The sequence below is a fragment of the Leucogemmata humicola genome, assembly GCF_055379415.1.
The window spans coordinates 402543-460213 of the sequence record NZ_AP040875.1; the positions used below are offsets into that span (position 1 = coordinate 402543).

Sequence of the window (57671 nt, forward strand, 5' to 3'; positions counted from 1 at the left end):
CGCCGGTAGCCGACGGCGCGATGCCGGAGATGTCGCGACCGCACTTGGAGCAGAAGCGCGACCACTGCCGCAGCGTTGCCCCGCAGTGCGAACAGCGGGTCTCGATGTCAGGAAGGCTGCTGTCGAGCTGTCGGACGATCTCCAGGCCGTATTCCTGGCTGTCGCTGCCAAAGGACAGTGGGGGAAGCCGGAGACCCACCAGGGTGTCGGTCACGAGCTCCCGAGCGAGATAGATGGGCGCGTCGCCGCGCCCGAATCCCAGCCGGGTCAGGATCTCGTATTCCCCCACCAGGGCACGCGTCAAGGCGTCCCATATAACGTCTTCGGCCATCTTCTCCCTGCGTACAAGCCCTCAACAGAACCTTTTCGTGACGCGCGACCCCGGCGCCGCGTCGGCTGAATACTACTATTGTCGGCACCGACTGATCTCACCAGCAACTCGGTTTGGTATGGAGGAAGGGACCCCTCAATCCAACTCCAGCGTTTCGTGTACAGTTTGCGGCGATGCACTGCAACCCTTCGATCGGTTTTGCGGGGGGTGTGGAGCACTCGTAAACGCTTGTCGTAGCTGCGGTCAGCGCCTGTTGGCGGGGGATCGGTTCTGCCCCTCCTGCGGCATGACGGCGGAGTCTACGGCGGTCACGGCGCGCATCTCCGGGGGAGCGAACACCAACGCACCAGTGCTGTCGCCTTGGACGGGGATTTTCGAAAAGCTCCAGTCCGCGACGGTTGGGGAGTATCAGGTCATTCGGGAATTGGGCCGTGGCGGAATGGCCGCGGTCTTCCTGGCGCACGACGTTCGCCTCGATCGCAAAGTCGCGCTCAAGGTCATGTCGCCGATGCTCGCGACAGATGCTCGCATGGTCGATCGCTTCCGCCGCGAAGCGAAGACTGGTGCAGGTCTGAAGCACCCGAACATCGGCACAGTGTATCGCGTGCTGGAAAGCGAAGGGCTGTACTTCTTCGTGATGGATTTCGTGCGCGGCCGTCCGCTCGACACGATCATCCGTCGTAACGGCGTACTCTCGGTCCCCGCTGTTCGCGCGCTGCTCTATCAAATCGGCAGTGGCCTCGCGTACGCGCATCGTCGCAAGATCTATCACCGCGACGTCAAGCCGGGCAACGTGCTCGTGAGCTGTGTAGACGGCACCGCCGTCGTCACGGATTTCGGAATCGCGAAAGTCGCGGAATCGCCGAACCAAACTCAGACCGGCGCAGTGGTTGGCACGCCGGCGTACATGGCGCCCGAGCAGATCCTCGGACGCGAAGTCGGCGCCGAGGTCGATCAGTACGCGCTCGGCATCATGGCGTACGAAATGTTGACGGGTACGCCGCCGTTCGTCGGCACGAACTTCGTCGTGATGCACGCGCACACGGAGATTCAGCCGCGCACCATTCGCGAGTCGCGTCCGGAATGTCCGCCCGAGCTCGACGAAGCGATCATGCGCATGCTCGCCAAGGAGCCGACGCAGCGCTGGCCCTCATTGCCGCACGCACTCGCGGCCATGGGTGCAACGCTCATCGGCGAGGACGATCCGCTGCGCGAGGAGTTGATTCGCCTTGCCACGCCCGATGACGCCGAAGCTGCGCGCTTCGCGACGAATACGCCGGTCAGTCCCGCGCCGCAGCACTCTGCGCGCTGGGCACACGTCACGAGCGTCGTAGTCTATTCGGCGCCGCCGGTGATCGAAGTTGGCGACTCGTTCCGACTCACCGCGAGTCCACGCGACGGTCAGGGTGACGTCGTTCCCGATGCACCGCTCGAATGGTCGTCAACCGACAGCGGAGTGTTGGCGGTTCAACCTGACGGTCTGGTCACCGCCATGTCGGTCGGCAACGCGGAGATCTTCGCGGCGTCGGGACGAGGACGCGGTGTCATCACGCTTTCGGTCGTTCCGAGTCGCGTCGTAAATCTGCAGCTCTCGATTCCGCCTGGCGTGCTCGTGGCCGGCGATCGAATTCAACTCGCGGCGCGCGCCGTCGACAAGAATCAGAGGACACTCGCGTACTCCGTGCAGTGGGGAGTTGCGGATCACACTGTCGCGCACGTTTCGCCCGATGGTGTGCTGCAGGCTCGCGCACCGGGTATGGTCGAGGTATTCGCCGAAGCAAATGGTGTGCGCACCGGTGCGCGAGTCGAAGTTGCGTCGCCGGCCGTAGAAGCCGTGACGTTGGCGTTCGAACCAGCGCAGCCTGTGGTCGGCGATCGCATTCTCGTCCACCCTAAGACGCTCGACATGGACGGCCAGCCGTTGCGCGACCGCGCAACCTCTTGGTCGATCAACGATCGGTCACTCGTTCGTGTCGTGACCGACGGCGTGTACGAGGCGATCGCGAACGGAACGCTGGTCGTTTCGGTAACGAGCGAAGGAAAGAGTGCTACAGTCGAGATTGCGATCGCGGCAGCTCCGGTCGCGACCGTCCGTATCTCGCAAGCGCCGCAGTCCGTCGTTGTCGGCAATACGTTCAAGTTGATGGGCACCGCGCATGACGCGCGCGGCAACGTGCTTCCTGGTCGGCAGATCGACTGGAGCGTTGGTGATGTCTCATTCGCTTCGGTCACCGACACTGGCAGCGTAACGGCAATCGCGCCGGGTGACCTGCGAGTCACCGCAACGTGCGAAGGCAGGTCGGCCGCGCTTCCGATCAACATTCAGCCACCTTCGATCGGCGGCGTGCGCATTTCTGGCGTGCCGCAGGTCGTGTACGTGAAAATGCCCTTCCGGCTCGTCGCAATCATTACCGACGGGTGGGGCAAGCAGATTCATAGAACTGTCGAGTGGCGTTCGTCCAACGTCTCGACCGTGAGCATTGCACCGACCGGGCAAGCGACTGCGTCGGCGCTCGGGCATGTGCGCATCAGCGCCGTCGTCGAGGGCGTCGAAGGTTCGGTGGAAATCGACGTCGTAGAACCGCCGCTGCCAAAAACCGTTGTCGTTCCGGTCCTTCCGCCGGTCGCACGCGCCATTCCGAACCTGGCGCCGAGTGCGCCAGTCGCGACACCGCCGAGCCAGACAGAAGAAGAGCGGTTCCTCGCTGCGGTAAATGCACCGACTGAGCCGATGGGAATTCCCGCGGTTGATCCGCTGGGCGAGCCTCCGGCAGAAATCGCTGCCTCGCAGGCGCGTCGCACATCGGGCGAGGTCACGGAAGCCGCAGCAGAACCGTCGGACGCAACGAAGGAATCGGCATCTGACAACGAAGATGCTGACGCCGATTCCGCACGAACGCAGTCGATTCCGCGTCAGCTCGCGCCCACGCCGGTCCTCGCACCGAAGGTTGCGCCGCAACCGCCGCCGGCTCCGCGCAAGAGCAGACGAAAGGCCTACGCGATCGCCGGAGTGTCGGCGGTGGTTGTCATCGCGGTTGCCATCGCGACGAAGACGGGTTCGACGTCCGGCGCGGCGAGTGCGCCGCACACGGACTCCGCGACGTCTCCTCGCGTAGCACAGACGGGCGAACAAGCACCCGCGAACCAAACTCCAATCGCAGCAGCGTCGTTGCCAACGCCAGCGGCGACCGCGCCGGAGCGTCCTGCCGCAGCGCACACTGGCGATTCATCGCTGCCGACGAACGCACCAGCAAAAACGGCGGAAACGGTCGCGCCGAAATCAGCGCGCGACGTATTCAAGCTCAGCATCACGCCGCAGTCCGCATTGCGCATTGGAGAAAGCGCCACGCTCCACGCGAATCTCGAACACACCTCGGGCACCGGCGCGCTGCCGCGCGTGACGTGGATGTCGAACAAGCCCACGGTCCTTCGCATCGATCCGATCACTGGCGCAGCGACCGCGGTCGCCGAAGGTCAGGCGATAGTTCGCGCGATTGGTGGCGGCGCTCGGGCTGACATCTTCGTCAGCGTCATCGCCGCACCGCTCTCGACAGCACCGAGTGCACCCGCGCCAGAAGCGACGACGCGTCCGGCAGCTCCATCGGTCGACGACGTTCGCGTCAAGGGAACTGAAGCGCTGCGCGAGTCCGCCGGCAACATGGTCTCGGCGCTCGTTGCGAAGGACGGTGGTCGCGTGACGCAGCTCTTTGGCGACGGAAACAACGGCGATGCGGCTGATCTCATCAAAACGATGAAAGATCAGTTCGGATTCACCGCCTCAGTCGTACAGATCAATCCGGCGCAGATCGCGGATCGATCGGGAACGATCGACTACCGCCTGACAGTGAGCTGGGTTTCTGCCGCCGGACCAACGCGCACGCGAAACATCAACATGCGCGCCGAGGCGGAGCAGCGTGGTGACGGCTGGACGGTCGTGCGCCATCGAATCGTGAGCGGGTGGCGCTGATCGGCGGTTAGACGTAGGATCGGGCGCCAGCGATTAGTGCATTTGCGCGTTATGTGACAGGCGCGCCACGGAGCGCAGCGTCGAGCAGTGCGTGTATGTCGTCATGCGTAGCGGAACGCGGATTCGGATACGCAGTGGTCGTTGCCTCGACGGCGGCACGATCCAAATCTTCGGCTTCCAAGCCGAGAGACGACAACGGCACCGCAACGCCGAGTCCCTTCGCGAGCGATGCAATTCCCGCGACAGGATCAGCAACGTTCAACGCGCGACCAAGACGCTGCATCGCGTCGGGTGCGGCCGGCGCGTTGAACGCTACAACGTACGGCAGCAGCGCCGCGTGCGTGCGCGCGTGCGGCAGACCGAAGCTGCCACCGAGAATGTGGCAGAGCCGATGATGTAGGCCCATTGCCGCCAGGTCGAGAGCGCGACCGGCGAGGTGCGCCCCGGCTAGGGCCGCGGCACGCGCGTCGCGATCGCGAGGATCCTTGGCAATGCGCGGAAGGCTCGCGCCAAGCAAACGCGCTGCCTCCTCAGCGAGCGATAGCGCGACAGGACTGGCGTTCGCCGCGTAGAGCGCCTCGACCGCGTGCGCCAGGGCGTTCATTCCACTCGCGGTGCTGACGGCCCGCGGCAGATCGATCGTGAGCGCTGGGTCATACAGCACCACGCGCGGTGCTACGCGCGGATCGCGACCGGTCTTCTTTCCCGCGGCGTCGGTCATTCCCCAAATAGACGTCATCTCCGACCCGGAGTACGTCGTTGGAACCGCGACGAGCGGCACGCCGGTTTCTCGCGCGATGGCTTTACCAAGACCAACTGAAGACCCGCCACCAATCGCGACGCACGCGTTCGCGCCGACGCCGGCAAATTCGTCGAGCGCTCGAGCGACGAGGTCGACCGGAACATGTTCCACCGCGCCATCGAACACACCTGCGAGCGAGCTGCCGAAGAGAGACTGCATCGAGGGCAGGGAAGCGAGTCGCCCTGGCGTAGTCGCGACGAATACGCGATCGGCGTTCAGGCGATGCAACTCAACGGGCAATTCTGCGAACGCGCCCGAGGCAAAGACGACGCGAGTGGGCCGCAGTTCGTAAATGAACGGCGTGACTGTCTCGAGTGACGTCACTTTGGCGATGCGAGCACGGCGTCGAGTGTCGCTTGCACGAACGCGATTTCGTCGTCATTGACGAGGTGGCCCATTCCCGGATAGAGACGCCGCGTCACCGTGGCCTCCATTCGATTGAACACCTCTTCGCTCTCGAGCACACGCGACGCCGGAATGTGCGAATCCATATCACTGCAGCCGAGGAACACCGGAACGCCGAGTAACGAGCCGTGAGTCTTTTCCCATGTCGTGCCGGGAGCACCGATCAATCCGCCGCTGAGCACCATGAGGCCGCCGTACTTTCGCGGATGACGCATGGCGAATTCCGCGGAAAGACATGCGCCCTGTGAGAAGCCGAGCAGCACGATCTTGTGCGACGGCATTCCATGTTCGCGCAGGCCTTCGACGATCGATTCGAGCACGAACAGCCCCGAAGTGATCCCCGGTTCATTCTGGTCGCGCGGCGCCATGAAGCTGTTCGGATACCACGTTCCACCCGCGGCAGCGGGAGCGATCGCAGCGAGCTGTGGACGTCGAAGCCGCGCGAATAGATCGAGAATATTCGCCGGCGCGGCGTTGCGGCCATGCACGAGAATGATTGCGGCAGCCGCGGTGTCGAGCGGCGCACCATCGTGTACTGCCGGATTCCCGAAGTGTGGCTGCATGTCAGTAGTGCACCACTGGTAGTGCGGCTTCGATTGCAGCGCGATTTGCCTCGGCGGCAGGCGGAAGCTTGAGAGCAAGCCCAAGATCGTCGACGGATTCATCGATTGCGAATCCGGGGCGCATCGTCGCTACTTCGAACAGTACGCCGCCCGGTTCGCGAAAGTAGATCGACGTGAAGTACTGACGGTCCATCACAGGAGTGACGGTGATGCCGCGTCGCGCGATTTCTTCGTGAAGTCGCAGTTGTTCTGCGCCGTCGGTAATCGCCATCGCCACGTGATGCACCGTTCCGAGTCCGTTGCGCGCCGACTCGGCGTTTGGTGAATGCACGATGTCCATCACCTTTCCGGGTACGTCGCCGTTCACCGCGACGCGCGTCCGGCCGTCCATTTCGTTCACGACCTTGAATCCGAGCAGATCGCGCATGAATTCGATCGTCGGCGCCGAGTTGCGCACGGTAAGCGTGACGCTGTGCAGACCGAGGATCGCATCTTCACCCGCAGGACTGTCGGCCCATGGCGTGCGCGAGTCGCGCGTCGTGGCAATCAATTCGATGGCGAGTCCGGATGGATCGGCGACGACGATCGACTCCTCGTCGAAGCGTGGAGCTTCGTCGACGACGATGTAGTCGCGGGCGACCAACCGTGCGCGCCAGCTGTCGAGCGACCCGGCGGGAACGGAGAACGACGTCGTCGTGACCTGGCCTGCGCCGTGGATTCCCGTTGCTACGCCGCGCCCCTTGTACGGAAACGTCGTCCAGATCGTGCCAGGATGACCCAACTCATCTCCATAATAGAAGTGATAGACGCCGTGGTTGTCGAAGTTCACCGTCTTTTTGACCAGCCGAAGGCCGAGCGCCTCGACGGCGAAATTCAGATCCGCTTGTGCGTCGTCGACCGTAGCCGTGACGTGGTGGAGGCCGAGAATTGGGAAGTCCATGTGGGCGCTTGAGGAAGCCACGTCGAGTTTGACAGTCGCGCGATAGACCGGCGAGATTAGCCCGCTCGATACAACGGAGCAAGCACCTGCGACCGATCGACTACTTGAAGCGCGGTGTAGAGCGCGACGCCGGCGCGGTCGCGGTCGTCGGACCGGGCGAAGAGCTCAGCTATGGGGAGCTCGTGGCCGCCGTCGATTCACTCGCGTCGGCTTTCCAGCAACTCGACCCGACCACGGGCAACGGGAGCAGAGTCGGGATTTGCGCGCGTAACACGGTCGAGCACCTGATCGCGCTGTTGGCGACCTATGCGGCTGGCAAAGTCTGGGTACCGCTCAATCCGCGGAATGGGCGCGCCGAGCTCGACGCGATGATCGCGGTAACGAAGCCAACTGTGATCGTTGCCGACGCGTCGTGCGTCGATCGTTTTACGCCGACGTTGGCGCCGCTGGTGATCGGCAAGGCGTCGGTCGCCTCGATCGGCGACCACGCAACGGTGCGCGGATTGATCGCGGAGTTCGCCGGTCGTCGCCCGGTTGAGATTGCGCGCAACGATGATGATATGCAAATCATCAAGTTCAGCGGCGGAAGCACGGGCACGCCCAAGCCGGTGGTGCAATCGGTTCGCGTTCTCGAGGCGCAGGCGCGCGGGCTTCAGGAGTTCTTCGAGTTCAATGCGGACGACGTCAATCTGATCGCGGCACCACTCACGCACGGGACGTCGTGCTTCATACTGCCGATCCTCGCTGCGGGCGGGAGGCACGTACTAATAGAAGAGCCGAAGGCACCCTTCGTGGTCGACGCGCTCGCAAACCAGGGCGTGACGACACTCTACGCGCCGCCGACGCTGATCTATTCGCTGCTCGCTGAGCCGAGCGTCGAGTCGCGCTCGTTTCCGCGACTCGCGCATTTGATCTACTCCGCAGCACCAATGAGCGCCGAGCGTATTCGCGAAGCGCAGCGGGTCTTTGGGCCTGTCGTCGAAACGGCGTACGGGCAGGTGGAGGCTCCGCAGATCATCACGGCCATGCGCGCATCGGAGATGATGAAGGACGCCAACATCGCGTCGATCGGGCGTGCGTCGTCGGTGGCGCGAGTCGAAGTAATGAATGAAGCGGGTGAGGTGTTACCGAGCGGAAGCGTTGGCGAGATCGTGGTGCAGGGTCCGTTGCTGATGAGCGGGTATCTCGATCGTCCCGAACGTACTGCAGAGACGATTCGCCACGGCTGGCTGCACACCGGCGACCTCGGCTATATCGACGAGCGCGGCTATGTGTTCATTCGCGGTCGCCTGCGCGAGGTCATCAATACCGGTGGGTTCAAGGTCTTTCCGGGCGACGTCGAAGCTGTGCTCGCTCGACATCCAGCGGTGGCCGAGGTCTGTGTGTTCGGTGCGGAAGACCCGAAGTGGGGTGAGGCGATTCACGCCGCGGTGATTCTCCGGCCAGGCGTGTTGGTGGACGTCAGCGATCTCATCGGTTTCGTCAAAGCTGAGCTCGATTCGGTGAAGGCGCCCAAGGCGATCCACTTCGTGAGCGAACTTCGGCGCAACGCGGCGGGTAAGATTAGCCGGGCCGCAGTGCGGCAGGCTCTGGGTCTGGCGTAAGGCGAGCTCATCAGGAGACTGAAGAGCTCGGTAAATCCTTCGGGTTTTCTTCCTAACGTCGACGAACGGCTGGCGTCTAATTAGGGTACGAGATAGGACGCGTGTGTATCACGCGACGGCGGTATCCCCTCCGTAGGACCTCCCAAACAACAAGGCACATGCACTAGCGTCGCGACCCAGTCTGGTCGTGGCAACTCTCTTGTCCTCCCCCATCACAACGGAGACCACACAATGCGTACATCACTTGTCCTCTCCGGAATCGTCCAGGCAGCTCTTGTCGCGTCGATTGCCGCACCGCGTACGGCCCAGGCCATTACTCCTGCTCCGCACGTGACGACCACGACTGTTTCGAACATCAAGACTGCCAGTCCGAAGGGCGCCATGGCGCCGATGGTGGAAGATGCCATCAATGCGTTGTCGATGCACGTGACGAACACGAGTCATCCGGAAGCGCTGCGCAAGGCAATTCAGGCTTACTACAACTTTAAAACGGCGCATCCGAACCAGGTCCGCAATCCGTACTTCTACTTCGTCGACTACGGTCTGAGCAAGACGACTCCGCGTGGGTACGTGTTCGACATGGATCAGAAGAAGCTCGTCGAAGGTCCGTTCATCGTTGCCGCTGGTCGTGGATCGGCGGAGAACGCGAAGGGTGTCCCGACGCGATTCGGAAATGGTTCTGGTAGTGGCACGACGTCGCTCGGCCTGTTCGTAACGAAGGGTTCGTACGCGTTCAGCGGCCACTCGGGTGGTCAGCTCTATAGCTCGATCGGTCTTCGACTCGACGGTGTGTCGGGTCAGTTCAACGACAAGGCGCTTGCGCGCGGCGTCGTGGTGCACGGCGCGCCGTACGTAACGGCGTCGGGTTCGGGACGCAGCCTCGGTTGTCCGGCAATGGATCAGGCTCGCGCTCATCGCCTGATTCCGAAGCTCACGAACGGTGCTCTGGTGTTCCTCTTCTCGCCCAACGACTCGCAGTGGATGCGCAACGATCCCTGGGCGAACGCGTAACGCACGGAACGATTCGCAGCTTCACGGCACGGGTATACCACGGTTCATGACCGAGTAGTAAATCCCGTTGAACAAGAACTTGAACGTTCCGTGCGGCTGCGCACGCTGAAGAATTTCAGGTCCAAAGAGCAACACCTTACCAGCTCCAACTTTTGCTTCGGCAGCAACGACGCCGTTCTCGAGATAGGCTTGGCCCCAGGCCCAGCCGCTCCGGAGCGGCGTCTTGCTGTCGTACCATGCGATCGTCTTCACGCCTTGCGCGGCGGCGTCCGCACCAAGCTTGAACACCGGACTGTCGTCGAAGAACACGTCGGTGTGTTCGGCCATGCCGTTCGCGACGGGATTGTTCACGTCGACGCGCGATGAAAGCACCGACCCGGGGATGTACAGCTTCGTGCGCGGCAGAGGGGCACCATTTTCGACGAGCTGGCTCTCGATTGGCAGCTTGAGAAATGCGGCGAGGTTCGACGCCGAGCCGCCGATCGCGATCACCGTACCGCCCTTCTCCATGAATTCGCGGATCTTCGGCAGTGTCTTGTCGGCCGTGATTCGGCCAACCTGATCGCGATACTCAGCCGGCAGATCCGGCACTGGAGCATCGGCGGCCGCACCACCACCGGCGCCGCGTCGCGCACCAGCGCCAGGAATCGCGCCGTCGACGAACACGAGCACATCGTACTTCGCGTCGAGATTGCCTGCGTCGAGGGCGGGTGCGAACACACGCTCGAAGGGAAATTCGAATTGCTCGAGAATCCAGCGTGTCCATCCCGCCGTCATCGATCCGCCATACTGATCCCACAGGCCGACGCGCGGCGCGCGCAGTTTGACCGCGTCGTTCGGCGCTGCGGCGGAGGTTGCGTCGAAGTTGACACCGAGTTTCGTCGCGATCGGCGTGAGCGCGGCAGCGGTCGATGCTTTCGCGCGCACGTACAGCGCACCGATCGGGTATGTCTTTCCATTCACGGTGAGTGGCGACGTAAGTCGCAGCACCTCCTCGTTCGACTTGAGCAATCGATTGAGCGCGATGAACGAGTTGTTGACGCGGTTGCTCGTCACGAACCCGGCGGGCGATGCCGTCGCTGCGATCTTTCCGGCGGGCGGCGCGACGTCCCACGGTCCGATCTTGGTGAACGGTCCGCTAAAGCCGTCGAGGATGCGATCGAACTGCACACCCATCTGAAACGCGAGCGTCCAACCAGCGTTGTCATACGGCGGGGTCGGCAGCGCGCCCGGGTACGCAAACATGTCCGGATGAACCTGTGGCTCGAACATATCCATTACGTGCGGGCGGAACGCCTGCGCCGTATACACGACATATGAGCCGGCCGGATACTGTTTGCCAGCGACGTTAAATGATGCCGTCGATTTGTTCACAGTGATGCCGGTTTCGAGCAATGCATTCACGAACTTCGTTGCGGTCGGGAAATCGGCTTGGTCCGACGGAATGATGTAGCCGCGTGGATCGCGCAGATCGGACGCGTGCAGCGCGGTCCAGAGGGCCATGTCTTGCTCGGCCGTGGGCGAACCACCGCGTCCACCCGCTGCCGCGCCCGCGCTGGCGACTCCCATCTTGTCGGCGATTGCCGCATCGCGGCGCGGATTCGCCGTCCAGGTGTCGCGGCTGCCGCGCTCGATGGAGTGCTTGCCCATTGTGTAAATGTTGAACAGCAGGTTCTCTCGCATGCGCGACGCGTAGTCGAGCATCGCACGATCGAGCGACACCGAGTAGTCGATCGATTGGCGGAAGTGCCATTCCTGCGGGGCAACCGGCATGGCGAGATCGCCCGACGGAATCTGTCGCTGCAGCACGAGCGGAATTCGCTGCGGCGTCGGACTGCCAATCATCTCGGTGAGCATGGCGAGCATGTTGTGGAACGTCGCGGTGTTTCGTAGGCCGCCATTCCACCAGCCGTCGTATGGGCCACCCGACCGCATCGTTGCGCCCGGTTTGTTCTCCACGACGAGCCGCGTGTGCATTGCCGCACCAATCGACTGCAGCCCGAGGATCAGCGCGGGATCGAGGTTGTAGTTGTATGGATCGCGCAGAGGCGGCGAATAGACGACGGTGCCGGCTGGTCCGCTCTGGTGGTGATTGTAGAGCAGCTGCGGGAACCACTCGTGATACAGCACGCGGTTCTCGTTCTTCGTCTCGGCCTGCGTCGATGCGAAGAAGTCACGGTTGTCGTCGTGGCCAATGTACTTCTGATACAGCCTCGGTAGCGCATTCATGGTGCGCTCTTTCGGGTCCTTCATCCGCATATACCAGTCGGCGACGAGATCGTTGCCGTCGGGATTCGCGTGCACGAACAGAATGATCACGTCGTTGAGAATTCGACGCGTCTCCTCGTCGTTCATGCTTACCATCTGATACACGATCTCACCGAGCTGCTGCGCGCCGAGAACTTCGGTCGCGTGCAAGCCGCCATCGATCCAAACGACCGACTTACCCTCCTTGGCGAGGAGCTTTGCCTGTGCGTCCGTAAGCCCCTCGGCATGCGCAAGGCGAGCAGAAATCTCCTTGTATCGCGCGAGCTTCTTGTGATTCTCCGGAGACGTCACGATGGCCATGAGATGCGGGCGACCTTCGGCGGTCTTCCCGATCTCCTGAACAACGATGCGATTCGATTGCGTGGCGAGCTTTCGCCAGTACGCAGAGATCTGCTTGTAGTTGGCGAGGAAGTAGTCGTCACCGAAGTTGGCGCCGAACTCCTCCTTCGGGGTCGTGATGTGGGTCTGCGCGGAGACCGATGCTGCGAACGAGGGGGTGAGCAGCATCGCGGCCAAAGTGCCGAGCGTCGCGATCGTGCGGCGTGTGAGCGAACGCATGAGAGTCTCCTGCGCAAAACGCGGTGGGATGAGCGGGTGCGACAACATATCGAGCTTTCGTGGCGACTGCGAGGAACCTGGGCGATGGACAGCGCACTCGTCGGCGAGCAATATCCAATCGATTGCGGTCGCAGTTGGCCACTAACGCTCGATTCTACCGATCTTGAATCCTCTCTCGAAATGCGCGGGGCTGCGCCGCGCGCTGAAGCTGACTATTTGTGCAGCTGCGCTTACGTCTGCGCGTCGGGCGCCGGCTCAGGTCTCCACTGCTCCATATCGCGATCGTTCGCTGCCCATCGACGTGCGCGTGCGTGACCTGCTCGGGCGGATGACCCTCGAGGAGAAGTTCTGGCAGTTGTTCATGATTCCGGGTGATCTCGATGACCCATCGAATGACTACTCGAACGGTGTCTTCGGGCTTCAGATCTCGACCAAGCCAACGACCGGCAACATGGCGAAGGCGCATGCCGAGCGGATCAACGCGATTCAGAAGTACTTCGTGGAACGCACGCGTCTCGGGATTCCAATCATTCCGTTCGAAGAAGCGCTACACGGCCTCGGTCGCGAGGGAGCGACGTCGTTTCCACAGGCCATCGCTCTGGCCGCGACATTCGATACGTCGCTCATGGGCCGCGTCGCACGCGCAACGGCGAGAGAGGCGGGGAGTCGCGGCATCCGGCAGATACTGTCGCCAGTCATCAACCTTGCGACCGACGTGCGATGGGGTCGCGTCGAAGAAACCTACGGCGAAGATCCGTTTCTGACGTCGCGCATGGGCGTGTCATTCGTCTCGGCGTTCGAATCGGCGGGAATCATCGCGACACCAAAGCACTTCATTGCCAACGTTGGTGAAGGTGGCCGGGACAGCTATCCGATCGACATCAGCAAGAGATTCCTCGAAGAGATGTACTATCCGCCCTTCGAGGCGACGATCGCGCAGGGACATGCACGCTCTGTGATGAGCGCCTACAACTCCGTCGACGGTTCTCCTGCAACGCAGAACCGCGCGTTGCTGACCGACAAGCTGAAGCGCGACTGGAACTTTCGTGGCTTCGTCATCTCTGACGCAGCCGCGACAGGTGGCGCAACGGTTTTGCATCATACGGAAGCAACGACCGCTACGGCAACGAAGGACGCGCTCGACGCTGGGCTCGACGTGATCTTCCAGTCGTCGTGGCCTCAGCACCGCCCGTATCTCGACGCGTTCCGTCGTGGCGGTATCGCCGACTCAGTGATCGATGCGGCGGTCGCTCGCGTGTTGCGCGCGAAATTCGAGCTCGGATTGTTCGAGCATCCGTATGCGAATCCCGACAGCGCTGCGTATTGGAACGGCAACGTCGAGCATCGCGCATTGTCGCGGGATGCGGCGCGCGAATCAATCGTGTTGTTGAAGGACGATCAAAGAACGCTGCCGCTCACTCGTGCATGGCGATCGATTGCCGTCATTGGCACAGATGCCGTTGAGAAGCGACTCGGCGGATACAGCGGCCCGGGAATTCAGCCCGTTTCGATCCTCGCCGGGCTCCGCGAACGCGCCGGTGTGAACACGTCGGTTCGCTTTGCTCCCGGGCCGGGTCGCGTCTCACCCACATACAAAGTCGTTCCGACCGAATTCCTGTCGTCCATCGACAGCGGCAAGGTCGGGCGTGGACTGCACGGTGAATACTTCGACAACAATCGACTCACTGGACCGCCTCGTCTCATTCGGAACGATCCGCGCATCGATTTCGGTTGGACGCTCAACTCACCCGGGCGCGGCATTCCATACGACTGGTATTCCGTGCGCTGGACCGGCCGCGTGGTCGCGCCACCGAGCGCACTACGACGAATCGGCGTCGAGGGCAACGACGGATATCGGCTGTATCTCGACGGGCGACTGGTGATCGACAATTGGGAAAAGCGCTCATACGGCACGCGCTTCACCAACGTGGAGTGGAAGGCCGGAAGCACACACGACATTCGAATGGAGTATTTCGAGAGCACCGGCAACGCGCGCGTGAAGCTTGTATGGGATGCGGGCATCGTAGATGACTGGAACGCCAAGATCGCCGCCGCCGTCGACTCGGCGCGAAAGAGCGACGTCGCGATCGTAGTTGCCGGGATCGAGGAAGGTGAGTTTCGAGATCGGGCCTTTCTCAAATTGCCGGGCCACCAGGAAGAACTGATCGAACGCGTCGCCGCACTCGGCAAGCCAACGATTGTCGTGCTCATTGGCGGAAGTGCAATCACGATGTCGCGGTGGATCGATCGCGTCGGAGCAGTTGTCGACGCGTGGTATCCTGGTGAGGAGGGGGGTCATGCCCTGGCCGATGTTCTGTTCGGCGACTACAACCCGGCCGGCCGCCTTCCCGTGACATTCGCGATGTCTGAAGGGCAACTGCCACTCTACTACGATCACAAGCCTACTGGACGCGGTGACGACTATCTCGACCTCACGGGTCAGCCGCTCTTCCCCTTCGGCTATGGATTGAGCTACACGACCTTCGAGTATTCATCGCTCTCGATCGATCCAGCGGAGATTCCGCAGTCGGGAACTGCGACGATTCGCTGCCGAGTGAAAAACACGGGCCTGCGTGCGGGCGACGAAGTCGTGCAGCTGTATGTGCACGACATTCTCGCCTCCGTAGCTCGGCCGGTGATGCAGCTCGAGGGATTCACGCGAATTCATCTGGCTCCGGGTGAGGAGCGCGACGTGACGTTCACGCTCTCTCGCGAGCAGTTGCAGATGCTCGACCGCGACATGCGCTGGGTGGTCGAACCTGGATCGTTTCGCGTGATGATAGGCGGCTCGTCGCGCGACATACGCTTGCGTGGAGAGCTCGTAGTGAAGTAAGAGCTGACCACTCCCCGGTTATGACGGGCCGTAGAGCTTGAGCGTGATCGGCTCGGGCGTCGCAACGGCGTCGTCGATCGCGACGCGAACTTTCGTCACCTGGGTCGGCAGGAATCGATCGAGCTTCGTGTAGCCGATCGTCGAGCCGCGCGACAACGTCCGCCACGTCCCGCCGATTTCGCCCCAGAGCGAATAGCTCGCGACACGTTGGCCGCGCGTAATGTCCTCCTCGAGCCGAGCGATCGTGATGGACGACGGGCGCGGGAGCGTCAGTTCCATCGTCGCGGTTCGTCCGACAACGCGCCAGTTCTTCGGCGCACCAAGCGCCAGGTCGTGATCGAAGGTGGACGTCAGTTGACGACGAAAGGCAGCGAGGTGCGCGACGTCTACTGCGTGGAGTAGTCCGTTGCGCATCGGTGGCACATTGAGGAGCAATTTTCCGTTTCGGCCAACGGACGAGAAGTACAACCCGACGAGGTTATCGACCGAGCGGAGTTTCGCGTCGTCAGCGGGATGTGAGAACCAGCCCGGCCGAATGGAGACGTCAATCTCGGCGGGGCGCCACACTGTGCCGGTTGGACTTCCGTGCTGCAGCGCGGCCACGATGCCTGGTCCGTCGGCGCCAGGGTAGGGAACCGCGTTCGGGTCCACTGTCGACCAGTTCGGATCTCCCGCAGTGCCGTTTTCGTTTCCGCACCATCGTACATCGGGGCCGGCGTCAGAGAACATCACAGCGCCCGGCTGCAGTCGGCGCACGAGCGCGAACACGCGCGGCCAATCGTATGTCTGACGCTTACCATTCGGCCCTTCGCCATTGGCGCCGTCGAACCAGACTTCAGCGATCGAACCGTAACGTGTGAGCAATTCGGTGAGCTGATCGCAATACAGATCGTTGTACTTCTGCGAGTCGCCGTATCGCGGATTGTTCCGATCCCACGGTGAGAGGTAGAGTCCCGGCTTCATTCCTTCGTCGCGGCAGGCGTCGACGAATTCGCGAACGAGATCTCCCTTTCCGCCGCGCCACGGGCTCTTCGCGACCGAGTGCTCTGTGGTACGTGTGGGCCAGAGGCAGAAGCCGTCGTGATGTTTGGCGGTGAGAATCATCGATCGCGCGCCGGCCGCATGAGCGGCGCGCGCCCACTGCCGCACGTCGAGATTTCCCGGCGAAAAGATCGACGGTGATTCGCGACCGTCGCCCCATTCGCGATCTGTGAATGTGTTGATGCCGAAATGGAAGAAGAGCGCTAGCTCGTCGCGCTGCCAGGTGAGCTGTGACGGCGACGGTCGAGGCCGGGGCGCATCATTGGATTCGGTGGCTTTGGCGCGGGGCATGGCGCAGGCAGCGAGCGCACCGGCCGAAAGCTGCAAGAACGAACGGCGTTTCATTTCGCCCGTGACGGCTCGCAGGGTTTCGCGGCGCGCCGTAGGTTTGTCGGAACGTTGAGTACGCTCTGTGGCATCCTAAACGCTATCCCGCGCCAGACGAGCCGGCAACACGGCAGGTGACAATGGACCGTCGTAGCTTCGTTCATTCGCTCGGTGTATCGCTGCTCGGCGCACCGATGCTCACGCGACGGCCGCCCTCGAGCGCGCCGCTCGACCGTATTGGGCTAGAACTGTATTCGGTCCGCGACGCGATGCGCGCGAATCCCGAGCGCACGCTGGCCGCGGTTCGCGCCATGGGATACAAGGATGTCGAGCTACTCTGGTCGTTCGGAAATTTCGGCCGAACGCCGAAGCAGGTACGCGATTCGCTCGCCCACGAGGGCCTTCGCGCACCGTCGGCGCACATTGCGCCGGAAATTCTCCTCAAGGATTGGGACCGGAGCTTGGCCGATGCGAAGCTCATCGGTCACGAGTATCTCATCGTTCCCAGTCTCCCGGCGTCGACGAATCATTCGCTCGACCAGTGGCGCGTTTGGGCGGATCACTTCAATACGGCCGGCGCAGCTGCGCGTCGCGCTGGCATCTGGCTCGCGTTCCACAACGAGCCCGATCACGCCAAGCCGATCGACGGCACTGTGCCGTACGATGTCTTTCTCCAGCGCACCGATCCAACATTGGTGCGACTTCAGCTCGATCTCGGCAACATGGTCATGGGTGGAGGAGATCCCTTCGACTACCTCCGCCGTCACAGTGATCGATATTGGAGTTTTCACGTGAAGGATGTGGTGGCCGATCGCAGCCATGATGTCGAACTCGGAAAGGGCAGTGTGGATGTCCGCCGATTTCTGCAGAGCATTCCGGAACTCGGTAAGAAGCCGGTGTACGTAGAGCAGGAGGGTGCTGCGGATTCGCTCGCTTCCGCGAAGGCGAATTATGATTTCTTAGCGGCACTCAACCTATGACCGACATAGACGTCTTCTAACAGCCCCGAACGCCTGCGCGGCAACACGTTTGCCAGAGGTCGCGTAGTCCGTGTAGGCATCTCGCGGAAAGAGTTTTACGTCGCATCGAGCCCGGCGATTGACCGCAGAACAAACACGAGGCTCCGCTCGTTCCACGTCTCGAAGATGGGTTTCGGACGCGGCACGGTACCTTGGCGCGGTGGCCCTCACGGCCATCGGGCTCGCGTTGGCATTCCTGTTTCAGGGCCTGCGTGGCGTTCCCGACGGACTCATCTTCGCCGCCACGATCGCGCTCACCGCGCGGTTTCTAGGGCTCGGCCCGAGTCTATTTGCGACCGCTCTGTCGGTTGTCGCGATCGACTACACGATGCTTCCTCCGGTGGGTAAGGTCGAATTCACCCACCCAGAGGAGCTCGCCTATTTCATCGTTTTTCTCGTGCTGTCGCTCGTCATCAGCGGCATGACGCATTCGCTTCGGATCGCTCGCCTGGCAGCGGAATCGCACGTCGTCGAGTTGGAGGACGTGAACAAGCAAATCGCGCTGCAGATTGAAGAGACGCAGGTCGTCTCTGAGCATCTGGCTCACGCCAACGAAGATCTGACGACAGCCCGCGATGCGGCCGAGCAGTTGGCGAATCGCGCAAACCGTCTTCTCGACGTCACGACTGCACTGTCCGAGGCACAACTTCCCGGAGACGTGGCCCGTGTCGTCGTCGGACAGGGCTTCGATGTAGTCGAAGCAGCGGTCGGCATGATCGGTCTGCTCGAAGGCAACGAGATCAAAGTGCTCGACCGTCGGCGGTACAGTCGCGACAGCAACGATCTCGGCGCGACGCTCTCGCTCGATGACAAGACACCGCTGACTTCAGCACTCAAGCGACGCGAGGCGGTTTGGCTGGAGTCGCCAGAACGCTATCGTGCGCTCTATCCCCAGGCGGCCGCGCGCATCCACCCAGAGACAAGCGCCAGAGCATTCCTGGCGCTGCCGCTGCTGCACGGCGACGAGCTGGTCGGTGGTCTCGTACTCGGCTTCAAGGATCCGTCAGCTGTAGGAGCGGCCGACCACGCCTTCGCTGGACTCCTCGCGCAATCTGTGGGGAGTGCGCTTGCGCGTGCGAGGACCTTCGAACGCGAGCGTCAGGATCGTCGATACGCCGAGATGCTGTCGCAGGCGCGCGAGGAAGTTCTCGGTATCGTAGCGCACGATCTTCGCAATCCGCTTGGCGTTGCCGGCGCCGTACTGCAGGTATTGGCCGAGCCGAATTTACAGGAGTCTGAACGCGAGAAGTTGATCACCTCGGGTACTCGATCGGTCCAGCAAATGAATCGGTTGATTGGCGACCTTCTCGATGTCATGCGAATCGAGTCGGGTCGACTCTCGCTCGAAATGGAGGACCTACGAGTTGCCGCTGTGCTGACGCAGGCAGAGGAGAGTGCGCGTCACCTTGCGTTGGAGCATCGGATCGACCTCGTGGTAGAGCCGGTGGATCGGTCGCTGCTACTGTCGGCGGATCGTGGCCGGCTGGCGCAGGTGTTCGGCAACCTCCTGGGAAACGCGATCAAGTTCACACCCGAGGGTGGTCGCGTGTCGCTCAAGGCTTGGCGTCAGGGCGACGAGATGATCTTTGAAGTCGCCGACACTGGTCCCGGCATCTCGCCGGAGAACCAGGCCCGCCTGTTCGATCGGTTCTGGCAGGCGAATCGCGCCGACCGTCGCGGAGTTGGACTCGGCCTGCCGATCACGAAGGGCATTGTCGACGCGCACGGCGGCAGGCTCTGGGTCGTGAGTGAATTGGGAAAGGGTAGTCGTTTCTACGTCGCACTTCCCGCCGCTTCAGACACGCTCCCCTCCTGATGCACGCTCGGCGAGTCCATCGCCGAGTACGTTGCAGCACATCACCGTGATGAAGATGAACACGCCCGGAAACACACCGAGCCACGGTTCACTAGTCATCGTAGTCTGCGCTTGGTAGAGCATGTTGCCCCAACTCGCCGTTGGCGGCTGCACGCCGACGCCGAAAAAACTCAACGCGCTTTCGAGTAAAATTCCGCGACCAACGGCAAGCGTTGTCGCAACGGCACCGGTCGTCACGACGACGGGCAATATGTGCTGTGCGATCACGTGCGCAGGCGTGCCGCCGATAGCCTTGGCTGCCGTGACGAAGTCACGTGTCTTGATCGATTGTACTTCGGCGCGAACGACGCGTGCTGTCTCCATCCATCCTGCGGCGCCAACGAGAAGGATGAGCAGCGGTACACTCGGGCTGAATACCGCGGCTCCGATCATCAACAGCGGCAAGCGAGGAACGGAGAGCATGGCATCGGTAACGCGCATGAGCACGTCGTCGATCCAACCTTTTGCGTAGCCAGCGACTGCGCCGATGGTCACCCCAATCGCGCCACTCACCGCAGCAGATACGAGGCCGATGGCGAGTGAAATTCGCGCGCCGAATAGCACACGCGTGAGGACATCGCGTCCAAGTTCGTCGGTTCCAAACCAGTGCGACCACGACGGAGCGGCTCGACGATGCGCGAGGTCGAGGGCGTCCATACCGTACGGAGCGACAACGGGTGCGAGGATGGCCAGGATGAGGAGCAGCCACAGCACCGCACCACTGAATGCGACGGCGCCACGCGGTCGCCTCATACGTGCTCGCGAGTGCGCGGGTCCAGAGCAAAGACCGCGACGTCGGCGGCGAGATTGAGTATCACGACCGCAATCGATGCGCACATCAAAAACGCCATGAGCACCGTGTAGTCGCGCCGCGCCAACGACTCAGTGAACAGGCTGCCGACGCCCGGCCAGGCAAACACGCTTTCCGTTACCACAGCGCCCGACGCCATGATCGACGCGTCGAGTAGTACGACTGTAGCGAATGGGAGCAGTGCGTTGCTGAGCGCGTGACGGAGGACAATCCGCCGTTCGCTCACGCCACGTGATCGTGCGCCGCGCGTGAACGGCATCGCGAGCGCCTGACGCAACGAGCCTCGTAGGTATCGCGACCATCCGGCTGCATGTGCCAACGCGAGCACGGTGGCTGGTAGGACGAGATGCGCCGCGAGATCGCCAAACCCGCCACCTGTGAACGACGTTCGGCCAGACGACGGCAACCAACCCAGTGCGTTGGCGAAGATCAGTTGCAATAGCAGGCCAAGCCAAAACACCGGGAGTGAGATTCCCGCGATCGCGCCAAACGTCGCCACGCGATCGAATCCGGTTCGAGTTGCCGCCACGATGCCGACGACGAACGCGATGACGATACCGGCGATTGTCGATGTCGCAATCAGCTGCAGCGTTGCGGGAACGCGCTCGAGGAGACGAGCTCCGACCGCTCGCCCATCGGCGTAGCTATAGCCCCAGTCGCCGCGAAGGAATGCGCCGAGCCACGCGAAATACTGTCCGGAGAGTGAGCGATCGAGCCCCATGGCGTGACGCAATCGCTCGATGTCCTGCGGCCGAACGTTCGGATTGTCGAGATACAGTGCGAGCGGCCCGCCAGGCGCGGCGTGAATGAGCGCAAACACGAGCAGCGACACGACGAGCAACAGCGGAATACTCTGAGCTATACGTCGCGCGATGAATCGCAGCATTGGTTACGGAAAGCGCCACTCGTGCACGTTCCAGAACGGACCGGCGTTCGTTGGGTTGCCGGTGAATCCCTGGAGCGTGGCAGGCACTGCGTCAATCTTGGAGGTGTTGTACAACACGAGCTCGGGCACTAACTCCGCAATGCGGACCTGTGCATCGCTGAGAAGTTGTTTGCGCTTGGCCTGATCTACGGTCCGGTCCGACGCGTAGAGCAGCTTGGTCAGCGACGCATCATCGACGTAGTTGATGTTCCGTCCTGCTGGTGGTGTGCGATCGTTGGCGAAGAACGTCGTCACTTCCGGATCGGCGCCCGATTGCCACCAGTGCAGCATTGCATCGAAGTTACCGCTAAACCACACGGTGCTGATGGACGTGCCGTCGATGAGCTGGATCTTGGCGTCGACGCCAACATCCTTGAGCTGCTTCTGAATTGCCTGGGCGACGTTCTCGCGTATGGCGAACCCGGCTTGCGTGATGAGCGTGAACGCGAGCGGCTTACCGTCCTTCAGGCGTACGCCGTTTGAACCGACATGCCATCCTGCCGCATCGAGTAGCGCTCTTGCCTTGGCCGGATCGTGCGGATACGACGCGACCTTTGGCTCGTAGGCCCACGACAGTGGTTGAATCGGGCCGTTCACGGTCGTCACGAGGCTGTCGAGGATCGTGCCAACGATTAGATCGCGGTCGATCGCGTGTGCAAGCGCCTGGCGGACATGCACGTCGGCAAACGGCGCGAAGTGCTTCTCGTTCAACGTCACGTGCTCGTAACCGTTACCGAGCACCTGATTCAATCGCACTCCCGACACGGTCTTTAGTTCGCGTACTTTGTCCCACGGCACCAGCGCAACGAGGTGAACTTCACCGGCCTTGAGCTGATTGACGCGCGTTGTGGTGTTCGTGACGAACCGGAACAGAATGCGATTGATCTTTGGATATTCTGGTCCACGCCAGTAGTCCTTCACCTTCTCCAACAGCACATACTCGCCGGTCTTCCATTCAACCACGCGATACGGACCTGTGCCGAGTGGGTTGCGATTGTAGTCGTTGGACTTATCGATGTCGCGTCCGTCGAGCAAATGCTTGGGCAGCGTGCCGCGAAAGAACTGCAGTCGATACGGGGCGTACACTTCCTTGTAGTGCACGACTGCCGTGAGCGAATCCGGCGTGTCGACCGATGAAATGCGATCGAAACCATCGGTGCTCTCGGGTTTCCAATCGCCCTTGTTGATCGCGTCGACGGTAAACTTGACGTCGGCCGACGTATGTAGCCGACCGTCGTGCCACTTCACGCCCGGACGCAGCTTCCAGGTGACGTCCATGCCGCCGTCGGCGCGCATACGAACCCCGCCATTCGCTTCCGTCGGAACCTCAGCCGCCAACACCGGCACGACGTTCATCTTGTCGTCGTTGGTAACCAGACCTTCGACGACGCACGACTCGATGTCCTCGAGGATGTGCGTCGCGTACCGGTTCATCGTGTCCGGCTCGCGATCGTAGCCAACGATCAAGAGATCGTTCGAAGCTCCGGTGCGTCCGCTGCTCTTACCGCACGCAGCAAGCAGGAGTACGACGCCGACGATCGCGCGTCTCACGCGATGTCCTCGGTCATCAGACGGGCGATCAGCGGAACGGGAATCGAACCATGGCCGAGTAGCTCGTCGTGAAATGACTTAACGGAGAATGCGGCGCCACGCGCCTGACGCACAGTGTCTCGCAGATCGAGTATGCTCTGCGTGCCGAGCCAATACATGATCGCTGTGCATGGGAACATCGAGTTCTTCACAGCTTCCGCACGTGCCGCTTCGGGCGACATTCCAACCGATTCGGCGTAGAACCGCACAGCGTCCTCGAACAACATCGTGCCCTGATGTAACTCGATGTCGACGATCGCGCGGCCGAGGAAGCGGACACGCGAGTGCTGTTCGGCGACACGCTCGAGCGGCGAGAGAAAGTCCAACTCCTCCATCAACCTCGTCGCGTAGCACGCCCAGCCCTCGGCCATCGATCCGCCGGCGAACATTCCGATTCGGCTCGCGCAGTCGACCGCGGCGATTTTCCCGATGCGTGATCGCGAGCGGTGATACGCGTGCCAGTTCTGAACGTGATGACCAATCGCGCCATGATGCACGACGTGATTCAGCTTGATCACGCTGTGATTCCACGCGCGAAGGTGTGCCTCGGCCGCCGCGGCATCCGACGGCACGGGCGGAACGACGTAGTCGTAAAAACCGCCGTCGCCGTCGAATGGCGCGGGCGATCGATAGAACAGATAGTAGAGATGCGGAGCGGCGTCAGCGGTCCACGCGGGAAACGGCACATACCGAATTGGCCAAACGGGCCACGTCACGACGTCGTTCAACGCGGCGCGTTCGCGGCATGACGTCCAGGTGCGCCCGAATGCGCCAAGATAGTCGTCCGCTGTCGGATGATCGTCGGAGAGTTGAGTCTGCGCGTTCGCCCACGAACCGGCCGCCGCGCGAGACATTTCGTCGAGACGCGCCCGCTCCTCGGCGAAACGCTCGCGCGCCTCGACGAGCAAGTCCGCCCGCGTACGCGAACACTGATGACCGCGATCGAGCAGCACGTCGAAGAGCGCAGCACCGCTGCCGAGCGTCGTGTCAGCTGCCGGAGCACGCGTGGCGAGCCAGTTGGCAAAATCTCCAAACGCCGCAGCGGCTTGTGTCGCTGCAGCCGAGACCGCGCGAGCCGTGTCGGTCGAGGACGATCCAGATGCGATCCAGCTCGGGAATCCGCGTTCGAGTAACGCTGTTGCCCCGGTGCATTCGCGAATTGCCTTGCTGATCCATGCCGCTGGTATCAGCTCGTCGCCGATGGTGGCGCGCGCACAAGCGAGGAACCCGGGAATGGCGCGAAGACGAGCGGCCGCCGATTCGATGCGTTCCGTGAACGGCGCGAAGTCGCGCGTCATCAGCGCGATGACCGAGAAGACTGCTTCGCCCGTCCACAGCGATGGATTGCGACGAACGCCATGTCCGCTCGCATTCTCCGCGAGTTGGATCTCGAGAAATGCGCGCGCCAGCTCGGCGTCGAGCATTTCGATGTTGTCGCGGTATCCGCGCGCGGATTTGGGACGCGGGTGTGTTACGCCGAGTTCGCGCGCCAGGGCGTGCATCTCGTCTTCCAACGCGTCGAGTCCCTGCGGCGACCAGTCCGGCAGCAGGTCGTCGTACATGTGAATCCCGGTGAACGTCGCGTTCACCGGGCGTCGTCGATAGTACTGACTAAAGAAGCTGTCGAGCGCGCCGCTCACCGATCGAGCGGCAGGGAAATCCAGCGCCGCTCACGATACGAGCGTTCGACGGCGTTGATCAACTCTTGCACGTGCGCGCCATCCTCGAAATTTCCCTCATTCGTCGGAGCGTCGCTCAGAATCTCGGTAATGAATGAACTAATGAGATTTGCGTAGAACAGCGACCGCCAGGATTCGCGCGTCGAGCCACCCGGTGGATAGAATCGTCCCGGAACCTCGATGTCGCGAAACTCGACTTCGTCGGCGGTAGCGCCCTTGAGCGACTCGCACACGCCGCTTTCCTCGACCAGCCGGCAGATGAGCGCTCCTTTGCTTCCATATACACGCGCCTCGATGCCCGGATAATTCCCAACGGTCACGAAACTCGTCTGAATGGAGCCGATGGCGCCGCTCTCATACTCGCCGATGAACACGTCGGCGTCGTCGATGTTCATGCGCATCATCTTGCCCGTGGCGCGCACCATCCGCTCGGGGATGAAATTCTTCATCGTTCCAACGACCTGATTGAAACGACTGCCCATCAGTAGGTGGCCGAGGTCCATGATCGGCGCTCCGTATCCCTCGAGCGACGACACCTGCAACACCGACTGATCCGCTTCGTGATCGACCTGACGCAGCGGATTCCGTGGATCGAGCCACTGCGAATTCTGTTCGTAGCCGTTGAACACGAAGGGCGTTCCGACATACCCGTCGTCGATGAGCGCCTTCATGTACTGCATGGCCGGACTGTAGCGGAAGGTGAAGCCGAGTTTCGTCTTCAGGCGCTTCTCCTTCGCCAGGGCGGCAGCGCGAAGCGTGTCGCGATAGTCGTAGGCAACCGGCTTCTCGCACAACACGTGCTTTCCCGCCTGCAATGCTGCCCACGTGAGATCAAAGTGTGTGGCGCTTGGCGTACACACGTCGATCAAGTCGATGTCGTCTCGTGCAATCAGCTCTTCATGTGAGGAATGAACGTTCGGAATCCCGAATTGCTTCGAGAATTGCTTTGCCCGCGATACGATCGGATCAGCGATTGCCACGACCTGACATCGTGGATCGCGTTTGAAACCCGGTAGGTGAGCGAATTCCGCCCAGGCGCCCGCACCAAGTACCCCGACACGTACGGTCACGTCGTCATCTCCATCGGCTTCCTGGTCTCCTTGTCGATCATTTGATGATGGCCTGCGTGTCGCCGGGTAGAAGGAGCTGCCGATGCGCCCAGATCGGAGCAATCCCGTCGGTCATGACGCGTTCGTGAAATTCACGCAGGTTGAACTTCGGACCCATCTTTGCCGCGTAGTCGGCGCGCAGTTTGACGAATCCCATTTTTCCGAGAAAGTACCCACCGTACGTTGGATCGTACGCACCGCGCTCGGCTTCGCGGCGTGCTGCAGGTGTGGCGACGTATGCCTCTTTCTCAAAGCAGCGTTGCGCGTCGTCCAAAGTCCACTGCTTTGTGTTGAGACGAATTCCAGAGAGCAATCGGCAGACCCGCGTGAGCGCATCGCTTACCTGTGCGAGACGCTGCCGAGGATCGTTGGCCGAGAATCCTTCATCGAGCACCATCTGTTCGGAGTAGTGCGCCCAGCCGTCCTGACCAGAGGACGGTTGCGGGAACGGATTCAAGCCGATCCAGATCCGTCGAACCTTGCCCGGCGTGCGACGCATGTACGTCGAGTGGAGCCAATGCCCAGGCATGGCTTCGTGTGCCGCTGTATTCGCGAGTGACGCGTAGTTGAAGCGCTCGAGCCAGGCCTCCTGCTCGGCCGGTTTCAACTCCGGACGCGAGTCCGAGATATAGAAGATGCTGCGCACAGGCGTCTTCTCGAGCGGTGGCGACGCATGCATCGACGCGAAGCCGAGATCGAAGGGAAGTGCTCGCGCCACGACGACGCGCTCGCCGGCCGGAACGGTCGCGATTCCGTGTGACGACACGAACGCAGAAAGTGAATCAACGATTCGCTGCGTAGCGGCGACGACTTCACCGGTTTTCGGATGATCTTTCCGTACACCAGCCCACACCTGCTGCGGATCACGCCCCGGGGCCAGACGGTTGGCGGTGGTGCGGAATTCCTGCTGCAGTCGCGCGAGCTCCCGCTCGCCGATCGCGGTCATCTGATCGAGCGGTGTGTCGATCAATTCCTCGGCGCGATATCGTCGGGCAACGTTAGCCCCGCCGATCGTGAAGTCGCTGGTGGCTTTCGGTATGACGTCGCGCTCGAGGTATGTGGCGTATGCAACGACCTGCGGGATCACCGCGTCGGCCGCTCGGCGCAACGAGTCGCGAAGCGCGCGATTCGGATCGGAGGCAAAGGCGAGATCGAGGTCCTTGCCCAACATATCGCTCGCGCCGCGCATCATCGACGCACCGCGCTCGGCGAACAGTTTCGGTGGATTGGTGATGTTGGCGCGGGCGGCCGCGAGCAGGGCCGGGGTTTGGCGCAGCTTGCTGATGATGCGGCGCATACGAACCGTCGCTGGGTCGCTCTCCATGGCCATGAGGTTGTGCACGCCATCGGTGAGCGCTGACGCGTACACCATGGGATTTCGGCGCCAATTCTCGAGCGTCTCCTGCTCGAGCAGCCAGCCGTCGATGATGCCATCGAGAATGCGCTGATCAACGCGCTCGTCTGGCGTCAGCGTCGCGGCGTTGAAGGCGCGCAACTGGTCGCGGTCCCGCTTGAGCGCCGCGATCTCAGCGCGGATCGCCGCTACGGAAAAGTCGTCGAGCTGATCGTCGTGGTCGTGCAGGCCGTTGCCGGCGGCGATCGATGGATGTCGCTTCGAAAAGTCGTCGAGATATCGGTCGACGAAGCGCGCGAACGCCGACGGCTGCGGTGCCTGCGCGGTCCCAAGCTGAGTGAGGCAAACGACAGCAACGGCGACGCGAACCCAATGTTGACGAGCGCGGAGCGGCAGGTGCACGGCGATGCGCGAGAGAGGGACGAGCGATAGCGCGCGACAAAGGTGCGCGATCAGGGTTCAACGCGCAAACTGGTGTTCACTGATTTGTATGCCGAAGAGCGGGATCTGCCGCTGTGAACCTGTTCTGGCCGCGAGGTGCCACGGAGGTTGCCAGCCACCCCACCGGCCGATTAGGCGGGCGGCTCCCAGTAGGACGCCGGAAATTTGGCCATGCGCGATTGGTAGCCTGCCATGAGATCAGCGATATCGCGCGCCATATCGCCCGTTGGCCATACAGGATCTCTAATGATGACCTCTTTCCTGTCCCAGTCGAGAGCAACGGGGACGATCGGGAGGTTGGCTGCCTCTGCAATACGGTAGAAGCCCGTCTTCCAGCGCGGAACGCGACTGCGTGTCCCCTCAGGTGCGAGGGCGAGGATGAACTTCGGCTGCGAGTTGATGATGGCGGCAGCTTGAACGACGAGACCCTCGGGCGTGTCGCGACGCACCGGCCATCCGCCGAGTGAACGGAGGAGAGAACTGAGTGGCCAGCGGAAGAGCGACTCTTTACCGAGCCAGCGAATCTTCAGGTCGAGCGCGAACATCGTGGCCACGCATACCACGAAATCCCAGTTCGACGTATGCGGCGCGACGATCGCGACGAATTTCGGCTCGCGCGGAGCGTCGCCAATGATTCGCCAGCCAAAGGTTGCCAGTACTCGCCGACCGAGCGCTCTGAGCAGCGTGCTCTTGCGACGCGGTGCGTCCGGTGCGGCGAGAACGTGCGTCATGCGTTTAAGGTTTGCATCCCGGATACCACTCGGGCTTGAATCCGTCGGACAACAGGCGAACGGCGGCGAGACCGGCATTGATCACTCCGGTCATGTGGTCGAAGTTCGCGAGACGCACTTCGTCATCGGCCTGATGGTAGTCGCGATGCAGATCGAAGGATGACAGGGTGTGCGCGGGAATTCCCATTCGCGCGAAGGCGATGTTGTCGCTTCGCTGAAAGAAACTCTGATCGGGACGCGGATCCTGCACGATCGGTATACCGTGCGCGGCGAGTGTGTCGCCCATCGTCGACCGCTCGTAGCCCGTGAGCCACGCCTTGCCGACTCCGCCAGCGAGCGAATCCGGACGATCCATCATCTCGATCTCGAGGTTGGCGATCATCTGCGTGAGCGGACGCACCGGATGCGCGATGTACCAGTCGGTGCCGAGGAGCCCGACCTCCTCGCCCGTGGTCGCGACGAAAATGAGCGTACGTTTTGGCGCCGGGCCCGCTTTGACCGCTCGCGCGATCTCGATCACGGCCGTCGTTCCAGATGCGTCGTCATCGGCGCCGTTGTAGATCGAATCGGTCGAGCCGGCCGCGGGCATCGCAATGCCGAGGTGATCGTAGTGTGCGTCGACGAGTACGACCTCGTTCTTGAGCACTGGGTCCGCGCCCTCGATGATTCCGATGACATTGCCGCCGAGTGCGGGCTTCTCGACCACTCCGATAGTGCTATGCAGGACGGGGCCGACCGTGCCGGTCTTCGCGTTAGCGAGCGACGTTCCGAGCAGCACCTCGGCCGCGTGCTTGGTGAGTGACAGGTTTGCGGCGGTTGGACCGGATGGCGTGTTGTCGGCGCTCGGATCCTTCATGAACGCGGTGGTGCTGTGCTTTGCCGTCCACACCGTGCGCGGCGCGAGCTGATCGCCTTCGATGGTAGCGCTGCCCACAACGTCGCTGCTGCCACCAGCATTCTGGAAACCGCCGCGCCCGCGATTGCCGCCGCCACCGCCACGTGCGGGTCGAGCAGGTGCAGGGGGCATGGGGTTCTCACGACACGTCGGTGGAGCCGGCGGACGTCCGCCACCCCCACCACCGGCTGCGACTCCAGCTCCACCGCTCCGAGCTCCGAAACGTCCAGGCGCTCCGGTGGGCGCGGGCGGCGCTGCGTAGATGACGAGTTTGCCGCGCGTTTGTTCGGGCGTGAGCGCGTTCAGCGTGTCGCCACGAATGCCACCGTAAATCGCCTGAACGCCATCGATCGAGCGAGGATCGGTGCGGCCGGGTGATAACGCGAAATCGACTCCAAGTCGCAACGTCGTTCCGCCAACGGTGATCGCTGATCGTGGATCGACTTGGCGCGCGGCCATTGGGACGTGCTGGAAGTAGCCGCTGTCGCCCGCCGGAGTGAGGCCGGCGAGGCGAAACTGCTCGGCGATGAATTTCGCGGCGCGCATGGACCCGGGCGTGCCGGTGCCACGCCCTTCCATAGAATCGTGCGCGAGTGACGACAGGACGAAGCGGACGCGGTCAGGGGTGACCACGGATCTCACCTGCGCGCTTGCGGCGAGCGGCAGCGCAGCAACGGCGAGAACGGGGCGAAGGAAGATTTTCATCAGACGACGTTGTGCCAGTCGCGGCAGGTTTGCAACCGGCGCGAACCAATCGGTCGATCCGCGTGTCGAAGGAGTGGGGACGAATGTCTTGCGGTTCGCCATCGATCCTTACAATGTAAGAAATGACACGCACCTACCTCGGGGAGTTCGAGCACCTCGTGCTCCTGGCCATTCTGCGACTTGGCGACGCTGCGTACGCACCAGCGATTCTCGACGAGCTCGAGCAGCGCACCGGACGCGTACCGTCGCCCGGGTCGATGTACGTCACGCTCGACCGTCTCGAGGAAAAAGGCTTGTTGCGCTCACGCCTGGCCGACGCCGACAGCGATCGCGGCGGACGACCGCGCCGGTACGTCACCGTGACCGCGCACGGCGTTCGCGAACTGCGCGCGTCGCGCACCGCATTCCTGAAATTGTGGCGCGGATTGGAGGGCACGCTTGAAAACTCCTGAGCCGCCGCGCTTTGCCGACTGGCTCGTGCGCTTAGCGATCGGACGGTCGCCGTATGCCGACGCAATCCTCGGCGATCTGAATGAAGGCTTTGCGCGCGCGACTGACGCGTCGTCGGCCAAACGTTGGTACTGGCGACGCGCGCTGTCGATTGCGTGGCGCTTTTTCCCCTCACGCGTGTTCGCGCGCCGGCCGCGCGGCGTACCCACCGGAGATCCTGGCATGTCCACCGTCATGAACGATCTACGCTTCGCGCTTCGCACGCTTCGTCGCTCGCCCAGCTTCACGATCGCCGCGATGTTGGCACTCGGACTCGGCACCGGATCGGCGGCGGGTGTATTCAGTCTGCTCCGCGGCGTGGTGCTTCGCCCGCTGCCGTATGTGCAGCCCGATCGTCTCGTGATGCTCTGGGAAAGGAATCACATCAAGGCGCTCGAGCACGAGCCGATTTCGCCGGTCAACTTCGGCGACTATCGGTCGCTTAATGCCGTATTCGCCGATGCGGCGGCGTGGTGGCGGCCGCAAATCAATCTCACTGACGATTCCGGCGAACCGATTCGCGTCAACGCAATCGAGACGAGCGAGAATCTGTTCTCCGTGCTCGGCATTCGGCCACTGATTGGCACCGACTTCACCATTCACCCAAAGCTCTACGGACGAGAACACCAGACGATCATCAGCCACCGTCTGTGGCAGTCGCGCTTTTCCGGCGATCGGTCGATCGTTGGCAAGGTGGTGCATCTCAACGGCGCGAACTACACCGTCGTTGGCGTGATGCCCGCGGGTTTCAACTATCCGGGCGAAACGGATCTCTGGCAACAGCTCCAGTGGGATCTCTCGCAACACTCGCGCTATGCGCACTTCATGGAAAGCGTTGCGCGTCTCAAGCCGGGCGTCAGCGTGGAGAGCGCGCAACGTGAGCTGGATCGACTCACGACTCGACTTGGCGCCGAGAACAAGGCGTCGAATGGAAATTGGAACGTGCGGGCGATCACTCTCGATCGAGAAGTCGCCGGCTTGTTCCGTCCCGCGCTCTTCGCACTGCTTGGAGCCTCGGGGCTGTTGCTCCTCATCGCGTGTATCAACGTCGCGAACCTGCTGCTCGCACGCGCAGTAGCACGTCGTCGCGAGGTTGCCCTTCGGGCAGCCATAGGCGCGAGTCGGTCACGGCTGCTGCAGCTCTTTCTCACCGAGAGTTTCGTCCTGGCGACGATCGGTGCTCTGCTCGGTCTCGTGATCGCGGTGGCAAGTGTAAAAGGCCTCCTCGCGTGGTCACCGATCAGAATTCCGCGGGCGGCGGACGTCAGCGTCGATTTCACAGTGTTGATCTTCGCGACTCTGATCGCCGTGACGACCGCGGTCACGTTCGGCCTCGTGCCCGCGCTATTCATGTCGCGCGCCGACCTGCAGGACGCGCTCAAGGAAGGTTCGAAAGGCTCCGGCAATCGTGGACGCAAGCTGCGGAGTGGACTGGTCGTCGCCGAAGTGGCGCTGGCTGTCGTGCTTCTGTCAGGCGCAGGACTCTTGATTCGCAGCGTCGAAAAATTGCTGAACGTCAACGCCGGTCTCGATCCAACGTCGTCGATCACGATCGATCTCCAGCTACCCGATGCGAACTACGGTGACTGGACACGTGTCGATCAGTTCTACACGACACTCGCGCAAACCCTCCGCGCCAATCCAGAGATCAGCAGCGTTGGTGCGGCAAACTTCCTCCCGCTCGAACCCGGTTGGCGAATCGGCTACACGGTCATCGGTACGTCGGTCGCCGCTGCCGAAGCTCCGCAGGCGCAGTATCACATTGCCGACGACGGATACTTTGCCACGCTGCGAGTACCCGCTGTTGCCGGGCGACTGTTCACGCCACAAGACAACGCGAAGTCGGTGCCTGTCATCGTTGTGAACGAAGCGATGGCGAAGCAAGCGTGGACGGGACAGAGCGCCGTCGGTAAGCGAATCAAATCGACGGTCATCGGCATCGGGCCGCTCAGCCGTCGCCTCGTCACCGGCGATGAGTACGAAGTTGTAGGCGTGGTGAAGGACATCAAAAACAGCTCTCTCCGCTCCGCCGCCGAGCCGGCGATCTATTTCGCCGAGCAGCAGTTCCCGTCGCGAAAGATGCATCTCGTACTTCGCGGTCGTGGCGATGCAACGCGACTCGCGGCACTCGTTCGCCAGGAGGTTCAGCGCATCGACCCCGCGCTCGCACTCGGCGACATCAAGCCAATGGATCGCGTACTAGCCGAGTCGGTTGATCCTCCGCGTTTCGTGATGTTGCTGATGATAGCCTTTGCCGGACTCGCACTCACACTTGCCGCAGTCGGCATTTACGGAATTCTCACGTTCGTCGTGAGTCATCGTCGTCGTGAGATCGGTATTCGGTTGGCACTCGGCGCCGAACCCGGCGCAATGTTGCGAATGATCGTGCGCCAGGGAGTGGGACTCACCCTGGCGGGATGCGCGATTGGCGTCGTAGGGTCGTTCATCGCCGGACGATCGCTGTCGGGCTTTCTGTTCAGCGTCGAGCCGTGGGATCCGGCGACTCTTGGTGGCGTGGTCGCGGTCGTGTTAGCGGTCTCGGTCGTCGCGTGTCTCGTGCCGGGACGACGGGCGGCGGGCGAGGATCCTGCCAGCGCGCTGCGAGTGGAGTAGACCGACGCAAAAAGTGGGACCCTTCAGTAAGAAGGGTCCCACTCCTTTTTGCAGTCCGGCTAAGCCTACATCTGGCGAACCAGTTCTGCGTGCGACTCGTTACGGCGTGCCGTAACCAGGATTCTGCGTGAGCCCGGGCGTCGTCGTGATGTCGTGCACCGGAATCGGGAAGAGAACCTGATACGCGCGATCCGCAATGTTCTTGAGCGCAACCGCGCGGCCCTGACGAACGAGATCCGGCCAGCGATCTCCTTCGAACGCGAGCTCCAGTCGACGATCCTTGTCGATCGCGGTGAGCACTTGCGCCTGCGTTGTCACGTCCGTGCCGAGAACATGCTTCGCAAGGCCAGCGCGAACGCGCACCTTGTTGTACTCGGCTACTGCGCCAGCGAGGTTGTTCTGTCGAGCGAGAACCTCGGCCTTGATGAGCACGAGCTCGGCGAGACGAATCACGTGTGGATTCTCTGCACCGATCGTCGTCGGGAACTTCGTCGCCTGATAGCGTGTCGTGCTCTTGGGCCGCAACGATACTGACCACGCCTTACGAACGTCGCCGGCTTCGTACGCCGCGAAGATATCTGGTGTTGCCGATGCTTCGTAGCGGCCCGCGTACAGATAGTAGTAGCCGAGGCTGTTCGACTCGGACGCGGTGAAGCTCACGCGGAAGATGTCTTCCGACGTGTTCGATCCCGTCGCCGAGAACAGATCCGGATATGCCACGGTGAGCGTGTCCTTCATTGCCGTGAGAACGGCGTTCGCTCCGTCGAGCGCGGCTTGGAGATCGGCCGAGGAGCTCGTCGTGGTTCCGCGGTAGAAGAGCACTCGGGCGCGAATCGCCTTGATCGCGTTGACCGTTCCACGTCGCGTATCGGAGGTGTTGGCTACGAGCTTCGCCGCCTGATCGAGATCGGCGAGGATTTGCGTGTACACCTGAGCAACCGGGACGCGCGTGTACTTCGCCGCGTCGGCTGCGACCGTCACTGGCACGAGCGGCATTGGTACGTCGCCGAAGAACTTCACGAGATTGTGGTAGCTCAGCGCGCGAAGGAAATACGCCTGGCCGACGATCTCGTTCTTCGTAGCGTCGGAAACGTTGGTGAGTGCAGACGTCCGCTGAATCACCGTGTTGTCGCGATCGATCTGCCGATAGAGCCCCGTCCACATGTTGGACACCTCGGGGTTGTCGGCGGCGATGCGGTTGTTGGAGACGTCACCCAGGAACTGATACGTGCCTGACCAGGTGGAGTTGTCGGCCGCGAGCTCCGCCAACACTTCGAGGTCGAGTCCGTACACGCCCGAGCTCTGCATCGCGTCGTACGCGCCGTTCAGCGCTGCTTGCGCCGTGGCTCCGTCGACGATCTCCTGGCTCGCCGGCACGCGATCGTACGGCGACGTGTCGAGCACGCTGTTGCACGCGCCGAGAAGGACGGCGCCGCACGCGATCGAGAGGATGCTGCGAATTCTCATGGAACGAGTGGGGTTCCGAAAAGTTATGTGTGTCATGTCGTTCACCATCCCGCCGTGATGCCGATCGTGTACGTGCGCGCGAGCGGATAGGCGTAGTAGTCGACGCCCATGACGACGTTCGCCGACTGTCCGGCGCTGTTCACGTCGGGGTTGTAGCCGGAGTACTTCGTCCACGTCTTGAGGTTGCGACCGGAGACGTAGATGCGGCCGTCGGACAAGTGCGCGCGCGTGCTCAAGCTCGCGGGCAGATGGTAGCCGAGCGTGACTTCACCTAGGCGAACGAACGATCCGTCTTCGACCATGCGGCTCGACATCAGTCGGGCGCCAGACGTTCCGTCGTAGCTCATGCGCGGCTCGTCGGTGATGTCGCCGGGCTTCTGCCAGCGATTCAACGTGAGCGTGCTCTTGTTGTCGTAGCTGTAGCCGCCGTCGTCCGTGAAGATGCGCATCATGTTGAACACCTTGTTCCCCTGGCTGAACTGGAGGAAGCCACGCATGTCGAAGCGCGACACGTTGAAGGTGTTCGTGAAGCCACCGTAGTACTTCGGCTGCGGGCTGCCAACGAACGTCAGATCGCTCGACGTCGGGCTCATCGTCTCGCCGCCCTTGGCCGTCGCGAAGACCGCGTTGCCCGTGGCGGGATCGACGCGCAGGAACTTGTACATGTAGAACTCACCGATCGGCTTGTTCAGCGCGACGATCGACGTCACTCGGCTGCTCACCGTGTAGGTGATTGGCTGGCCACCGTACAGCGCCGTGACCTCGTTGTGGTTCCAAGTGATGTTGAGGTCGGAATTCCAGGTGAAGTTCTTTCGCTGCACGTTGATCGTGTGCAGTCCGAGATCGACGCCGTTATTGCGAATCGCACCGATGTTGTCCCAGACGAACGAATAGCCGCTCGTGTAGGGGATTGGACGCTGCACGAGCAGGTTGTCGGTGTTGCGGCGATAGTAGTCGGCGATCAGCGATACGCGTCCGCCGAGCGTCGAGATGTCCGCGCCGAGATCGACTTCCTTCGTGCTTTCCCACTTGAGGTTCGGGTTGCCGAGCTGCGTGCCGGCAACGCCAGCGACGCCGCTGTATGGTGTGCCCGTTGCGAGCGTGAGGCGCGCGTAGTCGCCAATGCCTTGGTTGCCGGTCGTACCGAAGCTGCCGCGCAGCTTCAACGTTCCGAAACGCTGCAGACCCTGGGCGAACGATTCGTCGGTCACGACCCAACCCGCGGAAATTGCCGGGAACGTGCCGTAGCGATTCGACGCGCCGAAGCGCGACGAGCCGTCGGCGCGAAGGCTGGCGCTCAGCAAGTAGCGGTTGAGATACGAGTAGTTCGCACGCGTGAAGAACGACGCGAGGTTGTTGTCCGACGCGCTGCCGTCCCACGTGGTGATCGTTGCTGCGTTGCGCACGTACGTGGAGAAGCCGTTCGGGAAGCCTTCACCGCGGACGTAGTTCAGGTCCGTGTGGTTGTACTCCACGCTCGATCCGCCCGTGATCGACAGCGACGTCTGATCATTTCTGATCGCGTCGTAGCCGAGGAAGCCTTCGAGCACGTACTTCGACGCCGTCGTGTGACCGCTACGACCCACGCCGTTCGCACTCGCTGCGTAGCTCTTGTCCACCTTGGGCGACGACCACACCAGCTCGTCGACGCCGTACACATCGCCGCCCACACGACCGTTCAGCGAGAGCTTGTCTGTGACGTGATAGAGCGCCTGCAGGTTGCCGAGCGCGCGGAGCGTCTTGTAGCTGTCGAAGTTGTACGCGGCGATCGCGACTGGATTCGAGTACTTGAGTCCATCCGCTGTTCCACCAAAGCCAAAGCTGTTGCCGTAGACTGGACGCATCGGCTGAAGACCGATGGCGTTGGTCACCACACCGTCGAGGCTCTGGTCGCCGGGAATGCGCGAATCGTCTTCACGCGTCAATCCGATCGACGTCGTGAGCAGCAACTTGTTCGTTGCCGAGAGATCGAGATTGACGCGACCCGACTGACGCTGGTAGGCGGAGCCGATCACGATGCCGCGCTGGCTGAAGTTTCCGCCGGAGGCATAGAAGCGGAAGCGATCGACGCCGCCACTGAGCGAAAGCTGCGCGTTGCTGACTGGCGCGTTGCGGAAGATCGCATCCTGCCAATCGTACGAGTGCGCGTCGTCCGTGCCTGGCACGAAGTCGTAGTCGCTCACGCTGTAGCCGTCGTTCTTCGCGCTCTCATTCATCAATGAGACGTACTGCTTGGCATTGAGCAGACCGATCTTCTTCTCGACCGCCTGCGTGCCCGAGTACGTGTTGAGCGAGAACTTCGTTCCGCCGAGGTAGCCGCGCTTCGTCGTGATCAGGATCACGCCGTTGGAACCGCGCGATCCGTAGATCGCCGCGGCTGCAGCGTCCTTGAGCACGTCGACCGTCGCGATCTCGTCGGGATTCAGGCCCGTGATGGCGGTCATATTTTGCCCGCTGAGCATCACCTGGTCGAACGAGCTCTGAATGATCGGAATGCCGTCGACGACGTAGAGCGGCGCGTTGCCAGCGTTGAGCGACGCGGGGCCGCGCACGCGAACGGAAATTCCGCTGCCAGGTTCACCGGAGTTCTGCATCACCTGCACGCCGGCGACTTTGCCCTGAAGTGCATTGTCGATGCTGGCGACCGGCACGTTGCTGATCGCGGCCGAATCGACTGATGCGATGGCGCTCGAGACCTGTTGGCGGCTCGATGTGCCATAGCCAACGGACACGACTTCCGAAAGGACCGCGGCGATTGGCGAGAGCGCGAAGTCCGCCGTCGTCGTTCCGCCTGCGGTGACGGTCACTCGGCGCTGAATGGGCGTGAAGCCGAGTCGAGTGACTGATAGCGATGTCGATCCGCCTGGCACATCGCGGAGCGTGTATTGACCGGCATCATTCGTGATGGCGCCGCGCGCCGAGCCGGTGACGATGACCTGCACACCGCTGATCGGCGCATGGCCAATCGAATCAGTGACTATGCCACGGACGATGCCCCCCTGCTGCGCCGCAGCCGTCGTTGCGACGGTCGCGGACAGCGCGCCGATCGACACGATGGCGAGCGCGCCGCGAAGGGCACTTCGCAAGATTGTCATGCAACAACTCTCCTTGATGATGCAACGATAGGACGGACGAACAAACAATGGAGCGGCGATGATGCTGATGTGACCGTGACAAATCAAGTCGAAAAAAATACTTGACGCGTGAGCGAATTCGCCGCCGACATTGCGCTTACATCTCGCGCGATGTCGTGACGGCAATCAGCGTCCGGAGGTGGGATGTTCGAGCGGACGAACGGGCCTTGCTGCGGTTGGGCTCGCCGGTCGGTCTATTAGAAAATACTCTCGGCGCTACTTCCCCATTCCGAACAACATTCCCGCAACGCCGACCACCAAAACCAACGCAGCGCCGACGCTTGCGAATCGGAGCCAGCGTGAGTAGGGAACTCCAGCCGCCAACAGCACGGCCATGAGAGCGCCATTGGTTGGCGTGAGAAGCTCCGCCAGGCCGGCGCCCATTTGATAGGCGAGCACCGTCACCTGACGCGAAATTCCCAGCAGATCGGAGAGCGGGACGAACACCGGCATGGTGAGCACCGCCTGTCCGCTCACGCTTGGTACCGGAACGTGCACGATCGCCTGGGCGGGAACCATCAAGAGCGCGGCGACTGTCGCAGGCAAGTTAGCGAGCGGCATCGCAAGTTGCTGCAAAATCGTGTCGATGACGTGTCCATCCGCGAGGACAAGCGAAATGCTTCGCGCAACGCCAATGAGCATCGCGGCGGGAAGGAGGCCCTGCATCCCCTCGAGATAGGCGAGCGTCGTTCCCTCTACTCCGAGGCCGCCAATCACGCCCGCGATCACGCCGCCAATGAGAAAGCCCGCCGAGAGCTCGTTGAAGCCCCAGCCCAATACGATCGAGCCATAGACATAGAACGCCATCGGCGCAATCACGATCAACAAAATCGCCACATCTTTTTTCGACAGCGGCGTGCGATCCGCCGCATCGCCGATGACGACTTCGGCGCGATGCTTCATCGCGTGCCGCATCGTGAACGCAATCCAGATCGCTACTGCGACGACGAGCAGCACACTGCGCAGAACGACGCCGGATGCCGGAGGCAATTCTGCCAACTTCATGGCGATTCCGGCCTGAAAAGGATTCGTCGGACCGAATGCGCTTCCGATCATCGCCGCACCAGCACTCATCGCCACCACGCTTACCGCATCGATGCCGAGCCCTCGGCCAAGCACGAGCAGCACCGGCACGAGCGGAATGATCTCCTCTTGCATGTTCTCGAGTGCACCCATCGTCGCGAAGAACAGCGAGAGGATGGGAATCGCGATCAGGCCACGCTGCCGAAACGCGCCAACGAGCCAACCGACGAGACGCCCGAGCACGCCGATCCGATCGACGATGACCCACGCGCCGCCGACGAACAACACTACCGCGATCACGTCGGCCGTTTCGACGAACCCCCGCGGAATCGCAACGACCGTGGCGAATGGCCCGACCGGCGCTCGTGGAACGGCGTGGTATGTGCCCGCCACAACCACGCTCTTATGCGTGACCGGATCGTCGCGTCGCTGGAATTCTCCCGCGGGTAGAATCCACGTCAGCGCCGCGGCGACGAATACGCCGATCAGCAGAAGAATGATCGGATGCGGCAGGCGGAAGCGCTGAGTCGTTGGCATCGAGGAGTTTGATGGAAGCGAAGCTGCCGACGCCTGAGAAACTGCCCGTTCGCGCCTATTTCCGCAGGGGGCGCGAAAAAATGCTATCGTGCGTTGCGAGCGCGGACTTTGCACGCAGCTCCGTGTCGACGACCCCGAGCGACGCAAAGAGCCCGACGATCGATCCGGTCGGCTGTGGCGGATACGCGGCGAGATCGAGGTCCGCATAGTCGAGCTGCAACACGGCGATCGCCTTCGCCGAGTCGAGCATACGCTCGTGGCGACGGAGATACTTCACCTGCTTTGCGGGCGACGACTGCACCGATCCCACCGACGCCGACGTCCAACCGCCTTCGACCACCATCATTGGAATGGCGCGCCCGTTCGCCAGCCGCACGTAGTAGTCGAGCGGGATCTGATCCGGATCCGAGTACACGAAATACGGATACGACGAGATTCCCATCGCTTGCATGAACGGGAAATCGCGAAAGTCGGTCTCGACGCCGCGATATGCCGCGGGCGGCGGACCCCACGCCACGTCGGCCTGCACGCTCACGTACAGCAATGGCAGTTTGCCGCCAATTGCGCGGATATCGCTCGCGGCGGCGTTGGTCATCTGCACCATCGCAGCGTACACGGTGGGTTTCGACTGCTCGCGAATGAGATTCGTTTCAGCCGCCAGCCCGATGTAATCGGGGCGAAGAATGGACGTCAGCGCCTGCACGTATTGGCGATACACCAACTGCACCGTCGGCTCCGTGATACTGCGTCCGAGTTCAACGAGCTCTGGCGCCTCGGCGGCGCGATTCAACCCGTCCGTGACGTCGACGGTGATGAAGAGTGGATAGCCCTTGCTGCGATAGAGATTGGCGAGCGGCAGATCGACGGTGGTGACGTACGTCGTCGCACTCGTGCCCGTGAGTAGCGCTTTGTACGGTACACCGTTGTGCATGATCGCCGCGTCGGCGCGCTTCGACCACTCGGCGATTGTCGCGAGCGCCGATTCGGTGGTCGGCTTTGGTGGAAACGCCGAGAAGCCCATGCGAAACGTGCGGCTGGGCAGATTGGGCTGCGATGGGATGACCGACGCCGATTCTGTCGACGCCTTGCACCCAAACACGATCGCCACGAGCGTGATCAACGCAGCGCGCATTTGCGACTCACCAACCAAAGGGTGTACGACAGAACGGCGAACGCGGAGCGACGGTTTCACCGGTACGTTGTATCATTGCGTCGTCCAGCCGACAGTCCCGGTCCGTTCACCCGAACGCGCGTCCTTCGATGATCCGGTCGTCTCTCCGCCTGTGCCTCATCGCGTCGCTGTTCATCGTTCCCGACGCCGTCGCACGCGCGCAACGCTCGGTGCCGAAACGCGCCGACGTCGTGTACGAAGCATCGATTAGTGATCTCCAATTAGCGATGACGCAGGGCCGCGTGAGCGCCGTCGAACTCGTCGACGCATATCTCGCGCGCATCGAGGCGTACGACCACCACGGCCCGTCGCTCAACGCGATCGTGCGATTGAATCCGCGGGCCCGCGCCGACGCCGCCGCGCTCGATGCCGAACGAAAGGCCGGGCACGTCCGCGGCCCATTGCACGGCATTCCGGTCATTCTCAAAGACAACTACGGAACGCGCGATTTTCCGACCTCCGCCGGCTCGATCGCGCTCGCGACGATGCAAACGCCCGACGACGCGTTTCAGGTGCAGAAGCTTCGCGCGGCCGGCGCGGTCATTCTCGGCAAGTCGAACATGCACGAGCTTGCCAGCGGCATCACGACGATCAGTTCGATTGGCGGACAGACGTGCAATCCGTACGATCCCGATCGCGCCCCAGGTGGTTCGAGCGGCGGCAGCGGCGCCGCGGTTGCCGCGAGCTTCGCCGCGATCGCGTGGGGGTCGGATACCTGCGGGTCGATCCGGATTCCGTCGGCGGTGCAGAACCTCTTCGGACTGCGGCCCACGAAGGGTCTATCGAGCATTCACGGCATCGTGCCGTTGTCGCACACACAGGATGTCGGTGGTCCGCTGGCGCGTACGGTGCGCGACCTGGCAATCGGGCTCGACGCGACGATTGGTCCCGATCCGGCAGATACCGCAACGCGGATTCTCAATGGCCAGGCGCTTCCGCATTTCGTCGATGCCCTCGACTCAACGGCTCTGCGCGGTGCACGACTTGGCGTACTGACGGCGCACTTCGGCACTGAGACCGATGACGCCGAGGGAACGCGAGTCGTGCGCGCTTCATTGGATAAGCTGCGGGCGCGAGGAGCGGAGGTCGTCGACGTGACGATCCCCGAGCTCGACAGCCTGATCAATCGCGCAAGCGTGATCGACTATGAGTTCAAGTACGACCTGATCGACTACCTCGCCGGCATTCCGGACGCACCGGTGAAGTCACTGGGCGAAATTCTGGACCGCGGGCTCTATCACACGGCGTTAGAGGTGGGCTTTCGCCGTCGCGAAGCGCAGGGAACGCGGAACGGGGAGGCGTATCGCGCGGCACTGGCTCGTCGAGTGGAAGCCCGAAATCTCGTTGTCGCATTTCTCGACTCGCACAAGCTCGATGCGCTGGTCTATCCCACCCTTCGGCGGAAGGCCGCATACATCAATGAGCCGCAGCGGGGGGCGAACTGCCAACTCAGTGCGGTGACGGGGCTGCCGGCGCTAAGCATGCCAGCGGGCTTTACGTCCGACGGTCTCCCGATCGGTGTGGAACTGCTAGGCCGCCCGCTGGCCGATACCCGGCTGGTGTCGATGGCATACGACTATGAACAGTCGACCCACCCGAGGGAGGCGCCGAGTACGACGCCGGCACTGGTCGGGGGAAAGGCGCCGCGCCCCGTGACGTACTCCGTAACGATTCATGGGTCGGAGGTCGTGGCGCACGGGGATCTAGCGTTCGATCCGACCCGTCGATCGCTGACGTATGCGGTCAATGTGACCGGTGTTCCTACGGCGAGGGTGCTGGCGGTAAGCCTCGACCGGGATACTGCTGGCGCGAAGGGCCCGATGGTTCGACAGCTCTCGGGTCCCGGGACGACGCGGGCGTCTGGGACGCTGACGCTTCTGGCGGAAGAGCGTCGCGATCTCGTGGCTGGGCGCCTCTCGCTGACTGTATACACGAGTGGCGTGCCGGGAGGGGTGGCTCGAGCGTCTCTACGACCGTCGGCGGCTGGAACGCTTCGATAGAGGGCGCGAGCGCCTGGGCCCGCCAAAACGAGCTTCCGATTCAGTCTTGCAGCGAAAGTCCGAACGTCGGATACTCTATGCGCGTAGACAACAAAGATCCCGTTAACTCGTCCCTCCCCAGGGCCTGCACGTGGCGCGTGCTTTGCCGGCCACGCGGTCGCAAAGCGATCGTCGCTATTGCTCTATAAGGAAGGAACGTCTGATTGGTTCGGACCTCGTTTCTGGTTTGCTGATTACAAGACCGAAAGAGCATCACGACTAGCAGGCAGTCTCACGACGCGACGTTGTGCTGGCGTTTACACGCTGGCCTGGAGGGAGCGCGCAGCATGAAGGTTGTCTTTGCATCCGTTGCGGTCGTCACAGCCGCGCTGGCTTTTTCCGTTGGTACGGCGACCGGCGGTCGCGTGCCCTTCTCGCCGTTCCGCTCCTCGGTCGAGGGGCCGGTACCGGTGAAGAAGACGGTGGTGCGACCAAAAGTTCGCGCCGCGAAACCCGGTGAGCATGCCGCGTATGGGCCGATTGGCTCGCGCGGCATTGCCGTCAGCGCATTGAACGAGGTCGTTCAGAACTATTGTACGGATTGCCACAACGTCCAGGTGATGTCTGGCAATCTGTCGCTCGAGAAATTCGACATCGATACGGCGGCCAAGATGCTGCCTGTCGCGGAAAAGATGATTCGCAAGCTGCGCGCGGAGATGATGCCGCTGCCGGGCGCACCGCGTCCGGCCGGTGACACGCTCACGGCGCTCGTCGAAACGATCGAGCAGGTGATCGACAAAACGTCGAAACCGAATCCTGGCGTTCGCGTTTTCCAGCGTCTCAATCGCCCCGAGTATGAGAACGCAGTCAAGGATCTCCTCGGCATCGAAGTGAACGCCGGCGACTATCTGCCGCTCGACACCAAGAGCGCGAACTTCGATAACATCGCCGACGTTCAGGCGCTGTCGACGACGCTGCTCGAAGCGTATTTGAATGCTGCGTCGGCCGTGAGCCGCATGGCCGTGGGAGACAGAACGGCGACGGCGACGATGACGACGTACAACGCATCGCCGTTCACGTCGCAGCATCCGTGGGATCACGTTCCGGGCACGCCGTACGGATCGAATGGCGGCATCGTCGCGACGCACGAGTTCCCGGCTGACGGTCTCTATCAGTTCCGTCTCAACATCTCTGGCGGCATCGGCACGAAGCTCGAGGATATGGATATCTCGGTCGACGGCCAGCGCGTCGCACTGTTACACTACGAGCGTGGCGTCGATCAGAACCTGGCATCGGCCGATTCACCCGCTGGCGCTGACTACATCCGCAGCGAGCCAATTGCCATCAAGGGTGGCCAGCACAAGGTGACGACGTCGTTCGTTCGCCGCGTCGAGGGTCCGTACGAGGATCTGATCGCGCCGCACGAGTGGTCCAAGGCGTCGAACGGAACGGGTAGCGCGGGAACGACCGAGCCGCCGCACCTCATGGAAATCGCGATCGTTGGACCGCAGAAGATCACAGGCCTGTCGGAGACGCCGAGCCGCAAGTTGATCTTCTCGTGTCACCCCACGGTGGCGGCAGCGCAGCGCGCCTGCGCCGACCAGATCTTCACGCGCATCGGCACGAAGGCGTATCGTCGCCCGCTGACGGCGCACGATCGCGAAGGCTTGATGTCCTTCTATACGAAGGGCGCGGCGAATGGTGGTGGCTTTGAAGAGGGCGTTCGGACCGGACTGCAGGCAATGCTGTCCAGCCCGTACTTCATCTTCCGTTTTGAAGCGATCCCGCCGAAGGCAATGGCTGGCCAGGACTACAAGCTCAGCGATCTCGAATTGGCGTCGCGACTGTCGTTCTTCCTCTGGGGCAGCATTCCCGACGACCGTCTATTGACGCTCGCGCAGCAGAAGAAGCTGTCAGACCAGAAGACGCTCGAGGGCGAAGTGAAGCGCATGCTGGCTGACCCGCGCTCCGAAGCGCTGTCGACGCGCTTTGCCGCACAGTGGTTGCGCCTGCAGGATCTCGAAAAGGTTCGTCCCGACGCGTTCTGGTTCCCGGACTACAACCAGCAACTCGCCGACGCGATGGTCAAAGAGACGGAGCTTTTCTTTGGCGACATCGTGAAGAACAACAGGAGCATTCTGGATCTGTTCACGGCGAACTACACGTTCGTGAACGAGCGACTCGCGCGGCACTACGGCATTCCGAACATCGCCGGCGACGAGTTCGAGCGCGTCACCTATCCCGACAGCACGCGCCGCGGCCTACTCGGCCAGGGTAGCATTCTGGTTCAGACCTCGCTGGCCAACCGCACCTCACCCGTGCTGCGTGGCAAGTGGGTGATGGAAGTGCTGATCGGCATGCCGCCACCGCCGCCGCCGGCCAACGTTCCGAGTCTCGATGAGACGCAGGACGGAAAGGACGGCCGGCCGTTGACGACACGTGAGCGAATGGAGATCCACCGCAAGAACGCCACGTGCAAGACGTGCCATCAGTACATGGATCCGATCGGTCTGTCGCTCGACAACTTCGACGTGACCGGTAAGTGGCGGTATCGTGAGAACGGTATGGAGCTCGATACGCACGGTCAGATGTATGATGGAACGCCCGTGGCGCAGCCGGCGGACCTGGTGAAGTCGCTGATGAAGCGTCCGATTCCGCTGGTCCGGTCGTTCACGGAGAACATGATGGCCTATGCCCTGGGCCGTCGGGTGGAGGACTTCGATCAGCCAACGGTTCGAACCATCGCACGCGATGCTGAATCGAATGGCTACCGTGTGTCGTCCATCATCATGGGCGTGGTGAACAGCAGTGCCTTCCGCAGCAAGCGAGCTGACCCCGTCGCGGCAACGCAGGACAAACAGTAAGCGGCATCACGTCGAGGCATCGAGAGACCACATGAACATCCTGACTGGCAAGAGCATCGAGCGTCGTACCTTCCTGCGCGGTCTCGGAGCGACCGTTGCCCTTCCGTACCTGGACGCGATGGAACCAGCGTTCCGCTCCTTTGGCAAGCCTACGGGCAATGCGATCGCAGCGAACAAGACACGCCTGGTTTGTATCGAGTCCGTGCACGGCGCGGCGGGATCGAACACGTGGGGTGCGACGAAGAATCTGTGGGCGCCTGCGGGCACCGGCAGAAATTTCGAGCTCATCGCCGAAGGTGCTCTGCCGTCGCTCGAGCCGTGGCGGAAGTATTTGACGATCGTTAGTAACACCGACGTACGAATGGCCGAAGCGTTCGATGCGCCGGAAATCGGCGGCGATCACTTCCGCTCGAGCGCGGTGTTCCTCACGCAGTCGCATCCAAAGCAGACCCAAGGCTCCGACCTCTACGTCGGTACGTCGCTGGATCAGCTCGTGGCGCGACGCATCGGCAACCAGACGGCGATTCCATCGATGCAGCTCTGCATCGAGAATCTCGATCAGGCCGGCGGCTGCTACTACAACTACGCCTGCGCGTACACGGACACCATCAGCTGGGCGAGCCCGAACGAGCCGCTCCCGATGATCCGCAACCCGCGCGTTGCGTTCGATCTTCTGTTCGGCGCCGGCAAGAATGCCGCGGACCGTACGGCCCGCCGCAAGGCGAATCAGAGCATTCTCGATTGGATCACGGGCGAGGTCGCTGGTCTCAAGCGCGAACTCGGCAACGCTGATCGTCAGCGCGTCGACAAGTATCTCGAAGACGTGCGTGAGCTCGAGCGCCGCATTCAAGCAGTCGAAGCGCGTAACTCGAACGGCGAAGCACGCGAGCTGCCAGAGGCAGCAGCGGGCATCCCGGATTCGTTCGAAGAACACATGAAGCTGATGTTTGACTTCCAGGTGCTCGCGTTCCAGTCCGACATGACGCGCGTGTTCTCGTTCAAGACGGGTCGCGATGCCTCGAGCCGCGCCTACCCGGAGAGCGGCACGAACAAGGGCTTCCACCCAGCGTCGCACCACGGCGGTCGTGAAGCGGGCATCTTGGACTTCAACATGATCAACCGCTATCACGTGGCCATGTTGCCGTACTTCCTCGATAAGCTCAAGAACACGCAGGAAGGCGACACGAACCTGCTCGAGAAGACGGCGATCATCTACGGCTCGCCGATGGCTGACGGCAACCTGCACAACCATCGCCGTTGCCCGCTCATTCTGCTCGGACATGCGAACGGTGCACTGCAGGGCAACTTGCACCTCAAGGCGCCGGACGGAACGCCAATGGCAAACGCGATGTTGTCGCTCATGCATCGCATGGGACTCGACGACCTGAAGAGTTTCGGTGACAGCAGCGGCGAGTTCGCCCTGTCGGTCTGAGGAGATCGCACGCATGAGACGAATCACTCTGTTGACCGCGTCGCTGGTGCTTGGAGCGGCTCTGCCGCTCCTCGCCCAGAAAGACACGCGCGAATCGAAGGCACTCAAGCTCCCAACGGGCAAGACGACCGCCGTCGCGGAAGCAGCCGAAAAGGGCGATCTCGCCGCGGTGAAGAAGCTCATCGCGCAGGGCGTTGACGTGAACGTCGCTCAGGGCGATGGCATGACCGCATTGCACTGGGCGGCCGACCGCGGCGACACCGCGATCGCGAACGCGCTCATTGCTGCGCACGCCAATCTGAAAGCCGTCACGCGCATCGGTGGCTACTCGCCGCTGCAGGTGGCGAGCAAGGCTGGCAACGGCGCGGTCGTCGCTGCGCTCGTGAAAGCCGGTGCTGACGTCAAGGCAACGTCTCAGACCGGTGCGACCGCGCTCCATCTCGCCGCGTCATCCGGCGATCCGACGGCGATCAATGCACTGCTCGATGCTGGTGCAAACGCGAACGCGACGGAACCGGAGTGGAACCAGACCCCGCTCATCTTCGCCGCGGAGTACAATCGTCCCGCAGCGATCAAGGCGCTGATCAAGCACTCCGCTGACGTGAACGCTCATACCAAAGTCGTGAACCTCACCGAGGAGACGGCGGCGGAACAAGCGGCAACGAAGAAACGGAATGAAGTGCTGCTCGGGTACATGCCCAAGGAGCGTCGTGACTCCGTGATCGCCGAAGCCGCTGCTGCGGCCGCGGCGGCTGCTGCTGGCGGTGGTCGTGGCGGTGGTGGTGGCGGCGGTCTTGACGATGCGGGCGGTGGTGGCGGAGCGCCCGCAGGCGGCGGACGTCGTGCGCAGGCGGCTGCTGCACCGACGTCGCTCGATTCCGCGGTTGCGCAGCAGGGTGGAGGTGCTGCGGCAGCTGCTGCTGGTGGTGGTCGTCGTGGCGGCGGTCCCAAGCCGCGCGGACCCTTTACTCCGGCGCAGATTCAGGCAGCGATCGATTCCGGTCGTGCCGTGCTCGCCGCCGGTCCGACGAACGCGAAGATGACCGAAGAAGTCGACTCGCTGAACGGCGGTGTCGCTGGCTTCGTCGGCAACGTCGGTGGTGTTGGTGGACTCACGGCGCTGCATCACGCGGCGCGTCAGGGCAATGTCGAAGCGGTGAAGGCGCTGCTCGACGGCGGCGCCAATATCAATGACGCGACAGTCGTCGATCACACGACGCCGCTGTTGCTCGCCACGATCAATGGCCAGTTCGACGTTGCGAAAGTTCTGATCGAGCGCGGTGCCGATGTGAACGCGACGAGCACCGCTGGCGCAACGCCGCTCTACACCACGATCAACGCTGAGTGGGCGCCGAAGTCTCGGTATCCGCAGCCGCAGGCGGTCCAGAATCAGAAGACGGACTACCTCGAGATCATGGAAATGCTGTTGAAGAAGGGTGCTGATCCGAACGTGCGCCTGACGAAGGAGCTCTGGTACTTCGCCTTCAACAACTGCGGTAACGCGAACTGCGGTCTCGAATACCTCGAAGGAAGCACGGCCTTCTGGCGCGCGGCGTACTCGCTCGACGTGCCGGCCATGAGGCTGCTGGTCAAGTATCACGCTGATGCGACGATTCCCGCGCAGCGCGCGGCCGCTGGTGGTCGCGGCGGCGCTGGTGGCGGCCGTGGCGGCGCCGGTGGTCGTGCTGGTGCGCCTGGCGCAGCCGGTGCGGCGGGCGGCGCAGCAGGTGGTGCAGGCGGCGGCTTTGGCGGCGGTGGTGGAGGCGGCGGTGGTCGCGGTCAGATCGCCGCAGGTCCGCCGCTCGATCCGGCCATCGACTCGGCCGCGAAGGCAGCACCGGTGGGCATCGGCGTATTTGCGATTCACGCCGCTGCTGGCGTCGGCTACGGCAACGGATTCGCGGGTAACTCGCACCGTCACGCGCCGGATGCGTGGATGGCGGCGATGAAGTATCTCGTCGAAGACCTGCACGCCGACGTGAACGCGCGCGACAACACGGGCTACACGCCGTTGCACCACGCTGCTGCGCGCGGCGACAACGAGATGATTCTGTATCTCGTGGCGCACGGCGCCGACGTGAAGGCTGTATCGCGCAACGGACGCACCACCGTCGACATGGCCAACGGTCCCGTGCAGCGCCTCAGCCCACTTCCGGAAACGATCGCGTTGCTCGAAAAACTCGGTGCGAAAAACCAGCACCGCTGCGTGTCCTGCTGAACCCTGGCGCCGAGGCATGTCCTCGGCGCAGCTTGGTGATTATGCCGCTTTTCGATTATTCCTGTCGCGCTTGCGCGAACGTTTTTGAAGCACTTGTTCGTGGCTCGGCGGTTCCAGTCTGTCCGCAGTGCGGAGGTCAGGACCTCGAGCGTTTGATGGCGCTGCCGTCAGTCCGTTCGGAAAGCACGCGGTCTCTCGTTCAGCGCTCGGTCAAACGCCGCGACTCGAGTCAGGCGAAGGAGCGGGACCATGCGCAGCGGGAGTACGAGAAGAATCATGACTAGGTGCTAGGTGCTAGGCACTAGGCGCTAGATAAAAGGAAAGCGGGGCGCGACATCAGTCGCGCCCCGCTTTTTTTGACCTGCAAACTTCGGAAAAACTAACGTCCGGGCGTCAGGTGCTCGCCGGCCAGCATCAGGTTCACGTGCTCCTGCGCCTGCTGCAAGCCGCCTTCTTCCCACGTGATCTGCCCGTCGCCGTTCGTGTCGACGCCGGCGATCAGCTGTTGCGACAGTGAGATCATCTGGCTCACGAGCGCCGCGGCTGCGGGAGCGTCTGTGGCGGCCTGGATCTGTTTGGCGATCGCGAGGAGCGCGTCAGAGCGCGTTACGACGTTGTTGGCCGACGTGAACACGTGCTTGGCGTGCGTGACGACGTTTGGCGAAGCGCCAGGTGCCTTCGCGGCCAGGTCGATGTGTGTCGCGACGCCCGTTGCGGCCTTCTTGAGCCCGTAGCCAAGTCCTGGACCCATTGGGACAATGGTCGGGTCGAGGGCGTTGATCACGTGACCCGCATGCGTCTTCATGTAATTCAGATCGGCCGTGTTGCGCGCAGCCAGCGTTGCGTGCTGCGCGGCAGTGCGGGCTTCCGTCATGGCCACGGTGAGCAGCGCCATGCCCATGGGCGTATCGCCGAAGCCGTTCACCACGTGACCGATATGGACGCCGACCGGACCGGTCGGAACAGGCACGACCTTGTTGGCGCTGACCACCTGCCCAGGTGTCGGCACGCCCGTGAGCTGCGCGACGATCGCGTCGAAGGTACGACGCGCAGTCGTGTCGCTGCTGACGAGGAAGGTCTTGCGGTTGTAGTCCGCTTCGGTGATGCCGCTGTGGTGGAAGATCTCTTCCACCTGCCCGCGGAACTTGTCGCGGAGACCCTGCTGCGCCGCCAGGGTCTTGTTTCGCGCTTGGGCGAGCTGCACGTCTATGGAATCCTGCGCGACGCTGATCGCTACGCGCACCTTGGCCAGTGCGGTGAGCTCGTCCTTGCCCATTCCCGCAGGCGTTGCCGCCTGGGTCTGCGCGCCGGCAGGAACCGAGATTCCGAGCAGGGCGACGACGACTGTCGCGCGAAGGGCGCTACGAAGTGAATCCGACTGCACACCGACCTCCAATGTCAGAGCAGAAACTCGCCTCGCGTCCGGCTACGGGGCGGAGCATCGTTTCACGAAAATAGTACATTCGTGTCAGGCCACACCACCAGGACTAAACGATGCGTTCTCGCTGGCGCACCAGCTGGGGCACCAATGGCAGGGTTGCGGCGCTCGCAATCGCGCTCGCCACTATTCCCTACGTGTCGTACGGGCAGGCCGTTGGTCGGCCGCTCCTCAAAGTCGCCGAAATCGGCGACATCGCGCGACTGGAGATGCTGGAGGACCAGCGCCGGTTCGACAGCACGGCGCTTGGGCAGCTTGTCGTAGCGCAGCATCCCGAGGTCCGTCGCCGAGCAGCGCTGGCGATTGGACGGATCGCCGACCGTCGTGGGATGGCGCTCCTCCGAGGCCGTCCACTCGATCGGGATACATCTATCGCGGCCACGGTCGTCTTCGCCGTCGGGCAGCTGAAGGACACCTCCACGGTGGCCTGGTTCGACTCCGTGCTCCTTGCGCCGAACGTGGCGCCAACGGTGGCGACAGAAGCCGCAGCAGCACTTGGGAAGCTCAAGACAGCGAATGCGCGAGAATTCCTGGCGCGCTTCCTCTCGACGGCTCGCGCAACGCCACGCACCACGGAGACGATCGCCGAAGCGCTACTGTCCATCGGCCGGTCCACGGCTCGGGGCGACATCGCGCCGATCGTACGATGGTCCGCGTCGTCGAACGAAGAACTCCGATGGCGCGCTACGTGGGCGCTTTTCCGTCCGCGCGATCCGGCAGCGGTCGCGACGCTGCTATCTCTCAGCTCGGATCGCTCGGGGCTGGTTCGATCGTGGGCAGTCCGCGGTCTCACGCGCCCGCAGGCCGACAGCGTGCAACTCGGCGCCAAAGCCGAAGCACGCCTACTCGCTGCCACGCGCGACGCAGACCGCCGTGTGCGCACGGAGGCGCTCCGTGCACTTGGCACTTACTCCGATTCGGCGGCCATCGATGCATTAGTCGCCGGGCTCGCGTCGCCGGACTCGTGGATTTCAGTCTCCGCCGCAGAAGGACTCGGCCGAGTGCGAGCGGCGGCGACGATCGCGTCGCTCGTGGCGGCGACGCAAACGGGTCGTTCATGCGCGCTGCGTGTAACGGCGTTGCAGTCGCTACAGGCTTTTTCGCCGCGCGATGCGGCCGCTGCCGCGCGCGCGATGACCAGCGACACCTCGGCATACTGTCGCACGATTGGTTGGCAGTCGGTCGTGCGGGACACGAGTCGGTCGGAAGCGGAGCGGCGAGCCGATCTGTCGGCGCCAGACACGATTCGCCGCGTGGCCGCGCTGCGAGCGATGGGTGCGTGGGCGGACACCAGCGACCTGCCGATGTTGTTCGACGCGTACGACCGGGCGCGGAACGACGCGAATCCTGCAATCGCGTCGGCGGCGATCGTCGCGATCGGCGGAATACAGAACCGTCGCGGGTCAGGAGCGTCGCAGTTCGTCGCTCGCTTTCCGGCGCCGCAGAACGTGACTCTCCGGCGCGACGCAGACAGAGCGCTTGGCGCAGCGGCGCGAACGGCTTGGGGCGCGCAGACTCCGGTATCGCGAACACTCGACGAGTATCGCACCATTGTGCAGCGATGGGTCGTGCCGGCGTACAACGGCAAGCCAAATCCAACCGCACGTTGGGAAACGCCGCGCGGTCCGATCGAGCTCGAGCTCTATCCAGGTGATGCGCCGCTTGCTGTCGACTATTTTGTCCAAACGATCGAGACGGGCAGCGTGGTGGGCACCGAGTTCACGCGTGTCGTTCCCGATTTCGTGGATCAGCAGGCGACGATTCGAAACGGACGAGTACTTCGCGACGAGGTGAACCGTCATCGGTTGACGCGTGCGAATCTCGCCTGGGCAACGGCCGGGTTGGATACGGGCAGTCCTGGTTATACGCTCAATCACACGCCGCAGCCGCACAACGAGGGCGATTTTACCTCGATGGGGCGGGTGATTCGCGGAATGGATGCGGTCGATAGGATCGAGTTGGGCGACCGTGTGATGGCGGCGCGACTACTGAATCGCAAATGATGACGGCCCGTGACGGTTGACGGGGCCGAGTCCGGCGACGATGATCTGAGCATCTTCTAATCGAACTGATTTCTCCTCCCCTTCCCAACATTCTCGGACAGGCGGCGAATCGTATGGCTGAATACACTCTGGGCGGCGAACCCACGGATCTCGGCGACGGGTACGTGATCACCGCGCCCGGTGTCAGGGGCACAGCGCGAACGTCCAACGACCGCGATGCTCTGCCTCGCGAGTTCGGTGATCGCTTCGACGCTCTGCTTTTCGCTGCGGGTTTGCGGCGAGACAAGGTCATCGAGCTCGATCTGAGTCAGACGCCAGCGTCGCGCGGCCTGCGGACGGTGGCACTCGATCCGACTGTACTCGAGGTGCCGCGACAGCCGAATACCGGCGCCCTCGTTCTACTCGAGAATGAGGACGGCGCGCTGTCGTGGCATTTGCCGGAGCGGGCGCCTGTCGTCACGACGGAGGCCCGCACACTCACGCCTGCGGTGTCGCCGCCAGACGTGATTCGGTTCGTGATCCCAACGCAGCCCGTCCGCGGACGCCCGGCGTCTCGCGGCCTCGGCGACATCGGTCGGAAGATTCTCAAAGTGTTCGTGTATCCGCTGACCGACGCAGTGTTGGGCGCGATCGGCCGTGGTTTCGCGCGCTCGTGGGAGGCGAAGAACCGTCCGTATTTGATTCGCACCTACGGCCCGTCGGACTATCGCGCCGATGCGCCTGAGCTGTCGCCGTCGGAGTGGCAGCGCATGGCGCAGGACCGTGCGCTCCTCTTCGTGCATGGCACGTTCAGTACGGCCGGTGCTTTCTCGCCGATCGACCTCCCGTCGATGACGACGCTCTCGAACGCGTACGGCGGCCGTGTGTTCGCGTTCAATCACCCGAGTCTGACCGAAGATCCGCAGGAGAACGCCGATCGATTCCTCAGCCAGATTCCGGCGGGGCTGTCGCTGAACGTCGACATCGTCTGCCACAGTCGCGGCGGACTCGTGTCGCGTGAGCTGGCTGTCCGCGGTGCATCGCGGGGCCTCACGGTGAACAAGATCGTGCTCGTCGGCGTGCCGAACGGTGGAACCGCATTGGCCGACGACGATCACATGGTCGACATGATCGATCGCTTTACGAACATCGCTCACGTAATTCCGATGGGAACCGTGGGCGAGGTGATCGATGCGCTCGTGATTGGGCTGAAGGTGATTGCGCACGGTTTCCTGCACGATCTCGTTGGCCTTCGCGCCATGAAGCCGAGTGGCGACTTTCTGTCGGCGCTCAACGCGCTGACGGGGCGGGGAGTCGAGCTGTTCGCGATTGCGTCGGATTACGAGCCCACGGATCGGCGTTTAATCAGTGCGGCGCGTGTTGCCGATTCCGCGATCGACGCGGTGTTCGAGCAGGCGCCGAACGATCTCGTGGTGCCGACGATTGGTGCGTACGCGCCAACGAACCAGGCGACTCCACCGGTGACGGTACCGGGCTTCCCGATTCCCGAATCGAAGCGCGTGGTCTTTGGCCACGGCGACGGCGTCATTCACACCGAGTATTTCGGCAACGCCACAACGGTCAAAGCGCTGTGCGACTGGCTCGCGCCGGGCGTGTCAGCTCCGCGCGCAATCGCTGCCCGCTCACGCGGCGGATTGACCGTGAGCGACTTTGCGGCACTTCGGCCGCATGTCGTCAACCTGAGCAACGGCGGTTTCAATCGCTCGGGTCAGTTCGACACCACGCCGCGCGATGTCGACGAGATTTTCTCGACGCACCTTCCGCGATGGGTCGCCGAGCATCCGGGCAAACCGCTGCGCCTCGTGTTCTGGGCGCACGGTGGTCTGGTGAGTGAGACTGACGGACTCGGTGTGGCGCGCAAGCACGTCGACTGGTGGAAGCGAAACGGCGTCTACCCCATCTACTTCATCTGGGAAACTGGTCTGTTCGACGCGCTTCGTGCGATCATGCAGACCGTGACGTCCAAGCTTCCGGGGCTCGGCGCGCGCGACCTCTGGGACTACACCACTGATCCGGTAGTTGAGGCTGGCTGTCGCGGGCTTGGTGGCGTGAAAGTGTGGTCGGCAATGAAGACGAATGCTGCGTTGTGCAGCGCCGCGAATGGCGGTGCGACGTATGTCGCGCAGCAGCTCGTGAAGTTCTGCCGCGGAACGAACACGCCGGTCGAAGTGCACACGGTTGGGCACAGCGCGGGGTCGAGCTTCCACTCGTACTTCATTCCTACGTTGCGCACCGCGGGTGTCACGGCGGTGAAGACGCTGCAGCTTTTGGCGCCTGCCATTCGCGTCGACGCGTTCAAACAGACCATCGCGCCGTTGCTCGGCAACGGCATTGAAGCGATGACGATGTACACGATGCGCGATCGGTGGGAGAAGGAAGACAACTGCGTCGGGATTTACCACAAGTCGCTGCTCTATCTCATTCATCACGCGCTCGAGGCAACTGCGCGGACGCCAATTCTCGGTCTCGACATTTCGGTTGAAGCCGATGCCGATTTGCGTTCGTTGTTCGGTCTCGACGGACGCACCGGTGCGCGCGGCAACGTCGTGTGGTCCACCACCGACGTGACGACCGGGAACTCGGCGAGCAAGGCGACGTCACACAGCGCGTTCGACGACGATCCGAGCACGATGAACAGTGTCGCGGCGCGCGTGTTGAACACGCAGAGCATTCCGGTTCCGTACACGGCAGATGCATCACGCGCGGTTGGATGGCCGGAGTCGGTGGATTGGATGCGTGGCGTCGATGTGAGCGCGCTGCAGTCGCATCACGGGCACAAGCCAAAGGCAATGACGCACGCGCAGGCGAGCGTAGAGCAGCCTTCGTCGCCTGCGTCGTCGTCGCCCGCCGTATCGAAAGGCTCAGGCAAGCGGACGGCGCTCTGCGTCGGGATCGACAAGTATCCCGCGCCAAACACGCTTGGCGGTTGTGTGAACGATTCGACGGCGTGGCAGCAATCGCTCGAGAAGCTGAACTTCACCGTGACGGCGCTGCACGACGAACAGGCGACGCACGGCGCAATCACACGTGAGCTTCGGAAGCTCGTGACCAGTGCGAGCTCCGGCGATGTGATCGTATTCCAATATGCTGGACACGGGTACCAACTCGCCGATCCCGACGGTGATGAATCGGATGGAAAGGATGAGGCGCTCGTGCCGATCGACTTCGACAGTGGCGCGTTCGTCGTCGACGACGAGATTCGCGAAATTCTGTTGACGATGCGCGAGGGTGTTTCGCTCACGTGCTTCCTCGATTGCTGTCATTCAGGAACCGCAACGCGCTTCCTGATGACGAACGCGCCTGCCAACAGCGGTGGAAAGGCTCGCGTGTTGATCACGGATCCGCGAACACGTCGCGAGTTGTGGCGAAAACACCAGGCGTTCGCCGCGGAGCGTGCGTCCCGTGCCATTGCGACGCGCGAGATCGTCGCCGACTCGTCGACGATTCGCTGGGTGAGCTTTGCGGCGTGTCGCGATCGTGAAAGCGCGCTCGAGCACGACGGTCACGGTGATTTTACGAAAATTGCGACGGCGATCATCGATGCGGGTGTCGAGGGAATTCAGGTCGGCCAGTTCCTCGATCGCGTACTGAAGGACTTCGGCGATGCGCGGCAGCAAACGCCGGAGCTCGATTGCCTCAAAGGTCTCGAGACGACGCAGCTTCTTGGTGTCGTGCAGTCCGGCCGTAGTGTATCGGCGGGCAACGTTCCGTCGGCGCTCGGCACCCTGGCGATTGCGAATTCGCTGCGGCAGCACGCCGAAATGCTCGAGCGCGATCACTCGCAGTCGGGAGACTGATTCGTGCCGCCGGTGATTCGATCGATTCCGAGTACGCCGGAAGCAAATCGATCGACTGCGGAAAGTTCGTCGGAGTCAACTCATCCGACGCCCGGCGATGATGCGTTGCGCCCCGGTGCTGGTCGCCGGGGCGAGCACTTCAACATTTCGCCGCGTGTCGTTCGGTCGGGGCAGGTGGAACCGTACGAGCGAAACTCGAGCGATCCGCTATATCGCCCGCTCCGTGTATTCGCCCTCGATCCGGGCGCGTCGCGCCGCGATGGCGCGGTTGCCGTCGTCAACGTTGCGTACGAGCCGTTGGAGCCTGGGCCATCTGGTGCGTTGTTCGAGGTTGTCGACGAGGGGTTGGACGGGGAAACGCCGGAGTCTCTCGACCTCGACGATCCATATGTGCTGATCTCACAGGGTCGCGCGGCGTCGCCCACCGATCCGCTCTTTCGACGCCAGATGGCGTACGCGGTGTGCAGCACGTCGTACGCGGCGTTTCGTCATGCCCTGGGCCGCGAAGTCGCGTGGGGTTTCACGCGCGCGAACGCCAAGCCGCCGCTGCGTCTTCGGATTCGGTCGTGCGTGTCTGCGACGCGGAATGCGTACTACGATCCGCAGCGTGGCGAAATTCGATTGGGTGCGTTTCGCGCTGACGATCGCGTCACTGGCCGAGAAGCACCAAAGGGAATGGTGTGTACTGCGCTGTCGCACGACATCATCGCGCATGAGGTATCCCACGCACTGCTCGATGGTGTTCGCGCGCGCTTCATGCTGCCGACCAATCCCGACGTCTTTGCGTTCCACGAGGCGTTCGCCGATCTCGTTGCGCTCTTTCAGCGCTTCACGTATCGCGACATCGTCCGCGCAGGACTGGCTGCGTCGCGCGGGGATGTCCGTAAAGCCGGGTTACTCAACCAGCTCGGTCAGGAATTTGGTGATACCACCGGGCGGAACGGCCCGCTTCGGTGCGCTGTGACGGCGGACAAGCGACGACACGGTGACGCCACTGAGCCGCATATGCGCGGTGAAGTCCTGGTGTTGGCGGTGTACGAAGCATTCGCGACTGTATATCAGCGAAAGACAGAGCGCTTCTTCCGCCTGGCGTCGAATGGTACGGGCGTTTTGCCAGATGGCGCATTGCCGCAGATTCTTCTCGAGCTGTTGACAGATTCTGCATGCAAGCTCGCGTCGCATTTTCTCACGATCTGCATTCGCGCCATCGATTATTGTCCGCCGGTCGACATCACCTTCGGCGAGTTTCTGCGTGCCGCGATTACCGCGGACTTCGATGTCGTGCCAGATGACGAGTGGTCGTATCGCGAAGCATGGATCGACGCGTTTCGTCTGTTCGGGATCTTTCCGTCGGACGTGCCGAGCCTGTCGGAGGACTCGCTGCTGTGGCGCGCGCCAGATTCGGCGGTGCCGCCCATCCCTGCGCTCGGCTTCGATCAACTGCAATTCCGCGGTGACCCAGGGCGACCAGCAAGCGCCGAGGAACTGACGCGTCAGGCGGTCGTGCTCGGGGCAGTGATTGGAGATCCGGCATATCGAAAGTCATTTGGTCTCGTCGCGACTGGTGATCCGTTGCTCGGCGGCGACGACGTTGATCTACCGATCGTGGAGTCGATCCGAAGTTCGAGACGGATTGGACCCAGCGGTCAGGTTGTCTTCGATCTGGTGGCTGAAGTCACGCAGCGACGTGTGGTGCGGGAACCCGACGGCACGAGCTTCGACTTCTATGGCGGCACCACTGT

Annotated in this window: 35 protein-coding genes and 1 pseudogene (2 of these 36 cut by a window edge); 17 read left to right on the top strand and 19 right to left on the bottom strand. The window is 62.6% G+C overall.

The features are described 5' to 3' along the window. Nucleotides 1-304 carry the start of a zinc ribbon domain-containing protein gene (locus tag AC6H4Z_RS01580; protein WP_497544978.1) on the bottom strand. Its footprint begins 410 nt before the window's first position, so the window shows 304 of its 714 coding nt (coding positions 1-304); it begins with the start codon at nucleotides 302-304; its stop codon lies beyond the left edge, outside the window. Nucleotides 305-449: 145 nt separating this feature from the next. Here AC6H4Z_RS01580 and AC6H4Z_RS01585 point away from each other — a divergent pair. Both AC6H4Z_RS01585 and AC6H4Z_RS01590 read left to right on the top strand, forming a co-directional pair. After that, nucleotides 450-605: pseudogene (locus AC6H4Z_RS01585) on the top strand (double zinc ribbon domain-containing protein); the annotation flags it as partial. 12 nt (nucleotides 606-617) lie between these two features. Beyond that, the gene (locus AC6H4Z_RS01590; protein WP_497547000.1) at nucleotides 618-4298 is read left to right on the top strand and encodes a protein kinase domain-containing protein; all 3681 of its coding nucleotides are present in this window, start codon (nucleotides 618-620) and stop codon (nucleotides 4296-4298) included. 49 nt (nucleotides 4299-4347) lie between these two features. Here AC6H4Z_RS01590 and AC6H4Z_RS01595 read toward each other — a convergent pair whose 3' ends face one another. From AC6H4Z_RS01595 to AC6H4Z_RS01605, 3 genes are read right to left on the bottom strand one after another with little or no spacing between them, the layout of a single operon-like run. Continuing rightward, nucleotides 4348-5424, bottom strand: coding sequence for a maleylacetate reductase (locus tag AC6H4Z_RS01595; protein WP_497544979.1), 1077 nt, complete (start codon nucleotides 5422-5424; stop codon nucleotides 4348-4350). Next, a complete protein-coding gene (locus AC6H4Z_RS01600; protein WP_497544980.1) occupies nucleotides 5421-6068 on the bottom strand; it encodes an alpha/beta hydrolase in 648 nt (215 codons plus the stop codon). The genes AC6H4Z_RS01595 and AC6H4Z_RS01600 overlap by 4 nt, the downstream gene beginning before the upstream one ends. Nucleotide 6069: 1 nt before the next feature. Further along, nucleotides 6070-7008 (bottom strand): ring-cleaving dioxygenase, encoded by a 939-nt coding sequence (locus AC6H4Z_RS01605; protein WP_497544981.1) that lies wholly within the window; start codon nucleotides 7006-7008, stop codon nucleotides 6070-6072. A 104-nt stretch (nucleotides 7009-7112) separates the two neighbouring features. Between AC6H4Z_RS01605 and AC6H4Z_RS01610 the strand changes: the two genes are divergently transcribed. Beyond that, a complete protein-coding gene (locus AC6H4Z_RS01610; protein ID WP_497544982.1) occupies nucleotides 7113-8612 on the top strand; it encodes a class I adenylate-forming enzyme family protein in 1500 nt (499 codons plus the stop codon). A gap of 231 nt (nucleotides 8613-8843) precedes the next feature. Next, nucleotides 8844-9623: a murein L,D-transpeptidase catalytic domain-containing protein gene (locus AC6H4Z_RS01615; RefSeq protein ID WP_497544983.1), complete on the top strand. Its 780-nt coding sequence runs from the start codon at nucleotides 8844-8846 to the stop codon at nucleotides 9621-9623. A 21-nt stretch (nucleotides 9624-9644) separates the two neighbouring features. Here the strand turns inward: AC6H4Z_RS01615 and AC6H4Z_RS01620 are convergent, their stop codons facing one another. Further along, on the bottom strand, nucleotides 9645-12449 hold the full coding sequence (locus tag AC6H4Z_RS01620; protein WP_497544984.1) for a M14 family metallopeptidase: 2805 nt from the start codon (nucleotides 12447-12449) through the stop codon (nucleotides 9645-9647). A gap of 163 nt (nucleotides 12450-12612) precedes the next feature. On the opposite strand from AC6H4Z_RS01620, the gene AC6H4Z_RS01625 reads away from it, so the two are divergent. Continuing rightward, the gene (locus AC6H4Z_RS01625; protein WP_497544985.1) at nucleotides 12613-15282 is read left to right on the top strand and encodes a glycoside hydrolase family 3 protein; all 2670 of its coding nucleotides are present in this window, start codon (nucleotides 12613-12615) and stop codon (nucleotides 15280-15282) included. A gap of 18 nt (nucleotides 15283-15300) precedes the next feature. Here the strand turns inward: AC6H4Z_RS01625 and AC6H4Z_RS01630 are convergent, their stop codons facing one another. Next, nucleotides 15301-16668, bottom strand: a complete 1368-nt coding sequence (locus AC6H4Z_RS01630; protein ID WP_497544986.1) for an alpha-L-fucosidase — start codon at nucleotides 16666-16668, stop codon at nucleotides 15301-15303. A gap of 122 nt (nucleotides 16669-16790) precedes the next feature. Here AC6H4Z_RS01630 and AC6H4Z_RS01635 point away from each other — a divergent pair, with 122 nt between their 5' ends. Continuing rightward, a complete protein-coding gene (locus tag AC6H4Z_RS01635) occupies nucleotides 16791-17630 on the top strand; it encodes a sugar phosphate isomerase/epimerase family protein (protein ID WP_497544987.1) in 840 nt (279 codons plus the stop codon). 199 nt (nucleotides 17631-17829) lie between these two features. Further along, a complete protein-coding gene (locus AC6H4Z_RS01640; RefSeq protein WP_497544988.1) occupies nucleotides 17830-19485 on the top strand; it encodes a sensor histidine kinase in 1656 nt (551 codons plus the stop codon). Here the strand turns inward: AC6H4Z_RS01640 and AC6H4Z_RS01645 are convergent. From AC6H4Z_RS01645 to AC6H4Z_RS01680, 8 genes are all read right to left on the bottom strand, one after another. After that, nucleotides 19465-20277 (bottom strand): ABC transporter permease, encoded by an 813-nt coding sequence (locus AC6H4Z_RS01645; RefSeq protein ID WP_497544989.1) that lies wholly within the window; start codon nucleotides 20275-20277, stop codon nucleotides 19465-19467. The two genes, AC6H4Z_RS01640 and AC6H4Z_RS01645, sit on opposite strands and share 21 nt — an antisense overlap. Then, the gene (locus tag AC6H4Z_RS01650; RefSeq protein WP_497544990.1) at nucleotides 20274-21221 is read right to left on the bottom strand and encodes an ABC transporter permease; all 948 of its coding nucleotides are present in this window, start codon (nucleotides 21219-21221) and stop codon (nucleotides 20274-20276) included. Before AC6H4Z_RS01650 ends, AC6H4Z_RS01645 begins: the two co-directional genes overlap by 4 nt. A 3-nt stretch (nucleotides 21222-21224) precedes the next feature. Then, nucleotides 21225-22811, bottom strand: a complete 1587-nt coding sequence (locus tag AC6H4Z_RS01655) for a peptide ABC transporter substrate-binding protein (RefSeq protein ID WP_497544991.1) — start codon at nucleotides 22809-22811, stop codon at nucleotides 21225-21227. Continuing rightward, a complete protein-coding gene (locus AC6H4Z_RS01660) occupies nucleotides 22808-24490 on the bottom strand; it encodes a DUF885 family protein (protein WP_497544992.1) in 1683 nt (560 codons plus the stop codon). The genes AC6H4Z_RS01655 and AC6H4Z_RS01660 overlap by 4 nt, the downstream gene beginning before the upstream one ends. Beyond that, entirely contained in the window at nucleotides 24487-25599 is a 1113-nt protein-coding gene (locus AC6H4Z_RS01665) for a Gfo/Idh/MocA family protein (RefSeq protein ID WP_497544993.1), read from the bottom strand. Before AC6H4Z_RS01665 ends, AC6H4Z_RS01660 begins: the two co-directional genes overlap by 4 nt. A gap of 37 nt (nucleotides 25600-25636) precedes the next feature. Beyond that, the gene (locus AC6H4Z_RS01670; RefSeq protein ID WP_497544994.1) at nucleotides 25637-27394 is read right to left on the bottom strand and encodes a DUF885 domain-containing protein; all 1758 of its coding nucleotides are present in this window, start codon (nucleotides 27392-27394) and stop codon (nucleotides 25637-25639) included. Nucleotides 27395-27564: 170 nt separating this feature from the next. Continuing rightward, nucleotides 27565-28164: a lysophospholipid acyltransferase family protein gene (locus tag AC6H4Z_RS01675; RefSeq protein ID WP_497544995.1), complete on the bottom strand. Its 600-nt coding sequence runs from the start codon at nucleotides 28162-28164 to the stop codon at nucleotides 27565-27567. 4 nt (nucleotides 28165-28168) lie between these two features. Next, nucleotides 28169-29764 (bottom strand): M28 family peptidase, encoded by a 1596-nt coding sequence (locus tag AC6H4Z_RS01680; protein ID WP_497544996.1) that lies wholly within the window; start codon nucleotides 29762-29764, stop codon nucleotides 28169-28171. 122 nt (nucleotides 29765-29886) lie between these two features. On the opposite strand from AC6H4Z_RS01680, the gene AC6H4Z_RS01685 reads away from it, so the two are divergent. Both AC6H4Z_RS01685 and AC6H4Z_RS01690 read left to right on the top strand, forming a co-directional pair. Then, complete coding sequence (locus AC6H4Z_RS01685; RefSeq protein ID WP_497544997.1) at nucleotides 29887-30216, top strand: PadR family transcriptional regulator; 330 nt, start codon at nucleotides 29887-29889, stop codon at nucleotides 30214-30216. Then, nucleotides 30203-32866, top strand: coding sequence for an ABC transporter permease (locus AC6H4Z_RS01690; protein WP_497544998.1), 2664 nt, complete (start codon nucleotides 30203-30205; stop codon nucleotides 32864-32866). The genes AC6H4Z_RS01685 and AC6H4Z_RS01690 overlap by 14 nt, the downstream gene beginning before the upstream one ends. 99 nt (nucleotides 32867-32965) lie before the next feature. On the opposite strand, the gene AC6H4Z_RS01695 is transcribed toward AC6H4Z_RS01690, so the two are convergent. From AC6H4Z_RS01695 to AC6H4Z_RS01710, 4 genes are all read right to left on the bottom strand, one after another. Next, complete coding sequence (locus AC6H4Z_RS01695) at nucleotides 32966-34333, bottom strand: RagB/SusD family nutrient uptake outer membrane protein (RefSeq protein WP_497544999.1); 1368 nt, start codon at nucleotides 34331-34333, stop codon at nucleotides 32966-32968. Nucleotides 34334-34374: 41 nt separating this feature from the next. Next, nucleotides 34375-37428: a SusC/RagA family TonB-linked outer membrane protein gene (locus AC6H4Z_RS01700; protein ID WP_497545000.1), complete on the bottom strand. Its 3054-nt coding sequence runs from the start codon at nucleotides 37426-37428 to the stop codon at nucleotides 34375-34377. A 255-nt stretch (nucleotides 37429-37683) separates the two neighbouring features. Further along, on the bottom strand, nucleotides 37684-39027 hold the full coding sequence (locus AC6H4Z_RS01705; RefSeq protein WP_497545001.1) for a YfcC family protein: 1344 nt from the start codon (nucleotides 39025-39027) through the stop codon (nucleotides 37684-37686). Nucleotides 39028-39082: 55 nt separating this feature from the next. After that, nucleotides 39083-40159 (bottom strand): hypothetical protein, encoded by a 1077-nt coding sequence (locus tag AC6H4Z_RS01710; protein ID WP_497545002.1) that lies wholly within the window; start codon nucleotides 40157-40159, stop codon nucleotides 39083-39085. Between the two features lie 128 nt (nucleotides 40160-40287). On the opposite strand from AC6H4Z_RS01710, the gene AC6H4Z_RS01715 reads away from it, so the two are divergent. The 5 genes from AC6H4Z_RS01715 to AC6H4Z_RS01735 all read left to right on the top strand — a co-directional run bounded on the left by AC6H4Z_RS01715 (nucleotide 40288) and on the right by AC6H4Z_RS01735 (nucleotide 48975). Further along, on the top strand, nucleotides 40288-42198 hold the full coding sequence (locus AC6H4Z_RS01715; RefSeq protein WP_497545003.1) for an amidase family protein: 1911 nt from the start codon (nucleotides 40288-40290) through the stop codon (nucleotides 42196-42198). 326 nt (nucleotides 42199-42524) lie between these two features. Next, on the top strand, nucleotides 42525-45041 hold the full coding sequence (locus AC6H4Z_RS01720; protein ID WP_497545004.1) for a DUF1592 domain-containing protein: 2517 nt from the start codon (nucleotides 42525-42527) through the stop codon (nucleotides 45039-45041). 31 nt (nucleotides 45042-45072) lie between these two features. Next, nucleotides 45073-46473 (top strand): DUF1552 domain-containing protein, encoded by a 1401-nt coding sequence (locus tag AC6H4Z_RS01725; protein ID WP_497545005.1) that lies wholly within the window; start codon nucleotides 45073-45075, stop codon nucleotides 46471-46473. Between the two features lie 13 nt (nucleotides 46474-46486). After that, the gene (locus AC6H4Z_RS01730; RefSeq protein ID WP_497545006.1) at nucleotides 46487-48691 is read left to right on the top strand and encodes an ankyrin repeat domain-containing protein; all 2205 of its coding nucleotides are present in this window, start codon (nucleotides 46487-46489) and stop codon (nucleotides 48689-48691) included. 41 nt (nucleotides 48692-48732) lie between these two features. Then, entirely contained in the window at nucleotides 48733-48975 is a 243-nt protein-coding gene (locus AC6H4Z_RS01735) for an FmdB family zinc ribbon protein (RefSeq protein WP_497545007.1), read from the top strand. A 95-nt stretch (nucleotides 48976-49070) separates the two neighbouring features. Here AC6H4Z_RS01735 and AC6H4Z_RS01740 read toward each other — a convergent pair whose 3' ends face one another. Then, nucleotides 49071-50075, bottom strand: a complete 1005-nt coding sequence (locus AC6H4Z_RS01740) for a hypothetical protein (protein ID WP_497545008.1) — start codon at nucleotides 50073-50075, stop codon at nucleotides 49071-49073. Nucleotides 50076-50185: 110 nt separating this feature from the next. Between AC6H4Z_RS01740 and AC6H4Z_RS01745 the strand changes: the two genes are divergently transcribed. From AC6H4Z_RS01745 to AC6H4Z_RS01755, 3 genes are all read left to right on the top strand, one after another. Then, complete coding sequence (locus tag AC6H4Z_RS01745; RefSeq protein WP_497545009.1) at nucleotides 50186-52132, top strand: HEAT repeat domain-containing protein; 1947 nt, start codon at nucleotides 50186-50188, stop codon at nucleotides 52130-52132. A gap of 113 nt (nucleotides 52133-52245) precedes the next feature. Further along, complete coding sequence (locus tag AC6H4Z_RS01750; protein WP_497545010.1) at nucleotides 52246-55929, top strand: DUF7379 domain-containing protein; 3684 nt, start codon at nucleotides 52246-52248, stop codon at nucleotides 55927-55929. Nucleotides 55930-55932: 3 nt separating this feature from the next. Beyond that, nucleotides 55933-57671 carry the 5' portion of a peptidase M4 gene (locus AC6H4Z_RS01755; RefSeq protein ID WP_497545011.1) on the top strand. It continues 196 nt past the right edge of the window, so only the first 1739 of its 1935 coding nucleotides appear in the window; its start codon is at nucleotides 55933-55935; its stop codon lies beyond the right edge, outside the window.

Bases quoted from the DNA above. Each gene is read 5' to 3' on its own strand.
- AC6H4Z_RS01590 (WP_497547000.1), top strand. From the start codon at position 618: ATGACGGCGGAGTCTACGGCGGTCACGGCGCGCATCTCCGGGGGAGCG.
- AC6H4Z_RS01600 (WP_497544980.1), bottom strand. From the start codon at position 6,068: ATGCAGCCACACTTCGGGAATCCGGCAGTACACGATGGTGCGCCGCTC.
- AC6H4Z_RS01605 (WP_497544981.1), bottom strand. From the start codon at position 7,008: ATGGACTTCCCAATTCTCGGCCTCCACCACGTCACGGCTACGGTCGAC.
- AC6H4Z_RS01615 (WP_497544983.1), top strand. From the start codon at position 8,844: ATGCGTACATCACTTGTCCTCTCCGGAATCGTCCAGGCAGCTCTTGTC.
- AC6H4Z_RS01620 (WP_497544984.1), bottom strand. From the start codon at position 12,449: ATGCGTTCGCTCACACGCCGCACGATCGCGACGCTCGGCACTTTGGCC.
- AC6H4Z_RS01630 (WP_497544986.1), bottom strand. From the start codon at position 16,668: ATGAAACGCCGTTCGTTCTTGCAGCTTTCGGCCGGTGCGCTCGCTGCC.
- AC6H4Z_RS01635 (WP_497544987.1), top strand. From the start codon at position 16,791: ATGGACCGTCGTAGCTTCGTTCATTCGCTCGGTGTATCGCTGCTCGGC.
- AC6H4Z_RS01645 (WP_497544989.1), bottom strand. From the start codon at position 20,277: ATGAGGCGACCGCGTGGCGCCGTCGCATTCAGTGGTGCGGTGCTGTGG.
- AC6H4Z_RS01650 (WP_497544990.1), bottom strand. From the start codon at position 21,221: ATGCTGCGATTCATCGCGCGACGTATAGCTCAGAGTATTCCGCTGTTG.
- AC6H4Z_RS01675 (WP_497544995.1), bottom strand. From the start codon at position 28,164: ATGACGCACGTTCTCGCCGCACCGGACGCACCGCGTCGCAAGAGCACG.
- AC6H4Z_RS01680 (WP_497544996.1), bottom strand. From the start codon at position 29,764: ATGAAAATCTTCCTTCGCCCCGTTCTCGCCGTTGCTGCGCTGCCGCTC.
- AC6H4Z_RS01685 (WP_497544997.1), top strand. From the start codon at position 29,887: ATGACACGCACCTACCTCGGGGAGTTCGAGCACCTCGTGCTCCTGGCC.
- AC6H4Z_RS01695 (WP_497544999.1), bottom strand. From the start codon at position 34,333: ATGAGAATTCGCAGCATCCTCTCGATCGCGTGCGGCGCCGTCCTTCTC.
- AC6H4Z_RS01700 (WP_497545000.1), bottom strand. From the start codon at position 37,428: ATGACAATCTTGCGAAGTGCCCTTCGCGGCGCGCTCGCCATCGTGTCG.
- AC6H4Z_RS01705 (WP_497545001.1), bottom strand. From the start codon at position 39,027: ATGCCAACGACTCAGCGCTTCCGCCTGCCGCATCCGATCATTCTTCTG.
- AC6H4Z_RS01710 (WP_497545002.1), bottom strand. From the start codon at position 40,159: ATGCGCGCTGCGTTGATCACGCTCGTGGCGATCGTGTTTGGGTGCAAG.
- AC6H4Z_RS01715 (WP_497545003.1), top strand. From the start codon at position 40,288: ATGATCCGGTCGTCTCTCCGCCTGTGCCTCATCGCGTCGCTGTTCATC.
- AC6H4Z_RS01720 (WP_497545004.1), top strand. From the start codon at position 42,525: ATGAAGGTTGTCTTTGCATCCGTTGCGGTCGTCACAGCCGCGCTGGCT.
- AC6H4Z_RS01725 (WP_497545005.1), top strand. From the start codon at position 45,073: ATGAACATCCTGACTGGCAAGAGCATCGAGCGTCGTACCTTCCTGCGC.
- AC6H4Z_RS01730 (WP_497545006.1), top strand. From the start codon at position 46,487: ATGAGACGAATCACTCTGTTGACCGCGTCGCTGGTGCTTGGAGCGGCT.
- AC6H4Z_RS01735 (WP_497545007.1), top strand. From the start codon at position 48,733: ATGCCGCTTTTCGATTATTCCTGTCGCGCTTGCGCGAACGTTTTTGAA.
- AC6H4Z_RS01745 (WP_497545009.1), top strand. From the start codon at position 50,186: ATGCGTTCTCGCTGGCGCACCAGCTGGGGCACCAATGGCAGGGTTGCG.
- AC6H4Z_RS01750 (WP_497545010.1), top strand. From the start codon at position 52,246: ATGGCTGAATACACTCTGGGCGGCGAACCCACGGATCTCGGCGACGGG.